This window comes from Ruegeria sp. P8 (assembly GCF_056534665.1).
The window spans coordinates 1-56,443 of the sequence record NZ_JBQERC010000019.1 but is presented as its reverse complement, the minus strand read 5'-3'; the positions used below and the strand labels follow the sequence as shown (position 1 = coordinate 56,443).

General features: G+C 56.0%; 57 protein-coding genes (1 of these 57 cut by a window edge). 27 read left to right on the top strand and 30 right to left on the bottom strand.

Translation table 11 applies throughout. From position 1 onward, the window contains the following. From ACR0BZ_RS17365 to ACR0BZ_RS17320, 10 genes are all read right to left on the bottom strand, one after another. Positions 1-133, bottom strand: partial view of a M24 family metallopeptidase gene (locus ACR0BZ_RS17365; RefSeq protein WP_480920860.1) — the 5' end (the start) only. 971 nt of this gene lie to the left of the window's left edge; the window shows 133 of its 1,104 coding nt (coding positions 1-133); it begins with the start codon at positions 131-133; its stop codon lies beyond the left edge, outside the window. Positions 134-306: 173 nt separating this feature from the next. Continuing rightward, positions 307-2,106 carry an aminopeptidase P family protein gene (locus ACR0BZ_RS17360; RefSeq protein ID WP_480920859.1) on the bottom strand — a complete coding sequence of 600 codons (1,800 nt, stop codon included), beginning with the start codon at positions 2,104-2,106 and terminating at the stop codon, positions 307-309. Beyond that, on the bottom strand, positions 2,096-3,097 hold the full coding sequence (locus tag ACR0BZ_RS17355) for an ABC transporter ATP-binding protein (RefSeq protein ID WP_480920858.1): 1,002 nt from the start codon (positions 3,095-3,097) through the stop codon (positions 2,096-2,098). The genes ACR0BZ_RS17360 and ACR0BZ_RS17355 overlap by 11 nt, the downstream gene beginning before the upstream one ends. Next, complete coding sequence (locus ACR0BZ_RS17350) at positions 3,094-4,089, bottom strand: ABC transporter ATP-binding protein (RefSeq protein WP_480920857.1); 996 nt, start codon at positions 4,087-4,089, stop codon at positions 3,094-3,096. The genes ACR0BZ_RS17355 and ACR0BZ_RS17350 overlap by 4 nt, the downstream gene beginning before the upstream one ends. 10 nt (positions 4,090-4,099) lie before the next feature. Then, positions 4,100-4,837, bottom strand: a complete 738-nt coding sequence (locus tag ACR0BZ_RS17345; RefSeq protein WP_480588728.1) for an ABC transporter permease — start codon at positions 4,835-4,837, stop codon at positions 4,100-4,102. A 125-nt stretch (positions 4,838-4,962) separates the two neighbouring features. Beyond that, positions 4,963-5,904: an ABC transporter permease gene (locus ACR0BZ_RS17340; RefSeq protein WP_480484621.1), complete on the bottom strand. Its 942-nt coding sequence runs from the start codon at positions 5,902-5,904 to the stop codon at positions 4,963-4,965. 54 nt (positions 5,905-5,958) lie between these two features. Then, positions 5,959-7,545: an ABC transporter substrate-binding protein gene (locus ACR0BZ_RS17335; RefSeq protein WP_480920856.1), complete on the bottom strand. Its 1,587-nt coding sequence runs from the start codon at positions 7,543-7,545 to the stop codon at positions 5,959-5,961. A gap of 221 nt (positions 7,546-7,766) precedes the next feature. Further along, positions 7,767-8,336 (bottom strand): helix-turn-helix domain-containing protein, encoded by a 570-nt coding sequence (locus ACR0BZ_RS17330; RefSeq protein ID WP_480477671.1) that lies wholly within the window; start codon positions 8,334-8,336, stop codon positions 7,767-7,769. A 724-nt stretch (positions 8,337-9,060) separates the two neighbouring features. After that, a complete protein-coding gene (locus ACR0BZ_RS17325) occupies positions 9,061-9,993 on the bottom strand; it encodes a phosphotransferase (RefSeq protein WP_480484624.1) in 933 nt (310 codons plus the stop codon). A 15-nt stretch (positions 9,994-10,008) separates the two neighbouring features. Beyond that, on the bottom strand, positions 10,009-12,432 hold the full coding sequence (locus ACR0BZ_RS17320) for a GcvT family protein (protein ID WP_480920855.1): 2,424 nt from the start codon (positions 12,430-12,432) through the stop codon (positions 10,009-10,011). A 146-nt stretch (positions 12,433-12,578) separates the two neighbouring features. Here ACR0BZ_RS17320 and ACR0BZ_RS17315 point away from each other — a divergent pair, with 146 nt between their 5' ends. Next, positions 12,579-13,361 carry a DeoR/GlpR family DNA-binding transcription regulator gene (locus tag ACR0BZ_RS17315; protein WP_480488793.1) on the top strand — a complete coding sequence of 261 codons (783 nt, stop codon included), beginning with the start codon at positions 12,579-12,581 and terminating at the stop codon, positions 13,359-13,361. A gap of 453 nt (positions 13,362-13,814) precedes the next feature. On the opposite strand, the gene ACR0BZ_RS17310 is transcribed toward ACR0BZ_RS17315, so the two are convergent. The 7 genes from ACR0BZ_RS17310 to pobA all read right to left on the bottom strand — a co-directional run bounded on the left by ACR0BZ_RS17310 (position 13,815) and on the right by pobA (position 19,541). Then, the gene (locus tag ACR0BZ_RS17310) at positions 13,815-14,876 is read right to left on the bottom strand and encodes a 3-carboxy-cis,cis-muconate cycloisomerase (RefSeq protein WP_480920854.1); all 1,062 of its coding nucleotides are present in this window, start codon (positions 14,874-14,876) and stop codon (positions 13,815-13,817) included. Positions 14,877-14,942: 66 nt separating this feature from the next. Then, entirely contained in the window at positions 14,943-15,764 is an 822-nt protein-coding gene (locus tag ACR0BZ_RS17305) for a 3-oxoadipate:acetyl-CoA acetyltransferase (protein ID WP_480920853.1), read from the bottom strand. Between the two features lie 48 nt (positions 15,765-15,812). Continuing rightward, positions 15,813-16,430, bottom strand: a complete 618-nt coding sequence (pcaG, locus tag ACR0BZ_RS17300; RefSeq protein ID WP_480833294.1) for a protocatechuate 3,4-dioxygenase subunit alpha — start codon at positions 16,428-16,430, stop codon at positions 15,813-15,815. 2 nt (positions 16,431-16,432) lie between these two features. Continuing rightward, complete coding sequence (gene pcaH, locus ACR0BZ_RS17295) at positions 16,433-17,161, bottom strand: protocatechuate 3,4-dioxygenase subunit beta (RefSeq protein ID WP_480560454.1); 729 nt, start codon at positions 17,159-17,161, stop codon at positions 16,433-16,435. A 52-nt stretch (positions 17,162-17,213) separates the two neighbouring features. Beyond that, a complete protein-coding gene (gene pcaC, locus ACR0BZ_RS17290; protein ID WP_480488803.1) occupies positions 17,214-17,591 on the bottom strand; it encodes a 4-carboxymuconolactone decarboxylase in 378 nt (125 codons plus the stop codon). Then, positions 17,584-18,372, bottom strand: a complete 789-nt coding sequence (gene pcaD / locus ACR0BZ_RS17285; RefSeq protein WP_480920852.1) for a 3-oxoadipate enol-lactonase — start codon at positions 18,370-18,372, stop codon at positions 17,584-17,586. Before pcaD ends, pcaC begins: the two co-directional genes overlap by 8 nt. Further along, positions 18,372-19,541, bottom strand: coding sequence for a 4-hydroxybenzoate 3-monooxygenase (gene pobA / locus ACR0BZ_RS17280; RefSeq protein ID WP_480920851.1), 1,170 nt, complete (start codon positions 19,539-19,541; stop codon positions 18,372-18,374). Before pobA ends, pcaD begins: the two co-directional genes overlap by 1 nt. Positions 19,542-19,638: 97 nt before the next feature. On the opposite strand from pobA, the gene pcaQ reads away from it, so the two are divergent. From pcaQ to ACR0BZ_RS17230, 10 genes are all read left to right on the top strand, one after another. Next, the gene (gene pcaQ, locus ACR0BZ_RS17275; RefSeq protein ID WP_480920850.1) at positions 19,639-20,580 is read left to right on the top strand and encodes a pca operon transcription factor PcaQ; all 942 of its coding nucleotides are present in this window, start codon (positions 19,639-19,641) and stop codon (positions 20,578-20,580) included. Positions 20,581-20,623: 43 nt separating this feature from the next. After that, positions 20,624-21,331 carry a class II aldolase/adducin family protein gene (locus ACR0BZ_RS17270; protein ID WP_480774346.1) on the top strand — a complete coding sequence of 236 codons (708 nt, stop codon included), beginning with the start codon at positions 20,624-20,626 and terminating at the stop codon, positions 21,329-21,331. A gap of 8 nt (positions 21,332-21,339) precedes the next feature. Then, positions 21,340-21,465: a hypothetical protein gene (locus ACR0BZ_RS17265; RefSeq protein WP_480871470.1), complete on the top strand. Its 126-nt coding sequence runs from the start codon at positions 21,340-21,342 to the stop codon at positions 21,463-21,465. 62 nt (positions 21,466-21,527) lie between these two features. Further along, positions 21,528-22,553 carry a LacI family DNA-binding transcriptional regulator gene (locus tag ACR0BZ_RS17260; RefSeq protein ID WP_480920849.1) on the top strand — a complete coding sequence of 342 codons (1,026 nt, stop codon included), beginning with the start codon at positions 21,528-21,530 and terminating at the stop codon, positions 22,551-22,553. 93 nt (positions 22,554-22,646) lie between these two features. After that, positions 22,647-23,951 carry an ABC transporter substrate-binding protein gene (locus ACR0BZ_RS17255; protein WP_480920848.1) on the top strand — a complete coding sequence of 435 codons (1,305 nt, stop codon included), beginning with the start codon at positions 22,647-22,649 and terminating at the stop codon, positions 23,949-23,951. 106 nt (positions 23,952-24,057) lie between these two features. After that, complete coding sequence (locus ACR0BZ_RS17250) at positions 24,058-24,924, top strand: carbohydrate ABC transporter permease (RefSeq protein ID WP_480920847.1); 867 nt, start codon at positions 24,058-24,060, stop codon at positions 24,922-24,924. Positions 24,925-24,936: 12 nt separating this feature from the next. After that, complete coding sequence (locus ACR0BZ_RS17245) at positions 24,937-25,767, top strand: carbohydrate ABC transporter permease (protein ID WP_209506825.1); 831 nt, start codon at positions 24,937-24,939, stop codon at positions 25,765-25,767. Positions 25,768-25,779: 12 nt separating this feature from the next. Beyond that, entirely contained in the window at positions 25,780-26,784 is a 1,005-nt protein-coding gene (locus ACR0BZ_RS17240) for an ABC transporter ATP-binding protein (RefSeq protein ID WP_480588715.1), read from the top strand. Next, positions 26,781-27,554, top strand: coding sequence for an L-iditol 2-dehydrogenase (locus ACR0BZ_RS17235; RefSeq protein WP_480520850.1), 774 nt, complete (start codon positions 26,781-26,783; stop codon positions 27,552-27,554). Before ACR0BZ_RS17240 ends, ACR0BZ_RS17235 begins: the two co-directional genes overlap by 4 nt. Then, on the top strand, positions 27,554-29,053 hold the full coding sequence (locus ACR0BZ_RS17230; protein ID WP_480920846.1) for a mannitol dehydrogenase family protein: 1,500 nt from the start codon (positions 27,554-27,556) through the stop codon (positions 29,051-29,053). Before ACR0BZ_RS17235 ends, ACR0BZ_RS17230 begins: the two co-directional genes overlap by 1 nt. Positions 29,054-29,160: 107 nt before the next feature. Here ACR0BZ_RS17230 and ACR0BZ_RS17225 read toward each other — a convergent pair whose 3' ends face one another. From ACR0BZ_RS17225 to ACR0BZ_RS17215, 3 genes are read right to left on the bottom strand one after another with little or no spacing between them, the layout of a single operon-like run. Continuing rightward, a complete protein-coding gene (locus ACR0BZ_RS17225) occupies positions 29,161-29,319 on the bottom strand; it encodes an EamA family transporter (protein ID WP_480920845.1) in 159 nt (52 codons plus the stop codon). A gap of 56 nt (positions 29,320-29,375) precedes the next feature. Continuing rightward, entirely contained in the window at positions 29,376-30,533 is a 1,158-nt protein-coding gene (gene argE / locus ACR0BZ_RS17220) for an acetylornithine deacetylase (protein WP_480920844.1), read from the bottom strand. Between the two features lie 3 nt (positions 30,534-30,536). Further along, entirely contained in the window at positions 30,537-31,721 is a 1,185-nt protein-coding gene (locus tag ACR0BZ_RS17215) for a M24 family metallopeptidase (RefSeq protein ID WP_480920864.1), read from the bottom strand. Positions 31,722-32,213: 492 nt separating this feature from the next. Here ACR0BZ_RS17215 and ACR0BZ_RS17210 point away from each other — a divergent pair, with 492 nt between their 5' ends. The 7 genes from ACR0BZ_RS17210 (at position 32,214) to ACR0BZ_RS17180 (ending at position 39,483) form a co-directional block, all read left to right on the top strand. Next, positions 32,214-32,588, top strand: a complete 375-nt coding sequence (locus ACR0BZ_RS17210; RefSeq protein ID WP_480920843.1) for a hypothetical protein — start codon at positions 32,214-32,216, stop codon at positions 32,586-32,588. Positions 32,589-32,892: 304 nt separating this feature from the next. Continuing rightward, positions 32,893-34,476: an ABC transporter substrate-binding protein gene (locus ACR0BZ_RS17205; protein WP_480920842.1), complete on the top strand. Its 1,584-nt coding sequence runs from the start codon at positions 32,893-32,895 to the stop codon at positions 34,474-34,476. Between the two features lie 68 nt (positions 34,477-34,544). Beyond that, entirely contained in the window at positions 34,545-35,639 is a 1,095-nt protein-coding gene (locus ACR0BZ_RS17200) for a M24 family metallopeptidase (RefSeq protein WP_480560428.1), read from the top strand. Beyond that, complete coding sequence (locus tag ACR0BZ_RS17195) at positions 35,639-36,646, top strand: ABC transporter permease subunit (RefSeq protein WP_480477613.1); 1,008 nt, start codon at positions 35,639-35,641, stop codon at positions 36,644-36,646. Before ACR0BZ_RS17200 ends, ACR0BZ_RS17195 begins: the two co-directional genes overlap by 1 nt. Continuing rightward, positions 36,646-37,548, top strand: a complete 903-nt coding sequence (locus tag ACR0BZ_RS17190; RefSeq protein ID WP_480508270.1) for an ABC transporter permease subunit — start codon at positions 36,646-36,648, stop codon at positions 37,546-37,548. Before ACR0BZ_RS17195 ends, ACR0BZ_RS17190 begins: the two co-directional genes overlap by 1 nt. A 4-nt stretch (positions 37,549-37,552) precedes the next feature. After that, positions 37,553-38,530: an ABC transporter ATP-binding protein gene (locus ACR0BZ_RS17185; protein WP_480920841.1), complete on the top strand. Its 978-nt coding sequence runs from the start codon at positions 37,553-37,555 to the stop codon at positions 38,528-38,530. After that, positions 38,527-39,483, top strand: a complete 957-nt coding sequence (locus tag ACR0BZ_RS17180) for a dipeptide ABC transporter ATP-binding protein (protein WP_480920840.1) — start codon at positions 38,527-38,529, stop codon at positions 39,481-39,483. The genes ACR0BZ_RS17185 and ACR0BZ_RS17180 overlap by 4 nt, the downstream gene beginning before the upstream one ends. 73 nt (positions 39,484-39,556) lie before the next feature. Here the strand turns inward: ACR0BZ_RS17180 and ACR0BZ_RS17175 are convergent, their stop codons facing one another. Continuing rightward, on the bottom strand, positions 39,557-40,327 hold the full coding sequence (locus ACR0BZ_RS17175; protein WP_480920839.1) for a transporter substrate-binding domain-containing protein: 771 nt from the start codon (positions 40,325-40,327) through the stop codon (positions 39,557-39,559). Between the two features lie 121 nt (positions 40,328-40,448). On the opposite strand from ACR0BZ_RS17175, the gene ACR0BZ_RS17170 reads away from it, so the two are divergent. From ACR0BZ_RS17170 to ACR0BZ_RS17160, 3 genes are read left to right on the top strand one after another with little or no spacing between them, the layout of a single operon-like run. Continuing rightward, on the top strand, positions 40,449-41,189 hold the full coding sequence (locus tag ACR0BZ_RS17170) for an amino acid ABC transporter ATP-binding protein (RefSeq protein ID WP_480920838.1): 741 nt from the start codon (positions 40,449-40,451) through the stop codon (positions 41,187-41,189). Between the two features lie 9 nt (positions 41,190-41,198). Beyond that, entirely contained in the window at positions 41,199-41,954 is a 756-nt protein-coding gene (locus ACR0BZ_RS17165) for an amino acid ABC transporter permease (RefSeq protein WP_480833311.1), read from the top strand. 11 nt (positions 41,955-41,965) lie between these two features. Continuing rightward, positions 41,966-42,301: a carboxymuconolactone decarboxylase family protein gene (locus ACR0BZ_RS17160; RefSeq protein ID WP_209599036.1), complete on the top strand. Its 336-nt coding sequence runs from the start codon at positions 41,966-41,968 to the stop codon at positions 42,299-42,301. Positions 42,302-42,356: 55 nt separating this feature from the next. On the opposite strand, the gene ACR0BZ_RS17155 is transcribed toward ACR0BZ_RS17160, so the two are convergent. Next, positions 42,357-43,265 carry a hydrogen peroxide-inducible genes activator gene (locus ACR0BZ_RS17155; protein WP_480920837.1) on the bottom strand — a complete coding sequence of 303 codons (909 nt, stop codon included), beginning with the start codon at positions 43,263-43,265 and terminating at the stop codon, positions 42,357-42,359. A 107-nt stretch (positions 43,266-43,372) separates the two neighbouring features. Between ACR0BZ_RS17155 and katG the strand changes: the two genes are divergently transcribed. Next, positions 43,373-45,553 carry a catalase/peroxidase HPI gene (gene katG / locus ACR0BZ_RS17150; protein ID WP_480920836.1) on the top strand — a complete coding sequence of 727 codons (2,181 nt, stop codon included), beginning with the start codon at positions 43,373-43,375 and terminating at the stop codon, positions 45,551-45,553. Between the two features lie 69 nt (positions 45,554-45,622). On the opposite strand, the gene ACR0BZ_RS17145 is transcribed toward katG, so the two are convergent. From ACR0BZ_RS17145 to ACR0BZ_RS17120, 6 genes are all read right to left on the bottom strand, one after another. Beyond that, on the bottom strand, positions 45,623-46,465 hold the full coding sequence (locus ACR0BZ_RS17145) for a fumarylacetoacetate hydrolase family protein (RefSeq protein ID WP_480920835.1): 843 nt from the start codon (positions 46,463-46,465) through the stop codon (positions 45,623-45,625). 18 nt (positions 46,466-46,483) lie between these two features. Then, positions 46,484-47,239: an SDR family oxidoreductase gene (locus ACR0BZ_RS17140; RefSeq protein WP_480920834.1), complete on the bottom strand. Its 756-nt coding sequence runs from the start codon at positions 47,237-47,239 to the stop codon at positions 46,484-46,486. A gap of 134 nt (positions 47,240-47,373) precedes the next feature. Continuing rightward, positions 47,374-48,204 carry an amidohydrolase family protein gene (locus tag ACR0BZ_RS17135; RefSeq protein WP_480920833.1) on the bottom strand — a complete coding sequence of 277 codons (831 nt, stop codon included), beginning with the start codon at positions 48,202-48,204 and terminating at the stop codon, positions 47,374-47,376. Further along, positions 48,201-48,629, bottom strand: a complete 429-nt coding sequence (locus ACR0BZ_RS17130; protein ID WP_480488848.1) for an RbsD/FucU family protein — start codon at positions 48,627-48,629, stop codon at positions 48,201-48,203. Before ACR0BZ_RS17130 ends, ACR0BZ_RS17135 begins: the two co-directional genes overlap by 4 nt. Further along, on the bottom strand, positions 48,619-49,671 hold the full coding sequence (locus ACR0BZ_RS17125; RefSeq protein WP_480488850.1) for an aldo/keto reductase: 1,053 nt from the start codon (positions 49,669-49,671) through the stop codon (positions 48,619-48,621). Before ACR0BZ_RS17125 ends, ACR0BZ_RS17130 begins: the two co-directional genes overlap by 11 nt. Beyond that, a complete protein-coding gene (locus ACR0BZ_RS17120) occupies positions 49,668-50,405 on the bottom strand; it encodes a GntR family transcriptional regulator (RefSeq protein ID WP_480484660.1) in 738 nt (245 codons plus the stop codon). Before ACR0BZ_RS17120 ends, ACR0BZ_RS17125 begins: the two co-directional genes overlap by 4 nt. A gap of 81 nt (positions 50,406-50,486) precedes the next feature. Here ACR0BZ_RS17120 and ACR0BZ_RS17115 point away from each other — a divergent pair, with 81 nt between their 5' ends. The 4 genes from ACR0BZ_RS17115 to ACR0BZ_RS17100 are packed head-to-tail and all read left to right on the top strand — an operon-like array spanning position 50,487 to position 55,601. After that, a complete protein-coding gene (locus ACR0BZ_RS17115; RefSeq protein WP_480920832.1) occupies positions 50,487-52,040 on the top strand; it encodes a UxaA family hydrolase in 1,554 nt (517 codons plus the stop codon). Between the two features lie 41 nt (positions 52,041-52,081). Then, the gene (locus tag ACR0BZ_RS17110) at positions 52,082-53,605 is read left to right on the top strand and encodes a sugar ABC transporter ATP-binding protein (protein ID WP_480920831.1); all 1,524 of its coding nucleotides are present in this window, start codon (positions 52,082-52,084) and stop codon (positions 53,603-53,605) included. Next, positions 53,605-54,612, top strand: a complete 1,008-nt coding sequence (locus tag ACR0BZ_RS17105; protein WP_480484663.1) for an ABC transporter permease — start codon at positions 53,605-53,607, stop codon at positions 54,610-54,612. Before ACR0BZ_RS17110 ends, ACR0BZ_RS17105 begins: the two co-directional genes overlap by 1 nt. Positions 54,613-54,656: 44 nt before the next feature. Then, positions 54,657-55,601, top strand: coding sequence for a substrate-binding domain-containing protein (locus tag ACR0BZ_RS17100; RefSeq protein ID WP_480920830.1), 945 nt, complete (start codon positions 54,657-54,659; stop codon positions 55,599-55,601). Positions 55,602-55,655: 54 nt separating this feature from the next. Here ACR0BZ_RS17100 and ACR0BZ_RS17095 read toward each other — a convergent pair whose 3' ends face one another. Then, a complete protein-coding gene (locus tag ACR0BZ_RS17095; protein WP_480920829.1) occupies positions 55,656-55,955 on the bottom strand; it encodes a CcdB family protein in 300 nt (99 codons plus the stop codon). Next, a complete protein-coding gene (locus tag ACR0BZ_RS17090) occupies positions 55,955-56,185 on the bottom strand; it encodes a type II toxin-antitoxin system CcdA family antitoxin (RefSeq protein ID WP_209599023.1) in 231 nt (76 codons plus the stop codon). The genes ACR0BZ_RS17095 and ACR0BZ_RS17090 overlap by 1 nt, the downstream gene beginning before the upstream one ends. A gap of 67 nt (positions 56,186-56,252) precedes the next feature. Here ACR0BZ_RS17090 and ACR0BZ_RS17085 point away from each other — a divergent pair. After that, positions 56,253-56,443, top strand: a 191-nt coding sequence (locus ACR0BZ_RS17085) for a hypothetical protein (protein ID WP_480920828.1), incomplete at its 3' end; no start/stop codon positions are given.

Sequence of the window (56,443 nt, the reverse complement as noted above, 5' to 3'; positions counted from 1 at the left end):
CAACCACGATGGGGCGTTCGTTGGTCATGAAAGACTTGCCCATGGCTCGGTCGAAATTCGGACCCGGCACCAATGCCACGGCATCGACAGAGATTTCACGGGCCAACCGGCTATATTCTGATAAATCTGGCATCCTTACCAACCCTTAATGCGACCAAAACCACCCGCTTCGGCGATCCCGGCACATCTTATTGTTCTTACTCCACGCGCGAGCCGTTATCGGCTTGGTATTCTGACGGTTGGAAACGTCGCCACTCGTTTCGCCGCACAGCAGCATACAGCCCGGCCAAAAGTTCGCTTCGTGTTTCAGATTGCAGTCGTCACTTTTGTCAGCCACTCTTTTGCGGGATCACTCAATCGCGGTGAAAGCATCTGTCTGATTTGACGATGATATTGATTTAACCAGTGCCGCTCGCGCATAGTCAGGTTTTGAACAATCAACATGTCAGTCTGAATTGGCACAAACGTCATATTGCGGAAGGCAAGGAAACCGTTGTCTTCTGTGACGACCTCAAAGACGTTTTCTATGCGGATGCCGAAGCTGGCGGCCTTGTAAAACCCCGGTTCAATCGACATGACCATGCCCGGTTCCAGATCAATCGGGTTATAGGGTTTTCCTATTCTCTGCGGGTGTTCGTGCACTGACAGTCGATGGCCGATGCCGTGACCGGTCCCATGGTCATAGTCCAGCCCGAGATCCCACAAAGGGCGGCGGCAGATCCCGTCGATATGGTGCCCTTGGGTACCAGGCGGGAATCGCAAGGTGGCCAAGGCACAGAAGGCCTTGAAGACTGCCGTGTATGCCTCATCATACCCGTCAGGCCGTGCTCCAAAAGCATAGCACCGGGTGGTATCGGTCGTTCCCGTCTCGTATTGTCCGCCGCTATCCATCAGATAGGTTTGATCCGGTTGGATAGGATCATTCCGATCCGCGGTCGCGCTATAGTGGCACATCGCCGCGTTCCCGCCTGCCGCTGAGATCGCATGAAAACTGTCACCTAGGAAACCTTGCTGTGCGCAGCGCATCGCCTTCAATTTTTGCTCTGCTTCACGCTCGGTCAGGGGGTCACCACTTTCGGCGCGAACGGGAACCGTGTCTGCAAGCCAGGCACCAAATTCTGCCCACGCGATTCCGTCGGTGAAATGGCAGGTTCGAAGACCCTCCAGTTCGATCGTGTTTTTCAATGCCTTAGTCCGGGTAATCACACTGCGTTCAGAACCAAGTTTCGCACCGGCTTCTTCGATGGTTTGTCTTACGGCGACAGGTGAGAAATCCGGATCAGCCAATACCAGCTGATTTGGCCGAAATCTGGCCTTGAGCGTGGGCAAAAACTCTACCTGTGGAACTATCTGAAGATTTGAGGGCAATGCACTCTCTACGAAATCATCCAGCTTTTGCGGATCGACAAACCAAATCAGCGTCCCGTCCCGATGTGCCAGAAGAAAGGAGTTAACTACCGGATTATAGCCAACATCCGCGCCGCGGATGTTCAGTAACCAGGCGATATTGTCAGGTTGTGTTTCGACAACAAAGTCGGCCTGTCGCTGAACCAGATAGTTCGCCAGATCAGAGCATTTTTCTGCACAGTTTTTCCCGGCAATCTGCGACGGTAAAACTGTCACACGACCACAGGGTGGCGCTGGTTGATCTGTCCAAACCGCGTCGACCGGATTGACTTGTTGCGGCACCATCATTGCTCCCACATCCTTGCAAGCTGCGTCAAACCGGTCAAACCACGACGGGGGTATGTGCATCGGGTCATATCCGAGGCGCCAACCTGTACGCATCTCTTTTCTCAGCCACTCTTCGGGCGCCTCGCCATGAAGATGATGATGAGAGAACAACGCGCCTTTGCACTCTTGCGTAGCCTGCAAGCTGTATCGACCATCGACAAAAAGGGCGACGGTCTCAGGTGTTACAAAGGCAAGTCCAGCAGATCCGGTGAACCCGGTCAGATACGCCAGACGTTCGTCATGCGGTGCGACGTATTCGCCTTGATGGGCATCAAATCGTGGTAGTACAAAGGCATCCAGGTCCTGCACGCTCATTTGGTCGCGGAACAGCGAAATTCTTTCGCTCGGACATAAATGAAACCTATCCAGCATGTGCTTTGATCTCTTCCGCGTGGTGGCAGGCGACCTCTCCAAACTCCCCAAATTGTCTGAGTGCGGGAACGTCGCGTTGACAAAGACTTGTGGCAAAACGACAGCGCACGTGGAACGGGCATCCGGGCGGTACGTTCATTGGTGACGGCAACTCACCCTCCAGTCGGATGACGTTCCCTTTGTCATCCGGATCAAGCGATGGCGCAGCGCTGAGCAGAGCTTGGGAATAAGGATGTGAGGGATCGGAGAACAAGGTTTCACTGTCGCCGATCTCCACAATCCGGCCCAGATAAATCACAGCCACCCGGTTCGAGACGTGACGTACAAGTCGCAAGTCGTGTGCGACGAACAGAATTGTGAGGTTCAGTTTGTCCTGCAATTCAAGCAGAAGATTGACCACTTGTGCCTGTACTGAAACGTCCAGCGCGGAAACCAGTTCGTCGGCAATCAAAACTTCCGGCTCGACTGCCAGTGCGCGAGCGATCGCAATTCGTTGCCTCTGCCCCCCCGAAAACTCGTGCGGTAATTTGTTTGCGGCGTCCTGTGGCAGGCGTACCAGATCCAACAGTTCCATAACGCGCGAGGGGATTTCACTCTCGGGGCGCATCTTGTGAACACTAAGAGCCTCGGACAGAATCTGACCAGTCGTCATGCGGGGGTTCAGGGACGAATAAGGATCCTGAAACATCATTTGAACGCGACGATTATAATCGCGCTCGTTACGATATTTTGGGTCAAAGATATCTATTCCAGTGAAACGGATACTGCCGGTCTGAGGCTGGTGGAGCCTAACTATGCAACGTGCAAGTGTGGACTTACCGCAGCCGGACTCACCGACAACTCCCAGCGTTTCTCCTCGCTTGAGCTCGAGGCTAACACCGTTCAGCGCGTTGACAACCCGCCCGGGTCGCTGGCTGATCAGGTCAAGAACCGACCGTGACAAATGAAATTGAAGACCCACATCATTTATCTCCATGACCGTATCTGTCATGCGACGTCTCCCTGAGCTGCGGGCACATGATTGAAGCACGCCACATGACGGCCTTCGGATATCGCCGACAACGGCGGACGCGCGTTCAGGCACGCGTCGATGGTGCTCTGACACCGTGGGGCAAAGGCGCATCCGACCGGCAACTTCTCAAGACTCGGAGGCGTGCCCGGCACCGAATAGAGTGGTGTACGCGGCGGCACATTCTGAGGGACAGACCGCATCAGCCCTACGGTATAAGGGTGGCGTGGTGCATTCAAAACCTGACGCACAGCCCCCTGTTCAACCACCCGCCCGGCATACATGACCGCCAAGGATTCACAGGTCTGAGCGACCACACCTAAATCATGCGTGACAAGAACCACGCCCATTTGAAGCTCATCGGCCAAGGACAGGATCAGATCAAGAATCTGTGCCTGAATTGTTACGTCCAATGCGGTGGTTGGTTCATCGGCAAGCAACAGTTTCGGATTTGCTGCCAGAGCAATCGCGATCATAACGCGCTGCCGCATACCACCAGAAAACTGATGTGGGTATTCGTCCAAACGTGACGCAGCAGATGGAATCCCTACATGATCCAGCATCTCGACCGCACGATCACGGCGCGCTGCGCGATTGAGGTCGGTATGCGCTTTCAACGTCTCGGTCAGCTGCATGCCAACCGTCAACAACGGGTTAAGCGATGTCATCGGCTCTTGAAAGATCATCGCAATTTCGCCACCGCGAATGCGCCTCAGTTTTCGTTCGGAAAGCGGAACAAGGTTTTGCCCCTGCCAATTCACGACTCCTGTGACTTCACCATAGCGCCGCGACAGTCCCAGAACCGAACGCAAAGTGACACTCTTGCCAGAACCGCTTTCACCGACCAATCCCAGCACTTCGCCACGTCGAACGGAATAACTTACGTCTCGCACAGCTGGCAGAGGGGTCCCTTCCTTCCAGAAGGTTGTACTCAGGTTTTTGACTTCGAGGATAGGTTGCTGATTGCCTGTCATTGTCAACTCCTTACCCACGTGGCCTGAGCAGGTCTGCTAACCCATCGCCAATAAGGGAAAATCCAAGACCTGTGATAACGATCGCGATCCCGGGCATCAGGCTCAACCACCAGGCCGTTGTGATAAAATTGCGTCCTTCCGCGATCAGGACACCCCATTCCGCCTGCGGTGGCTGTGCGCCAAGACCCAGATAACCCAGCGACGAACCCAGCAGAATTGCCAGTGCCATATCCGTCATCCAGTAAACGATAACCGGCGTGATCGCGTTCGGCAGAAGGTGGCGAAAGATAATGCGCCTGTCAGAGTATCCCATGACGATGCCAGCAGCAGCATAGTCGTTTCCCATCTGCGCGATGACCTCGGCCCGCATTAACCGGGCATAGTAGACCCAACCAACAACCGTTATCGCAATGTACATATTGACCAAACCCGGCCCAAGCACGGCGACGACCGCGATAACAAGAACCAGAAATGGGAACGTGATGATCGCGTCTACGACACGCCCGAAGATCATATCGGCAATTCCGCGGTAGTAGCCGACAAGCGCGCCAACCACGACGCCAATGATCAGGGCAAAGACTGTGGCAAGGACTGCCATCTGCATGTTTACCGAATAGGCTGAAATAACGCGGCTCAGACTGTCGCGCCCCAGCAGGTCGGTGCCGAAGGGATGGGCCCAGCTTGGTGGCTGGCGAACCGCGGTGTAATCAATGAAATTGGGATCATAGGGGGCGAAAGCATTTGGCATGATCGCAAGCAAAGTCGACATTCCAATGATGCAAAGGCCTATTATGAAACCCGGTTTTCGTAGCGCCGCTGGAAAGCGCGTCCTTGGCGGCTCACCCGCCCCAACAGGAGAAGTGGCAGTGTCGGTCATGTCAATCGCATCCTCGGGTCCAACGAGCTTTGAAACAGGTCCGTAAGCAGGAATACGACCGAGACCAGAACCGCAAAGGTCAGCGTCAATCCCTGGATAAGCGGGTAGTCGCGCGCGAAAATCGCCTCAAGCATCAAGCGTCCGACACCAGGCACGGCAAAAACTGTTTCGGTAACCAGTGTTCCGCTCATGAGGTTGCCGATGGACAGACCCAAAAGTGTAACGGTCGAAATCAGCGCGTTACGCAGCACATGGCGTCCCAAAATCAGCCTGTCAGGCAAACCCTTGGCTCGGGCAAACTGAACGTATTCAGCATCCAGAACCTCGATGATGGCAGCACGCAGATTTCGCATGATGATCGCCGACGTATATAACGCCACCGCTACGGCAGGCAGGAACAGGTGATAAAGCCTGTCGCCAAAGGTGTCGCCGTAACCGCCGACTGGAAACCACCTGAGCTGTGCGGCAAGAAAGGTTAGCAGAATCAGACCGATGTAAAACACAGGCATCGACAGCCCCACCTGGAAAACCGTGCGGATCACTGCGTCAGGCCACCGTCCGCGGTTCAGAGCTGCAACAAACGCCAGTGGTCCTGCAATCAACAAAGACATGAGGACAGCATAGATCGTCAGAAAAGCCGTGGTCGGAAGACGGTTGATGATGACTTCAGTTACCGGTGCGCGCATCAGGATTGACCGGCCCAAATCGCCTTGCAGCGTATTTGTCAGAAACAGCCAGAACTGTACCAAAAGCGGCTCGTTCAGTCCCAACCGCTCGCGGATAGCAGCAAGATCCGCATCCGATGCCCGATCTCCTGCGATGGCGATGGCCGGGTCCCCCGGCAGGAGACGAACCAGAACAAAGATAATGATCATCACGAGGATGAATGTGGGGATCATCAGCAGCAAGCGTTTGAACGTGTATTGAAGGGTTGCCATCAAGGCCTCCGTCAAAAGAACCGCCGGCAGGTACTGCCGGCGGCATTTAAGCGATCAGCGGCTGACGGTCGCCTGATCGAAGACGTTGTTTCCCAGTGGTGTCTGAACGTATCCGTCCACGCTGGTAGAAACGGCCACCGCAAAGGGCGTCTCATACATGAAAAGCAAGGGGGCAGCATCTGCATATATTTTCTGCATTTCAGCATACTGGGCTGCTCTTTTTTCGGCGTCGATTTCGGTTGCCGAAGCTTCAAACAGAGCGTTGAATTCCGCGTTTTCCCAACCAGTACCGACCGCATTGGCCGTAGGTGTATGACCCAACCAGCCCACGACCTGGCTGGGGTCGTTTACGTCGTTCACCCAGCCATAGGTGTGGATGTCAAACTCACCCGAGCGGTTTTTGGCGCCACGAGTCGGTCCATCCACCTGTTCGACTGACAGGTTTATCCCCAACGGAGCCCACATTTGCTGAAGAGCCGCAAATATTGTGCTGTCATCCGCAGAGCCAGCCAAAGTCGTAAAGGTGATTTCGGTTCCTGGCGCTACGCCGGCCTCGGCGATCAGAGCTTTCGCCTTGTCAAGGTCGTAGGCATACAACGGATCAAGATTTGCGGAAAGCTGGGTCGCCGCCGCCATCAAAGGCGACGTCATTGGCTTGCCGGCGCCTTGCAGCACAAGCCCGATCAGTGCCTCTTTGTTGGTGGCATAGTTGAGTGCCTGCCGAACCCGAGCGTCTGACAACGGGTTAGGCGATCCGTCAGCACGGGTTTCACGCGTGTTGATCGGCGAATATATGATCCGTGTGGACGGATAGAGGTTCATGTTGATCGCTTGGTCTGCTTCAAGCTCTGGCACACGTGAAAAGGGAATGAACTCGGCGGCATCCACCTCACCGGCCTGAAGCTTCAGAATCCGGGTTGCGTCATCGGGAATGATCTCGAAATGCACCCCGTCCAGGTAGGGCAGCGCTTTGCCGTCGGATCCTTTGCGCCAATAATTCCTGTTGGCACAGAACTCCATGGAAGTTCCCTGCTCAAATCCACACAGATAGAAGGGACCGGACCCGACACCGGGGCCTTTGGCTGCAAAGATTGCGGCGGACTTTTCCTGGTCAGTGGAACCTTCGGCCGCCTCAAAGACGGCTTTGGAGACAATGCCGGTTGTGAAAGTGGCAAGCATGGAGAGGATTGTCGGGTCAGCCGCTTTCAGGCTGATCGAGATGACGTTTCCTTCCGCGCTTACATTGTCGATGGATCCGAGAAGCCCAGCCCATGGGCTCAGATCGGGATTGCGGGCGCGATCCAGCGAAAAGACAACGTCTTCTCCGGTCAAAGGTGTTCCATCCGAAAACGAGACGCCGCTGCGCAAGGTAAGCGATACAGACTGTCCATCGTCGGAGATACTGTATTCTTCGGCCAGTCCTGGGATGACAGAGTTCCCATCTTCACTGGGGCGCAGAAGCGTGTCGAAAAGGCTGCCAACCATCCAGATGTCCGGGTTTCGATCGGCATAAATAGGGTCAATCAGGTTTGATCCGTCATATCTGGCGAAATTCAGAATGCCACCACGCTCTTGTGCAAACAAAGGTAGGGCCATTGCAGTGGCCACGACGGCAGTCGCTGCCATCAAATTACGTTTCATTGATGAGTTCCTCCCAAAGCGATTCTCCATCGCGTGAAGGTGTTATACATTAATTTCATTACTGCTAAAACTTTATTTAGTAATACGTAAATTGCATATTGAGCCCACAGGAGCATTGATTGAGAATTTTAGGGCACGCCACGACGTTCGGGGCAGCACTTTCAAGTGCGGCCCCGCGATAGAATTTGGAGAACTTTCGGTGAGCTGTTCAGCCGGTGCGATTACTTGGACGTATTTTTGATCGGCGTCGTGTCCACCCACAATTCAACCGCTTCGGTATCTCCTAGAACGATCGAATAATGCGGCTTGGACGCGTCGTGATGTATCGTGTCACCGCTCGACATGATGTGGACTTCATCGCCCAGATGATATTCCAACTGACCCGAAATCAAATAACAAAAGGTCTCGCCTTCGTGACACATCTTCTCGGACATGTGACCCGCAGGGCGATGAACAATACAAGGATACAAAAGCGCGCCCGAAAACCCCGGACCCAACTTTTCATAGAACCGCCCGTTGACTCCCAAAGCATAGGTTTGACGTCGATCTTTGCGAACGTATTCGGTGTACTCCTCGGGAACGCTGACTAGCTGTTCAATGCTGGTCTTCAAAGATGCAGCAATTGCCATAAGCGAAGACAGGGACGGGGCACTGATGCCGCGTTCAACCTGCGATATGAACCCTGTCGTCAAATCAGCTTCATCCGCAACTTCGACAAGTGTTTTGCCAAGCGCTTTCCGGCGGCGTCGAATTGCTTTCCCCAGTTGAGACGGGTGATTTTTCTGATCCATCATTTCTTCTCTAGTGGTAGAGCTCGACAGCTCTCAGAGGCCTTGTTTCAGCAAATCCTGTACCAGTGTCCGAAGGGGACAGCGATTCGCTTACCTAGGCGAACTTCATAACCGGTACGGTTATCATTGGCTAAGTTTCTACTAAAAGCGTTTTTGACCCTGAAAAGCAAATTTGGTTCGGACCTTCGTGTCGCTACAAGTTTCTGAATGAGAGGCGTTGTCTTGGCGAACACGTGTGAGGAACCTAGCCAAATCAGCCCGCCGCTATGACAGACTCAGATCTGACAGGGGACCTTGTTGCAGTCGACTTACTTCACCGCGTGCACAGAAGGGAATCAGTGATTTTGACGCCTTCATTCAAGAATGGATGTAGAAACGCCCGCGTACCTGTTGCGTTGATATACGTTTCGCCCAAGCGCCAGGAATTCTGCACTTAGCGTTCCTTCAAATGTGCCCCGTGCGAAGACCAACGGTGAATAATCGCAACCCGTGTGTTGAGGTCGCCAAATCAACTCTCGGACGGCATTCAGCTATGATATCTGTTCGATCACGACAGGAAACTGTGCCTCAGGTAGAACAGCACAGCATTTTAACCGCCGTTTTGGGGACGTTGCGGCCCCTCAAAGAGCCTACCGTGAAACCTGTTCGAATCCCATTTGTCCGAACCATTTTTCATTTCCACATGCCAGTCATTCATCAAGAGAATGCAACTTATCCATCTGCACTATTCGTTCGCAACTGCCTGAACATGCGCCGCGAAAGCAGGATTGAACATCAGTGCCTTGCACCTGTCGAACCGACCCGTGGCATAGGCCCAGAAATCTTCGGCCGGGTTATCATCGGCATGTTGGATCAAGCCCCAGAGTGTCCACAGAAGATCGCACATCGCCTTGTAGATCACCATTCGCCCGAATTGAGCCGCTGTTGGTGCCGCGCCAAAATAGGACGTCAGCATTTCGATTTCCTGCTTCTCGGTCAGCCCAGCTTCGACTGACAAATCGCCGAGGTCCCAAAGAGCATCATTCATCCCGGAATATTCGAAATCCACGATCCACATACGGTCACCGTTGTCGAGAAAGTTCTCGCAAAGCGGATCGCAATGGCTGGGAACCAGCGCGCCCGGCTTGTCCTGCAGCAGCTGTTTGATCGGTGCCGCTTCGGCGACAATTTCAGTATAGCCTTCGGGCAGGGAAATATCCTTTGTTGCCAGGACTTTCAGATATTCATCGATCATCGAAAAAAGTTCGAACCGGAACTCGAAAGGGCGGGGTGACTCGTGTAGTTGCCGCAGGGCATGTCCGGCACGCGCGGCCGCTCCGGTGCGCGTTGCGAAAAGCTCGGGTGTCATGGTGACGATATCGTCAATGCAGTCACTGATCATCACACCGGTATCTGCATCCGCCCAAAGCACAGCGGGACCGATACCAGCTTCGGCTGCGACCTTGGCATTGTGAATCTCAACGCCACGATCGATATAATCCGCGGTGCCGTCTCCGGGGATGCGAACGATCATGGTGTGTCCGCAGGTTTCCACTCTGTAGACTAGGTTGGTCAACCCACCCAGCCGCTTGATTTCGCTGTTTTGTGCTGAGGTGTCCTCAAAGCCTTTCAGGTTGCGAAGTTCACTCAGGACACGGTCAGTGTTTCCGTCAGTCATTTTCTGCCCTCCCCCTCAGGCTTTTAGCCGTTCATTGGCCGGGTCGAACAGAGGCCCGTCCACCCGGCAGATTTGTTTGCGGTCACCGAACAGTTCGAGTTCGAATTCCGTCTGGTCCGTCATCGCCACCGGAAGATAGCCGTAGATGATCGTTTTCCCGACGTGGTACCCATAACCACCGCTGCTGGCGCGCGAAACGGTTACGCCATTGTGCAGGATGGTTTCTCCCCCGGTCATCGGCAGTTTTTCTTCGGTCACGAAGGTACAGAGTATCTGTGCCGTGCCATTGGATTTCTGGTCCTCCAGCACATCGCGCCCTAGGAAACTTTCCTTCGATTTCAGGTGGACGCGAGAGCCCAGGCCCGCTTCTACAGGTGTATAGTCCGGGGTGATGTCGGTGCTCCAGTAAAGATACCCCTTTTCCAGGCGCAGCGAGTCAATGGCCCGGTAGCCGATATCGCGGATGCCATGGGCGTGCCCGGCCTTCCAAAGCTGATCATAGACATGAAGTGCAAATTCGGTTGGGATGTGCAGTTCCCAGCCCAACTCGCCGGTATAGCCTATGCGCACTGCACGCACTCTTGCTGCTCCGACTGTAATGTCGCGCGCTGTTGCAAAGGGAAACGCAGCGTTTGAGATATCCTCTTCGGTTACCGTCTGCAGGACGTCGCGCGCTTTTGGCCCGCACATGTTGATCACCGCGCGGGAAGAGGTAACCTCGATTAAATGTGCTGATCCGTCTTCCGGCAGATGACGTCGGATCCAGTCGGAATCGTGAACCCCGAATCCAGCGCCGGTCACGATATAGAAATGGTCGCGCCCCAGGCGGGTGATGGTGACATCCGCCTCGACGCCGCCTTTGTCGTTACAAAGTTGGGTATAGATTACGCTGCCATCCGGCTTGTCCATGTTTGAGACCGCCAGGTGTTGCAACACACCCAACGCGCCAGAGCCGATCAGCTCGAACTTGGAAAAGCTCGACTGGTCGATCAGAACGACACTTTCGCGGGCAGCGCGGTGTTCTTCGGCCGCGAAGACATGCCAACCGGGATTGAGGAAATCGAGCTGATCCACTGGGGCGACCCCAGCTGGGGCAAACCACAAAGGCCGTTCCCACCCGTTCTTCGATCCATAAACCGCCCCGTGTTCTTTCAATCGGTTATATAGTGGAGACAAGCGCAAATTACGTGCGGTCTCGGCCTCCTGGCCCGGATAGCGCATCTTGTAGTGATGTGCGTAATGTTCGACGGCTCGGGGATACATAAAGGCCTTGGTCGCATGATGTGGGCTAAACCGCCGCACGTCCAATGGCCAAAGATCCAGGCTTGGGCGCCCGTTCAGAATCCATTCCGCGATCATTTCCCCCGCGCCCCCGCCAGCCGCAATGCCGTAGAGGAACCCGGTCGAAAGCATCAAGTTCTTGATCTCAGGGGCCCAGCCCATGACAAAATCACCATCGGCGGAATAGGGGATCGGTCCATTGATGATTTGCCGGATTCCGACCTGGTTCACGACAGGGGTGACGACACCGGCAAGTTCAGCCAGCGGCGCGAAACGGTCAAGATTGTCAGGCAGCAACTGGCGCACAAACTCTCCGGGAATGCCCCGTTCTCCAAATGGTAATGTGTCGTCTTCGTAACCTCCGATGACCAGACGCCCGCCAGCATCGGGCTTGTAATAGACCAGACGCTCGGGGTCGCGCAGTGTGGGCAGGCCCTTGACCAATTCCGGCTCTGGTAACGGTTCTGTTACGACGTATTGGTGCTCGACAGCGCAGGCTGGCACCACGACGCCCAGTTTTGCCGCCAGTTCACGGCTCCACATGCCCGAGGCCAGCACAACGGTTTCCGCCTCATAGTCGCCGTTGGTTGTCATCACTTTGGTTATGCGACCATTGCGGATTTCGAAATCCTCAACCTTCACCCCCTGCCTGATCTGTGCGCCGTGGTTACGCGCACCGGCTGCAATCGCCAGACACAGGCCAGCGGGGTCAACGTGGCCGTCCGACGGAATAAAGGCGGCCCCCTCTAACCCGTCGGCATCGATATAGGGAAACAGGGCTTTCGCTTCGGCTGGTGAGATGATTTCCATCTCCAGGTCAAAACTGCGTGCCATCGTTGCCAAGCGTTTTGCCTCCAGCAACCGTTCCTTGGTTGCCGCCAGCCGCAAGCTGCCGACTTTCTTCCAGTCGAATTCCATACCAGTCTCGTCGGCCAGCCGGTCATAGAGCGCGACCGAACGTTTCAGCATCCGGGTTGTATTGCGGGAAGATCGCAATTGCCCAACCAGCCCGGCAGCGTGCCATGTTGCCCCCTCTGTCAGAGATGCCTTTTCCAGAAGGACGACATCCGTCTCACCTGCCTGGGCCAGATGATAAGCGATTGAGCATCCGATGATGCCGCCGCCAATAATAAGGTGTTTTGCAGAATGGGTTGTCATGGCCTCGCCCCTGTCGACAAATTGGGTGCCAGATCACCGTATCGGCCAAATTAAATCAACAAAAATTAAACAAGAGTGTTGAAATCTGTTGATTTAAGGGGGTAACTACAATTTATCCTGTTAAAGTCCAACATCCGAGTGACTGAATGTCAAAATACGAGAAGGACATCCTGAGCGCGGTTAACATGCATGGCCGAATCTCGGTCATGGACCTGGCGCAGAGGCTTAATGTTTCCGATCAGACAATCCGTCGAATTGTAAAGCCGTTGGTGGATGCGGGGCAAATCGACAAGGTTCACGGCGCGTTGATCAGCACCCAAAAGGTTCTAGATCCCCCTTTCATCGCGCGTATGACAACCAACCGCGCAGCGAAAGTCGCCATTGCCAAGTCAATATTGAACCTTGTGCCAGATAACGCGTCCATTGCTATCGATACGGGATCTACGTCGGGTTTTGTGGCCCAAGCCCTCAAGGCGCGCAGAGATCTTACCGTGGTGACGAATTCAGCGTTCATCGCAACAACTTTGGCCATGGGGAACGGCAACCGGGTCTTTATGGCAGGCACACAGCTTCGAAATCATGACGGGGCAGCGTTCGACCGCGCGGCCTTTGACGTTATTGCAAATATGTCGGTGGAGTACTCAATCCTGTCGGCGTCACGTGTGGATCCGAAACAGGGTTTTTTGGTGTTCGAACAATGCGAAGTCGATATTGCGGTCGCAATGAAGGCGATCAGTGAACGATGTTTCATGGCAGTTGACTCGACCAAGTTCCAGGCATCCGAACCCAAACCAGCCTTGCGTCTTCCAGCTCTTTCGGCAAGTGACTTCCTGATAACCGAGCGGAAGCCTGCGCCAAAATTTGAAGGCGTCATAGGTCGGGCAAAGACAGTAATCGCCGCAGATCAGTTTCAAGCTTTTGATGAGTGATTGGCCTTTGGGAACGGACGTTTTTTCCTATTATTTACCACAAAGCTGTGTGGAGTGGCGGGATTGCGTCGCTTGCATAACGCGTGGGCCGCATCAATATTGTCGGCGACATCTGACATACTCCGGCACTCCAAAATGGCAGCTGTCCTGATATCCGCGTCAACGAAATTCCGATATGTTCCGTCCAACGTAGGCTGACTTCCTTGGCCGTGAAATAGGCCAGCGACAGATCGTCAGGGCGATCCTCGGCCATCACCTTGATCAGGAACGCCGCCTGTTCTCGATTCTTCGATGACTATAGGTTGCCCGCACCGTCACTGATCCTTCGCTACTGAAGTGGCCCGTCGTTGGGATTGGGAAAACGGAGGAAACACGATGCGAAACAAGTGACAGAACCTGCGACGCCAAGTCAGCGTCGCGCCTGAGTAACGTCGGGCTCAGAGGCCCGTGCAGTCACTCAACCATGCCTATCCGTTCGATCTGCTGCACTAACGTACCACAGCTGATCAGAGCCTGCCCCGTTGTCAGGATCATCTGGGGTAGGATCATCCATTCCAGCGTCCAGGCAACGCCGGAACGTTCCTGCTCGTGCACCAGCGCCTGATGCATGCCCGACAGTTGGGTTGCGTTGAAACGAGCAAGTGCGACCAGCAGTTCCGCGCGGACCGGGTTGCGCTTGTGAGGCATCGCCGAAGAACCGCCGCCACCTGTCAGCGAAACCTCGTCCACCCCCTGCTGGGCCATGAGCGACACGTCCTGACCGATCTTTCCCAGCGATCCGGTTATCAATGAAAGCCATGAGGCAAATTCTGCAAGATTGTCCCGGCGGGCATGCCAGTTTGCATCGCAGTTGGCCAGGCCAAGCCCACGGGCCACATGATCTGCGATTACCTGTCCGGATCCGTGCATCGCGGTGCGATCCCCAACGGCACCGCCAAGTTGCAGCACAAGCAATCTGGGCTGCAACTGGGTCAGGCGTTTCTGGTGATCGGCCAATGGCAACCGCCAGTTTCGCAGGCGCGTGGCAACTGAAATCTGCAATGCCGCCTGCATTCGGGTTCGCCCCATCATCACGTGTTCGCCATATGCCTGTTCCAACGCCACAAGCGCATCGATCAGGTCTGAAAGACGGGCCGAAAACACCTCCAGAATGTCCTTGATTGACAAAACCAGAGCGGTGTCGACAACATCCTGCGACGTTATCCCTTTATGCAGCGCGACGTGGCAATGTTCAGGCAATGCCGCTTTGAGCGACCGCACCAGCGCGGGCACCACCACGCCATCCGATGCCGTCCCGTCGCGCAGCGCCTGCATGTCGGGGCGGTGTTGTCGGATGAGTTTTGCCGCGGTTTCCGCCACCTCTTGTGGTACGGTGCCGACCGCCGCCAAAGCCTCTGAATATGCGGCCTCGACGGCCAGCATGTGTCTCAGCTGAGCCTCTGCACCCAGCAACTCTGAGGTCTGTGGGTCCTCAAACAACCCGCTGAGCCAGGGATGAGTGGAAAGCTGTTCCATCTTATGTGTGGCCTTTGAAATGAAGCGAGCGGATATCAATCGTCATGGCACCATTCCTCCCTGCGCTCAAAGAGCCAAAATCTCGCGGGCCTGTTGCCAGGTGGCGACCGGACGTTCGTGCTTTGCGCATAGCTCGGTCACGCGATTGACCAGCGCAGCGTTCGAAGGCGCTAGTGTATTCCGATCCAGCCGGACATTGTCTTCCAAACCTGTCCGCGTGTGTCCGCCCGCAGCAATGGCCCATTCATTTACCACAATCTGGTTTGGACCGATCCCGGCGGCACACCATTCGGCATCCGGTGCGCGATCCTGCATGGATTTTACGTAGAAGTCGAACACGGCCCTGTCGACCGGCATCGCGTTTTTGACACCCATGACAAATTGAACATACAGCTTGCCATACAGCTTGCCTTCCTTGTGCAATCTGATCGCTTGCAGGATGTGGGACAGGTCAAACGCCTCGATCTCGGGTGTGACTTCGTATTTTCGCATCTCGGCTGACAGCCAGTCCACCAGATCGGGTGGATTTTCATAAACCCGGGTGGGAAAGTTGTTCGATCCAACCGACAGCGACGCCATGTCAGGTGACAGGGGCAGCATTCCGCCCCTTGCCTGACCGGCGCCTGACCGCCCACCGGTAGAGAACTGGATAATCATTCCGGGGCAGTGTTTTTGCAAACCCTCTTTGAGGAGGGCGAATTTCTCGGGGTCGCTGCTGGGCGTCTGATCATCGTTGCGAACATGGGCGTGGACGATGCTGGCCCCGGCCTCGAACGCCTCTTGCGTGCTTTCGACCTGTTCCGCAACCGAGATCGGCACCGCGGGGTTGTTCTTTTTGGTGGGCAGGGAACCGGTGATAGCCACGCAGATAATGCAGGGTTTGGTCATGGTGACTTCCTGAAATGAGTGCCGCCTTGGCAAGGCAGCACCAAGTAATCAGATATCAAAAAAGACGGTCTCATCTTCGCCTTGTATCTTGATATCGAAGCGATAGACAACTTGACCGTCCCGATTGGTGCGTTTGGCCAGCAGCGTTGCGCGGCGGCGTTCCCATTCGATGAGATTAAGGACCGGGTCCTTGCTATTGGCCTCTTCCTCGTCCTCGAAATAGATACGCGTATTCAGGCCGACATTGATGCCCCGGGCAACAATCCAAAGGTTGATATGAGGGGCCTGCTGGCCCACGTTTCGTCCCGGTGTCGGACCGGGTTTGACTGTGTCGAACGCCCATTCGCCGGTTTCAAAGTTGGTGATGACGCGTCCCCAGCCGCGAAAGCCGTCTTCGACATCGCCGCCGCCCTCAGGATGGGCATAGACGCCCTTGGCATTTGCTTGCCAAGCCTCAAGCAGAACATCCTTGATGGGAGATCCTGCCCCGTCCACGACCAGTCCTTCGACCCTAATACGCTCACCCTCGGCATTTGGTCCGGCTATGTCCCAGCCCAATTCCTGCCTGTAGATTTCAAATCCGGCAGCCCCGGGCGCCAGACCGATATGGACGTAAGGCCCGGCTGTTTGCGAGGGGGTTTCCTTCAGATAATTCAGCTGTTGCATCTTCAGTTCCCCTCCAGACGGTTTTCAAACAGGGTCGAGCGCCGACCGCGCAAGACCACGTCAAATTTATAGGCGATGGTATCCAGAGGGATCGTTGAATTCATATCGAGCCGCGAAATCAGGCGGCTGATCGCATCGGCGTCAGGAATAGTTTTCACGATCGGGCACCTGTCGATCAACGGGTCACCTTCGAAATAGCATTGTGTGATCAGGCGCTGTGCGAAACCTGTTCCGAATATCGACATGTGGATATGGGCGGGACGCCAGCTGTTCACCCAATTGCGCCAGGGGTAGGCACCGGGTTTCACGGTGCGAAAGAAATAATAACCGTTTTCATCTGTCAGGGTGCGGCCGCAACCACCGAAATTGGGATCGATCGGTGCCAGATAGGTATCTTTCTTGTGTCGATAGCGCCCACCTGCATTCGCCTGCCAGATTTCCACCAACGTGTTTGGCACCGGACGTCCGTTTTCATCCAGCACCCTGCCGTGCAGAATGATACGCTCGCCAATCGGGCTTTCGCCGGGTTGCGCATAGTTCGAGATCAGGTCGTTATCCAGAGGATCAACATCGTTGTGGCCAAAAACCGGGCCGGTGACCTCACTGATCGAGTTTTGCAGCGAGATCAGCGAATATTGCGGTGAACGGGTCACGCTGGTCTTGTAGTCGGGTGTCAGCGCAGGTGGGTGCCACTCGCGGTCACGCTGGTAGAATTCACCTTGTTTCAACATTGTCGGATCACACTTCCTTTTTGTCTGACTGGGGTTCCTACGCGTTTCCCATTCAGTCCTGTTCCATTTCATCATAGGTCTGTTTTGCCAGTTTGAGGGCCTGATTGGCGCGTGGCACGCCCGCGTAAATTGCGACGTGCTGAAACGCTTCAAGTACATCCTGCTTGCTGGCGCCGGTACGGGCTGTGGCGCGGATGTGCATCGGGATTTCTTCGAAATTGCCCAACGCAGCCAGCAAAGCCAGCGTCAGCATGGATCTCTCACGGTCGCTGATCCCGTCCGAGGCCCAGACGGTGCCCCACGCGCCTTCGGTGATAAGCGTCTGAAATGGACCGTCCAAATCAGACTTGGCGTCTTCGGCGCGATCCACATGGGCATCGCCCAGAATTCTGCGCCGCACTCGCATACCGGACTCGTATTTGTCACTCATTGCGGTTCTCCATCAGGAAGGCGGACAAGTGTTCAGCATAGGTGGCGGGGGCTTCCACACATGGCAGGTGCCCGGTGTTGGGTATTTCGGCATAGCGCGCCCCGGGGATCATAGCACAGGTCTGCCGGACCAGTTCGGGTGGGCAGGCGCGGTCATCTGATCCGGCGATGGCCAAAACCGGCAATCGCAGCGCCCGGGTCATGGGTTCGAGATCAGCATTTGCAATCGCGTTGCAGCATCCCAGGTACCCAGAAACAGGTGTACGTACCAGCATGTTGCGCCAAAGCAGCACGTTATCGGTTGCCCTGAAACCCGCCGCAAACCAACGGTCCAGAATTGCGTCTGCCACAGGCTCGATGCCGGACGACCGGATCGCGCCCATCCGGTCACGCCACATCTGCGCCGTCCCCATTTTCGTGGCGGTGTTGGACAGAACAAGGGCGCGGATCTGGTCCGGTCGGCGCGAAGCCAGCGCCTGACCGATCATCCCGCCAATCGACAGGCCGACAAACACCGTGTCGCGAACCCCGATATGGTCAAGCAAAGCCTCGGCGTCATCCGCCAGCCCAGCCATGCTGTAAAGCGCCTGAGGGCATTCCGACAGGCCGTGACCACGCAGATCGAACCGGATCAGGCGCAGCCCCTTGGGCAGCAACGGCAAAACCTTGTCCCAAAGGCGCAGGTCAGTTCCCAGCGAGTTGGCAAACACCACAGGCGTGCCATCTGGATCGCCATCCTCACGCCAATGCAGGTGAATGTTATCCAGCGCCGCAATCTGCATCAGTAGGGCAGCCCGACATAGTTTTGTGCAAACACCGATTGGGCCTCTTTGTTTTCGCGCAGGAAATCAATGTCAGCCTTCTGCATTTTCAGGTCAAAGCCGTTCTGTTCCGGAAAACGGTGCAACAGATTGGTCGTGGACCAACTGAACCGCTCGGCCTTCCAGATCCGGGCCAGCGCTTTTTCGGAATAGCGGTCGATGCCTTCGCTGTCGTGGTCTTCATAGAATTGCAGCAGTGCGTTGTGCAGATAGTGGATGTCGCTTGCCGCCGTGTTTAGCCCCTTGGCCCCGGTGGGGGGCACGATATGCGCGGCATCCCCACACAGGAACAAACGGCCCCAGCGCATTGGTTCAGTCACGAAAGACCGCAGCGCCGCAATTGATTTTTCGACAGATGGCCCGGTGATCAGTGTCGCAGCATATTGCGCGGGGATCCTGCGTTTCAGCTCCTGCCAGAAGGCTTGATCAGTCCAGTCATCGGCACTGTCAGACAGCGAGCATTGAATGTAGTACCGGCTGAGGTTCTCATTGCGCATGGAACAAAGCGCAAAACCGCGTTCCGATCCGGCATATATCAGTTCGTCATGGACCGGGGGTGTTTCGGACAAAACGCCTAGCCAGCCAAATGGATAGACCTTTTCAAATTCCCGGCGCACGGTCAGCGGGATGGTTTGACGCGACACCCCATGAAACCCGTCGCACCCGGCGACAAAATCGCAATCAATCCGGTGTCCGGTCCCATCCGCTTGATACGTCACATAGGGTGCATCACTGTCAGCCCCGTGAATCTGAACATCATCGGCGTTGAAAACGATCTTACCGCCCATTGCCTCGCGCGCATCATACAGATCACGGGTTACTTCCGTTTGTCCGTAAACAACCACATGACTGCCTGTCAGCTTTTTAAAGTTGATGCCGAATTCGATATCACCATACGAGATCACCGTGCCGTCATGGACAAAACATTCCTTGTCCATCCGCTCTGCTACACCGGCCTCGCGCATCAGTTCCACAAAACCGGTTTCCAGAATGCCGGCGCGAATGCGGCCCAGAACATATTCTCTGGTTTTGCGCTCTAACACGATGGTGTCTATGCCTTTGCGGTGCAACAACTGGCTGAGCAAAAGACCTGAAGGTCCACCGCCGATGATCGCGACCTGAACGCGCATGTTGGCTCTCCTGATTTCGCGTATCTAATAATTGAACGCCATTTCTCGATATGTAAAATGAGTTCTGCTTGGACTTAGTTGCCGGAATTGGAAAGTAATGATAGATCGCCGCATCAAAGTTAGACATATTCAATGTTTTATTGAGATATGTCGCGAGAAAAGCCTGAAAGTTGCGGCAGAGAAGCTGTTTCTCACGCAACCGGCGATATCCAAGACGCTTAAGGAGCTTGAGGATATTCTGGGCACTGTGCTGTTGTCCCGTAACCGGTCCGGTGTTTCTCTGACACGGCAGGGCGAAGTGTTTCTGCATTTCGCCGAAATGTCACTGGCCGCTTTGCAGCAAGGTTTTTCTGGTGTGGAACAGATCGAGGCGCGGGGCAGGGCCAGCCTTCGGGTCGGGGTGCTGCCTTCGGTTGCGGCCCGTTTGATGCCAGCCGTTGCTACCGAGTTTTCCGAACTTGCGGGCAATGCTCGACTGAGCGTTTTCGACGGCCCACATGGCCATTTGATGGAGCGTCTTCGTCTAGGAGATCTGGAGCTTGTTATCGGGCGTTTGGGTCGCCCTGAAACCATGCAGGGCATTTCCTTTACCCAGCTTTACGAGGAGAAGGTCGTCTTTGTCGTGCGCGCGGATCACCCGCTGCTGAAAACCCCCGATCTCAGGCGGATTACCGAGTGGCAAGTGCTTTACCCGCCTGAAGGATCGGCAATTCGGCCCTTGGTGGATCGCCTCATGATCGCGCATGGGATTGGTGAAATCGAAGATCGTCTGGAAACTGTCTCGGGTGCTTTCGGGCGAGTGTATACCCGGCAGACCGACGCGATCTGGATCATCTCGGCGGGGGTGGTTGCCAATGAAACCAGCGATGGCCACCTTGTGGCGTTGCCGTTTGATACGTCGATAACGCGCGGACCCGTTGGGCTGATGCGTCGGCCGGACCAGGTCCTGTCACCTCAGGCGCAGGTTTTCGGGTTGGCTTTGGACAATGCAATTGCGAGGTTGGGCTTGTCGCCTGATGGTGCGACCTCTGATAACTAAGGCTGGTCCATTCCGCCGGGTGGCGCTAGGACAGGAGCACAAGATGGATGACAAGGAACGCAGAATCCGTGAGGCGATTATCGAGAAATGCCTTTTTCTGAATTCCAGTGGTCTTAGCCAGGGCACATCCGGCAATATCTCGGCCCGATACGAGAACCGGATGCTGATCACACCTTCGGCGACGCCATATGACAAGCTGACCCCCGAGATGATCGTCTCAATGCCATTTGATGGAGAGTTTGGGACCTGGTATGGCCCGCTCAAACCTTCGACCGAATGGCGGTTTCACTTCGACATCCTCAAGACCCGCCCCGATATGGGCGCGGTGGTCCATGCACATCCGATCTATTGCACGGCGCTGGCGATTGCACACAAAGAAATCCCGGCAGCGCATTACATGGTCGCGGCCTTCGGCGGTCCCAATGTTCGCTGCGCACCCTATGCGCGCTTTGGAACGCCCGAGCTGTCGGAGCTGGCGATCGAAGCGCTGCAAGATCGAACCGCCTGTCTGCTTGGAAATCATGGGTCCATTGCCATGGGAGAGGACCTGGACAAGGCCATATGGCGCGCAGTCGAGCTGGAAACCATTGCCCGTCAATATTACCTTTCCCTGACCCTCGGTCCGGTGATCCTGACCGATGAACAGATTTCCGAAACGCTATCCGGTTTCGCTTCTTACGGCGTTCAGGACGACTACAAGGACGTCGCAGCAGGCACTGCGCACGAGCAAAATGCGTCTGAACAGAAGTGAGCGCCAGGATGGCCGCGCTGGGGGTCGGTATATTGGGCTCAAGTCCAGAACTTCGCGACGTGATCAGGAGGTTTTCGCCTGTCGGCGTTGGTGTCACGCATCTGGCCATTCGCGCGGATACGGCTGCCTATTGATTTATTGTCGCGCGTAAAGAAAATGTAAGGTCAAAGCAAAAGAGTTCCGCAAGCGGGTAGGTATGGTAAAAATAAGAAATATGGAGGAGTTCGCGGCCCTGAGCGGGATTTCTCGGCCAACGGTTTCCAAATATTTCCACGACCCGGAAAGCGTTCGTTCCTCTACGCGGGCGCGTATCGAAGAAGCATTGGAAAAGTTCGATTACCGTCCAAATATCTATGCGGTGAACCAGAACCGAAAGCTGACCAAGAATATCGGTATCGTTGTTCCCTATCTTGCCGATCCATTTTTTGCCGAGATGGCCAGATACCTCGAGCAGAGCTGTATTGCGGCCGGGTATCGTCCATCTCTTTTCAGCTCGCATGGTGAGCAGGAACTCGAGAACGAAATACTCGACAGCCTGCGGTCGCTCAAGCCGGCCGGAGTACTGTTTGCTCCTTTGGGGCGCGGGTCGGACCGAGCTCACATCGAGAAATTTTGCGCCGAGGTGCCAACAGTTCTGTTTGACAGCAACCTCGAAGGTTTGGGTGCAGCCTTTATAGGGTCGGACAATTTCAGTTTTGTTTCCCAAACCGTGGAATACATGACCCGGACGGGTGAACCTCCGTCTTTCTTTGAAATGCGCACGCCAGCAAACCCAAACGCTAACAAGCGACGCAAGGCATATATTGAGGTTATGGAACGTCTGGGGTTCGAGCCCCATGTCATTAAAATCGATGGTGAAGGCTGGGCGTTTGAAGAGATCGGGCATCAAGGTGCTTTGAGGGTGTTGGAGAAAGGCGCTCTCAGGACGAATTCGGTTTTGTGCAGCAATGACCGCCTTGCGATCGGATTTCTGGCTGCCTGTTATGAGCAGGGGATTCGGGTTGGGCGAACGGAAGAATGCTCACTCCGTGTCGCATCAAATGACGACCACCCTTTTGCAAAATTTACGTGCCCATCGCTGACAACAGCTGCGCATGATTATGACAACGTGGCAGGATGCAGTGTGGACACCTTGTTTGAACTCATTGAAAGCGGTGGAAAATTTGATGATCGGACGGAAACTCTGTTTCCGGCACGGCTTGTCTTAAGAGAATCTGCGTGAATTAAAACTTAACGCGCGTAAAGTTATTATTGACGCCGCGACAATTTATAAACTAGGGTCTCTGTACAGCATCCAAGCTCAGGGAGGACAGGGATGTATTTGAAGAACGCACTTCGTGCGGCGACTGCGTTGACTTTCGTCGCTACGGCAGCAGCCCAAGCGGAAACCATCACGATCGCGACCGTCAACAATGGCGACATGATCCGGATGCAGGGCTACACAGACAACTTCACCAATGCGACCGGCATTGATGTCGAATGGGTGACGTTGGAAGAAAACGTTTTGCGTCAGCGCGTCACGACCGACATCACCACCAAAGGCGGTCAGTTCGACATCATGACCATCGGCATGTACGAAACCCCGATCTGGGGTGCGAACGGCTGGCTGGTACCGCTGGACGGTTTGTCCGATGAATATGATGTTGGCGATCTGCTGCCTGCGATGGCAGGAGGGTTGAGCCATGATGGCACGCTTTATGCTGCGCCGTTTTATGGCGAAAGCTCGATGATCATGTACCGCACCGACCTGATGGAAAAGGTCGGTCTGGAAATGCCCGAAGCACCCACATGGCAATTCATCCGTGAAGCTGCGGCTGCAATGACCGATCGCGACAACGACATCAACGGCATCTGCCTGCGTGGCAAGGCGGGCTGGGGTGAAGGTGGTGCCTTTATCACCGTAACCGGCAATTCTTTCGGTGCGCGCTGGTTCGATGAAAACTGGAAGCCGCAGTTCGATCAGCCCGAGTGGAAAGAGGCGCTGACGTTCTTCGTCGACATGATGAGTGAATCCGGCCCGGCTGGCTATGCAACAAACGGTTTCAACGAGAACCTGTCTTTGTTCCAGCAAGGCAAGTGCGGCATGTGGATTGACGCCACCGTCGCCGCGTCTTTTGTGACAAATCCGGACGACTCAACCGTAGCTGACAAGGTTGGCTTCGCACTTGCACCAAATTCGGAAGGTGTCGACAAGCGCGCCAATTGGCTTTGGGCTTGGGCGCTGGCGATCCCGGCGGGAACTCAGCAGGAAGATGCGGCCAAGCAGTTCATCGAATGGGCAACCTCGAAAGACTACATCGAGCTGGTGGCTGAAAACGAAGGTTGGGCCAATGTGCCTCCGGGCGCGCGGACCTCGCTTTATGAGAATGACAACTACAAGGAAGTCCCATTTGCAAAAATGACTCTGGAATCGATCCTGATGGCTGACCCGCAGAATTGCTGTGTGCAGCCGACACCCTATACCGGTGTCCAGTTCGTGGCCATTCCGGAATTTGCAGGGATTGCCACACAGGTAAGCCAGGAATTCTCGGCCGTTTATGCCGGGCAGCAAACAGTGGATGAGGCGCTTGCCAAAGCGCAGGCCTTCACAGCAGAAGAGATGGAAGCCGCAGGGTACTGAGGCAACCTTCCCAGCGGGGGGCAGACGTTTTGTCCCCCGCTCCCACTTTCACAATTCGTGTTTTTCTCGCAGGCTGCCTTACGCCTGAACAGAGAGGTCTTGCACAATGGCAACTCAACATTCCAGATCAGTTGCACGCCTGATGATGGCACCCGCAGTGGTACTGCTGCTTGGCTGGATGCTCGTGCCGCTGACGATGACCCTGTATTTTTCCTTCAAGAAATACCTTCCCTTGCGGGGCGGTGATCTCGGATGGGTGGGTTTCGACAACTATATCCGGTTTGTTTCGTCCAGTTCGTTCTGGCCCGCGGTACAGGCAACGCTTGTCATTGTGATCGGCGTGTTGGCGATTACGGTCATTCTGGGCATCCTGCTGGCGATGCTTTTAGATCAACCGATGTGGGGCCAGGGGGTGGTGCGCATCCTCGTTATTGCACCATTCTTTGTTATGCCGACTGTGTCGGCTCTGGTCTGGAAAAACATGTTCATGGACCCGGTCAACGGGTTGCTGGCCCATCTGTGGCGCTTTTTCGGGGCTGAACCGGTCTCGTGGTTGTCCGAAGCTTCAATGACTTCGATTATCATGATCGTGTCGTGGCAATGGTTGCCATTTGCGACACTGATCCTTTTGACTGCAATTCAGTCGCTGGATAGTGAGCAACTGGAAGCTGCTGAAATGGATGGCGCACCGCCGCTCAAGCGGTTCTACCACATCATTCTGCCGCACCTGAGCCGTGCAATCACAATCGTAATCCTGATCCAGACAATCTTTCTGCTTTCGATCTTTGCCGAGATTTTCGTCACCACCGGTGGCGCGTTCGGCACCCGTACACTCACCTACCTGATCTTCCAGCGCGTTTTGGAAAGCCAGAATGTCGGTCTCGGATCAGCCGGAGGTGTCTATGCGATCATTCTCGCCAATATCGTTGCGGTCTTCCTGATGCGCATCGTCGGCAAGAACCTGGACGCGTGAAGAGGTAAAACCATGGCCCGCACCGTTACAATCCAACGCAAGTCGCTGAACACTGCCCTGGCCTGGGCCGTCGGTCTGCTGATCTTTTTCCCGATCCTCTGGACCATCCTGACCAGCTTCAAAACCGAAGCACAGGCTATCGCAAGCCCGCCACTGTTCCTGAACTTCGACTGGACGCTCGAGAACTATGCTGTCGTGCAGGAACGCTCGAACTACATGCGTTTCCTTTGGAACTCGGTCATCATCGCAGGTGGGTCAACCCTGTTGGGTGTGATCATTGCCGTACCGGCAGCATGGGCAATGGCGTTTGTTCCTTCGAAACGTACAAAGGACATTCTGCTTTGGATGCTCTCTACCAAGATGTTGCCGGCAGTCGGTGTCCTTTACCCGATCTACCTGCTGTTCATCCGTCTGGGGCTGCTTGATACACGAGGTGGACTGGTTGTCGTGTTGATGCTGATCAACTTGCCGATCATCGTCTGGATGCTCTACACCTACTTTCGCGAAATTCCCGGTGAAATCCTTGAAGCTGCGCGGATGGACGGGGCAACGCTGAAAGAGGAAATCCTGCACATCCTGACACCCATGGCTGTACCGGGCATCGCTTCGACTGTCCTGCTGAACTTCATTCTAGCCTGGAACGAGGCATTCTGGACCCTCAACCTGACAGCCGTTGACGCGGCCCCGCTGACCGCATTTATCGCCAGCTATTCCAGCCCCGAGGGCCTGTTCTTTGCCAAGCTCAGCGCGGCTTCGACAATGGCGATTGCACCGATCCTGATCCTTGGCTGGTTTAGCCAGAAACAACTTGTCCGCGGCCTGACTTTTGGCGCTGTGAAATAAGGAAAACTTCTCATGGGACGTATTCAACTCAAGTCCGTGACCAAAAGCTTTGGCGATGTGCAGGTTATCCCGCCATTGGATCTGACCATCGAAGACGGAGAGTTCACGGTGTTCGTCGGACCATCGGGTTGCGGTAAGTCCACTTTGCTGCGCCTGATTGCGGGGTTGGAGGACATCACCTCGGGTTCAATCGACATTGACGGGGCCGACGCAACAAACGTACCACCCGCAAAACGCGGCTTGGCAATGGTGTTCCAGTCTTATGCCTTGTATCCACATATGTCTGTTCGCAAGAACATCGCCTTTCCGTTGCGCATGGCAAAACTGGATCAGGCCGAAATCGACAAACGTGTGGAAGGGGCCGCGCAGGTTCTGAACCTGACCGACTATCTGGATCGCCGCCCCGGTCAGCTGTCCGGTGGCCAGCGCCAGCGCGTGGCCATCGGGCGTGCCATTGTCCGCGAACCCGCAGCGTTCCTGTTCGATGAGCCGCTGTCCAACCTGGACGCCGCGCTGCGCGTTGGCATGCGTTTGGAGATCAGCGAGTTGCACGAACGGCTGGCGACCACCATGATCTATGTGACCCATGATCAGGTCGAAGCGATGACGATGGCCGACAAGATCGTCGTGCTTCAGGCTGGTGTAATCGAGCAGGTCGGAAGCCCGCTGGACCTGTATCGAACGCCGCGAAACCTTTTTGTCGCCGGGTTCATCGGTTCGCCCAAGATGAACTTTATCGAAGGCGAAGAGGCTGCAAAACACGGCGCACATACAATCGGTATCCGCCCCGAACATATTGCTGTGTCCGAGAGCGAAGGAACCTGGAGCGGTGTCGTCGGCGTGTCCGAGCATCTTGGATCAGATACGTTTTTCCACATACATGAAACCGGTCTGGCGGAAACAATCACGGTGCGCGCGGACGGAGAGGTTGGATTTAGGCATGGCGACCGTATCTACCTGACGCCACGTGCCGACGTGCTTCATCGTTTTGACGCGCAAGGGCTGCGGATCGAATGAAGCGACTGGACGGAAAAACCGCGCTTATCACTGGTGCTGCGCGTGGAATCGGGCTGGCCTTCGCAAAAGCTTACGTCGCCGAAGGTGCGCGTGTGGCCATTGCCGACATAGATTTCGCGCGGGCGCAATCCGCAGCCTCGGAAATCGGTGACGCTGCAATGGCGGTCGAAATGAATGTTGTTGATCAGGACAGCATCGACATTGCTGTTGCGCGCGCAGTGGATCAGTTCGGCCAGATTGACATTCTGATCAACAATGCTGCCGTTTTCTCAGCAGCGCCAATCATCGAAATCGACCGCTCCGATTACCAGCGCGTTTTTGATATCAATGTTTCGGGCACCTTGTTTACAATGCAGACCGTTGCGCGGCACATGATCGACGCCAATGTCAAAGGCCGGATCATAAATCTGGCCTCACAGGCTGGTCGGCGTGGCGAACCTTTGGTCGCCGTTTACTGCGCCAGCAAGGCTGCCGTAATATCTTTGACGCAGTCAGCGGGGCTCAATCTGATCGCTCACGGGATAAATGTGAATGCGATCTCACCCGGTGTTGTTGATGGAGAGCATTGGGACGGCGTCGACGCCTTCTTTGCGAAGTACGAAAATAAAAAACCGGGGCAGAAGAAGCGCGAAGTTGCATCAGCGGTACCGTTCGGCCGTATGGGACGGGCCGAGGATTTAACCGGGATGGCGGTGTTTTTGGCGTCTGATGAAGCGGAATACATCGTGGCCCAGACTTACAATGTCGATGGCGGAAACTGGATGAGCTGATGACCCCTTTGGCGGACATAACACCGGTAGAGCTGTGCCTCGAACGCCTCGGATCGCTTCCTGCGGATGTCAAAATACCCGGATACCGGCGTGAAGACCTGACCCCTGGAATTGTTCATATTGGGCTTGGGAATTTTCACCGTGCGCATCAGGCGTGGTACATCCACAGGCTGATGCAAAAAGGGCAGGCCCTGGACTGGGCGATCATCGGGGCCGGCGTTCGGGCTTATGACGCGGACATGCGCGAAAAGCTGATTGGGCAGGACTGTCTGACAACTTTGATCGAGCTTGACCCGTCCGGTGTTTCGGCCGAAGTCATCGGTCCGTTGATGGACTATCTGCCCATTGAACCCGAAAATGCGCCTCTGATCCGGAAAATGTCCGATCCCGCCATTCGGATCGTGTCCCTTACCGTAACGGAAGGTGGCTATTTTCTGGATGCCAAGTCGGGTGTTTTCGGCGTGGATCACGATGATATTCGACACGACGTGCAAAACCCGCAACAGCCTCGCACGGTCTTTGGTGCCATTGTGGCGGCACTTGGCAATCGCCGTGCCGCCGGGCATCTGCCCTTTACGGCATTAAGTTGTGACAACCTTCAGGGCAACGGTACTATCTTGCGCAACTGTGTTGTTGAACTGGCGCGCCGGACGGACCCTGATCTTGCGGATTGGATCGATCAGAACGGGGCGTTTCCGAATTCAATGGTGGATTGCATTGTTCCCGCCACCTCTGATCAAGTTCGGTCGCAGGCTCGAGCCCTAGGAATTGAAGACTGCGTTCCGGTGTCACACGAGAATTTCCGCCAATGGGTGATTGAGGATGATTTCTGCGCCGGGCGGCCAATGTTGGAGAATGTCGGCGTTACGATCACCAAGGACGTACACGCATATGAAACACTGAAACTGCGCATTCTGAACGGCGGGCACCAGATTCTGGCGAATGTGGGCGAGGTTCTGAACATCCCCACAATCTTGGACTGCATGAACGACCGGGAAATTTCGGCATTCTTCCTGAAAGTCCAGACCGAAGAAATTCTTCCTCATGCCAGTGCGGTTCCTGGGATGACACCGGAACAGTATCTGGATCTGGTTAAACGCAGATTTTCGAATACGGCTATTCACGATACCACGCGACGCGTGGCCTTTGATGGGTCTGCGCGCCACCCCGGTTTCCTGCTTCCGTCCATTCGCGATGCTCTGGCCTCGGGTACATCTGTCACTGGGCTGGCACTGGTTGAAGCTTTCTGGTGCCGGATGTGCGCCGGTCTGCGTGAGGATGGATCAGAGATTGCGCCCAATGATCCCATCTGGAGCGATTTGCAGAGTGCGGCCCTTGCCGCCAGGGGACGGCCCGAAAAGTGGCTTGAGGTAGCAAACCTGTACGGAAGTACTGGCCGTGAAGCCCAGTTTGCAGAATCCTTCACACGCTGGTTGCCACGGATCTGGCAGCACGGATGCCGGTCGACGATCAAAAGCTATGTGAATGCGCTTTCCTGACGGTTGTGATCTCGGTTCAGGTGGTTTCTATCGTTTCGCTGGTCATGGTGATGGGAAATATCACGACAAAAAAGAATGAGTATTGCACTGTGCTAGCCGGTACCGGGTCATTTCGAGTGATCACGCGGCAGGGCAGGGCGGAACACCGCCAGCAGCGGCAGAAGACACAGAACAGCCAGACCATAACGGATCGCAAGCATGGTCATCGGTTCCACATAGGGCAGCACCATCTTGGCAAAACTGTAGCCACCCGCCCAGAACAGCACGAACAGACCGGTGCACCCAACCAGAATATCGATACCGCGCGGACCAAGGTCATCATCTACTCCAGCTTCGAAGATAACCGCCGAAGCATATCAAGGCACTGGGCCATCTGTTCGACCGAGACGTATTCATCCGGTTTATGCGCCTGATCGATTGATCCGGGACCGCAAACAACGACGTTCATCCCCAACTGCTGGAATATCCCGGCCTCGGTACCGAAGGGTACAACGTCGGCTCCGTTTGCCCCTGTCAGTTCCATCACAAGGTCACGCGCCTCGTTGTCGTCCATTGGTTCTAGCCCGTCGACCTCACCGATAATTTCGGTCTTGATACCGGCATCGGGATGAACAGTCTGCATTGCCGGGATCAGGGTTTGCGCGCAAAACCGGTGCAGTTCGTCTTTGACGTAATCCGCATCCGCCTTTTGCACTGGTCGTATCTCCCAATCGACCCGCGCCTTACCGGGGATCACATTATGGGCCACCCCGCCCACCAGCGAACCGGTATTTATTGTTGTCCATGGCGGGTCGAACGGGCTGTTTGCCGGTGCTCGCCCTTGCAAATCAGCCTTCAGCGCCAGCAGTTTCGACACGTATTGCACTGCGTATTCGACAGCGTTAACGCCGCGCTCGGGGGCCGAGCCATGGCCTTCGAACCCGGTAAAATGCGTTGTATATTCAAAGCAGCCCTTATGGCCCTCGATGATGCGCATCGAGGTGGGCTCGCCAATGATGACCACAGCGGGTTTGATCGCTTTCTTCCGCAGGGTCTTGGCCAAAGCCTGCGCGCCAAAACAGCCGATTTCTTCATCATATGTAAAGGCGAAATGCAATGGGCGCTGAAGATCCAGCTTTGCGTAATACGGGGCCATGACGACTGCCGCCGCGATAAACCCTTTCATATCGCAGGTGCCGCGACCAAACCACTTGCCGTCCCGCTCCTCCATCACGAATGGGTCCGAGGACCAGTCCTGATCCGTAACAGGCACCACATCGGAATGGCCTGATAGGACGATACCACCGTCGCGCTTGGGGCCCAATGAGGCAAAAAGATTGGCTTTGGTGCCGGTTTCGTCATGCCATATTTCCACCTCTGCACCGCAATCGCTCAACCGGTCCGCGAGGTGCTTGATCATGTCCAGGTTACTGTCTGACGAAACCGTGGGGAAGCTGATCAGTTCGCCCAGCAGGGTCTTGGCGTCTTCGAGGATGCTCAAGGCTTAGTCTTTCACAAAGAGCTTTCGCTCGATATTGCACAGGGCTTCGGCGGGGCCGTTTTCAGTTATAAGAATGGTTTCCGTGGTCTCAAGCCCCCAGCTGTCCATCCACAGCGCAGGCATGAAATGGAAAACCATGCCCGGTTGCAGAATGGTCTCGTCTTCGGCGCGGATCGACGCTGTCCGTTCGCCCCAATCTGGCGGATAGCTCAGGCCGATAGGGTATCCCATGCGCCCCTCCCGTTCGAGTCCGTGACGGGCAAGAACCTTAAGAAAAGCGTTTGCAATGTCGCTGGTCCGATTGCCAGCCCGGGCAGCCTCTAAACCCGCCGCTATCCCTTCGATCTGCGCGCGTTCCGCGTCCCGCATTTCTGGCGGCGGAGTGCCAAGAAATACCGTGCGGCAAAGCGGAGCGTGGTACCGCCGATAGCAGCCTGATAGTTCGAAAAATGTTGCCTCACCTTCTTTCATCGGCGCGCCATTCCATGTCAGGTGCGCGGCAGTGGCATCCAGCCCTGAGGGTGTCAAAGGGACAATGGCCGGGTAATCCCCCCAATCATCCTCAACCCCGGTAATCCCGGCATGAAGGATATCTGCGACAAGGTCGTTCTTGCGCACGCCCACCGCGGCGCGATCAATGGCCGTTTGGATTACTTTTTCGGAAATCCGGGCCGCCTTTCTAATAAAGACAATTTCTTCTTCCGATTTGATCAGACGCTGCCAGTTTACAAGTGCCGTCGCATCCACCAGCGTCGCTTCGGGCAATTCCTTGCCCAAAACCTCGTGTGCCTTTGCGGAATAGTAATAGTTCTCCATCTCAACGCCGAAGCGGGCGGTGCTCAGCCCAAGCGCGCGAATGTGGCCAGCCAGATCCTGCATTGGATGGCGTATGGTTGATTGAACGTAGTGGTCTGCATAGCCGCGAATGTTGTCCTTGGACATCCAGCATGTGCGCAACCCACCCAATGCATCCATCTGGCGTCCCCACCAAATCGGCTCACCTTCCATGCCGAGCAATACGCCCTGATGCACGTAAAAGGACCAACCATCATAGCCAGTCAGCCAAGCCTGGTTCGAAGGGTCGGTGACAAACAGTAGCTCTAGCCCCGCTTTTTCCATAGCGCTTCGGGTCTTGGCGATCCTGCGGTCATATTCCGCTTGGCTGAAGGGGGCGTGTTCAATCGGCATGGCATCCTCGGAGGCTGGATATGACACGTACTTGAGCGCAATCTTTCCAATTTGTACACAAATGAACTTGTAAGCGATACCTGAACCGAAACCCCTATTAGAAGTTAATGGGTTATCTAACGAGGAGATCATGGTACGGGTACAGGGTATTCGCCCTCAGCATCGAAGGACGCAGTAGAATAGAGCGCTGGAAGCATGCGAAGTCCCTGTTCGGCGGTTAGTGCGTTTCCGAAACCGCGCCAAAAGTCATGAGCCACCGAGGGTCATGAGAAATTTCTTCAGACCTCATCTGATCGCGGTTTTCGCGGACCAATCGACTATTTGTGCGGTTTTATGCTGCGCCTGAGCGAGGATCGGCGTTTCTCCGCTGGATATGATTGCAAGACGGCAACGGTGGCACCTGATCTCGCGCGCGGCATGGTGCAGGGGGTCGGTGCCTTGGGGCACAGTGAAGGCTCGCTGCCAAACCCCAGATGTCCAAGGACTCAATCAATGCTACACACTGCGCCCACCTGTCGAGAGGCGGCCCCTTGTTTCGATGCATGTCGATCCAGCGCGCTCGACACCAACGGCATTCTCAATTCAACGCGTGCCGCGTCCCCTGTGGTGAACGAGGCAGAGTGTCAGAGCCTGCGCAACTCGACCGGTCAGAGGAAAGCGCGCAATCTTTGGGGAATGGTTGCGTGGGGTTTGTTGGTGATAGTCCAAATCGCTGCGTACGCCGCCATGTTCTATGGCGTGTTGGTTATGCATATCTCGCTGCTTCCCTACGTATTTCTGGTCGCACTGACCGTGTTACTTTGGCTGGGTTACGATTGCATTCGCGATATGCGCAAGGATACGTCATCAGCTACCGGTCAGAGATAGATATCCATTCTTACCTGAATGACTTCGGGTCAACGATAGTCGATATCTGCGGCCATACTGCCGGACCTTGGGGAATGTAAGTGTCGCCCTTCGCGATTTTCCTGGGGCAGGGCGCTTTCAATTTCAAGACACACCCTGGCAACGGGCATCTTTCACGAAAGTCAGTGACAGAGCCGGTTGACAACAGGTTTTGTATTTTGGATACATTTGTCAGGGATATCGCAACGACCTGTATTGTCACTGAACGCTCTGACGACAAAGAGCCCTGCGATTGTCTTGCAAAGTCCATTTCTGGGAGAAAATCATGAAACTCAATCTTCTGGCCGCAACCACGGCAATCGCCCTGTCGGGTGCCGTGGCACAGGCGAATACCCTTGTGTATTGTTCCGAAGGTTCGCCCGAGGGGTTTGACCCTGCATTATTTACCGCAGGAACAACCTTTGATGCCTCATCGCATCCTATTTATAATCGGTTGCTGGAATTCGAAACCGGTACGACCAATGTGATCCCCGGCTTGGCTGAAAGTGTCGAGGCCAGTGATGATGGCCTGGAATACACGTTCAAGCTGCGCCAGGGTGTCAAATTCCATTCGAATGACGAATTCACCCCGACCCGCGACTTCAATGCCGATGACGTAATCTTCTCGTTCATGCGCCAAAAGGACGAGAACCACCCCTATAACCAAGTGTCTGGCGGCACGTGGGAATACTTCCAGGGCATGGGGATGCCGGATCTGGTCTCTTCTATCGAAAAGATTGATGACTACACGGTGAAATTCACCCTGTCCAAGCCAGAGGCGCCCTTTGTTGCGAATATGGCGATGGACTTTGCATCGATCATGTCAGCCGAATATGGCGACGCTATGCTGGCTGCCGGCACGCCTGAAAAACTGAATACCGCGCCCATCGGGACCGGGCCTTTCTCGTTCGTGGCCTACCAGAAAGACGCGGTGATCCGCTATGCGGCTAATGGCGATTATTGGAAAGAACCGGCGCAGGTCGAAAACCTGATCTTTGCCATTACGCCGGACGCGTCTGTTCGCTATCAGAAGCTGAAAGCTGGCGAGTGCCATGTGATGCCTTACCCGAACCCGGCTGACATTCAGGCGATGAAGGATGATGCAGACATCAACATGATGGAGCAGGAAGGGCTGAACGTCGGGTATCTGGCTTACAACACCACGATGGCGCCGTTCGACAACCCCAAGGTTCGCAAAGCGTTGAACATGGCGATCGACAAACAGGCGATCATCGACGTGGTTTTCCAGGGCTCGGGCCAGGCTGCCAAGAACCCGATCCCGCCAACCATGTGGGGCTATAACGACGCTATTGTGGACGATGCCTATGATCCCGAAGCGGCCAAGGCCATGCTTGATGCCGAAGGTGTCTCGGACTTGTCGATGAAGATCTGGGCGATGCCTGTTCAGCGCCCCTATAACCCCAATGCCCGCCGCATGGCCGAGCTGATCCAGGCGGATTTTGCCAAGGTTGGTGTGGGCGTCGAAATCGTCTCATACGAATGGGGCGAATACCTGTCACGCTCGAAAGAACTGAACCGCGATGGTGCTGTTTTGCTGGGCTGGACCGGGGATAACGGCGATCCGGACAACTTCCTGGCCGTTCTGCTGGGCTGTGACGGGGTCGAAGCATCTAACCGTGCACAATGGTGCCACCAGCCGTTCGAGGATCTGATCCTGAAAGCCAAGCAAAGCACCGATCAGGCCGAGCGGACCAAGCTGTATGAAGAAGCGCAGGTCGTGTTCAAAGAGCAGGCCCCATGGGCAACCATTGCTCACTCGGTTGTATTCATGCCGATGAGCAACAAGGTGCAAGGCTACAAAGTGCACCCGCTGGGCGGCCACATCTTCTATGGTGTGAGCGTCGAGTAAGCCACCACTCACTCACCGGAGCCGCCTGTTTGGCGGCTCCGGCTTTCTTATTGAGGAGGTCGGCCTGAATGCCGGATCTGTCCGAATATCGTCAACTGGCACGGGACATGTCAGTCGACGCTGTTGCTCTTGTACCTGGCCCGAATTTCACCCGCGCTTTGGGAAAAGCATTCATGAGCCACGAACGGCCCTTCGTGGTCGTTGTCCCGGCTGAGGGACAGGCCGCAGCGATTGTGCCCAATCTGGAACTGGCCTCATGGGATCTTGTCGGATTCGAGGGCGCTGTTTTCGATTGGCGCGATCAGACCGGTTATGACGATGCGTTTACCGCATGGGCCGCACAAATGCCGATCCGCTCGCTTGCGGTGGAAGGTCAGGTGATGCGGGTTTTCGTCTCTGCGGCGTTTACCCGTGCTTTGCCGGGCTTACGGATCGTCGACGGTGAACGCGAAATCTCGGGCCTGCGCATAATCAAGACCGATGAAGACATTGCTGCGATGCAGGCGGCCATCGATATCTCGGAACGTGCTCTGGGTCGTGTGATTGCAGATGTGCGCGTCGGTCAGACTGAAAAACAGGTCGAGCAGGCCCTGATACAGGCGCTGTTTGCAGAAGGGGCCGAGTCACTGGCTTTTTCGCCCATCGTGGCGGCTGGCGACAATTCGGCACGACCGCATGGGAAAGCGCGCAGCGACTACCAGATCAGGGCAGGCGACGCGTTACTGTTCGATTTCGGTGCCCGCATAGATGGTTTCGCCGCCGACATTACGCGAACCTTCTTTGTTCAGGACGTGTCGGACGAGGGCAGGGAAGTCTACGACACCGTTCTGCGCGCCAACAAAGCCGGGTTCGAAGCCTGCCGCCCGGGTGTAACGGCCCATGACATCGACGATGCGGTCATAAGCGTGCTCGAGGCCTCGCCATTTGCGGATCGTATTCGCACCAAAACGGGTCACGGGTTGGGTCGGGATGTGCATGAGGCACCTTATATCATGCGTGGGAATCATCAGAAAATCCTGCCGGGTATGGTCTGGACGAATGAACCAGGTCTGTATGCGCTCGAAAGTTTTGGCGTTCGCATCGAAGATGATGTGCTTGTCACTGAGGATGGCTGCCGGTCGCTGACCCATTTCCCCAAAGAGCTTACAATCATAGGTCGCTGATGTTTGGTTACTTACTCACCCGCATTGGCCTGTTCGTCCCGACCTTTCTGGGCGTAACGTTGATTTCATTCATGTTTATCCGGGTGCTGCCGGGTGATCCGATCATCGTCATGGCCGGCGAGCGCGGCATGACTGAAGAACGCTACCAGGAAATGGTGGAAAAGCTGGGTTTCGACAAACCGGTGTTGCAGCAATACTGGGAATACCTTGCCGGAGTTTTGCAGGGCGATCTCGGCGAAAGCTTTGTCACAAAAAAACCGGTCTGGGAGGAGTTCTTTTCGCTGTTCCCCGCGACAATGGAACTTTCGCTCTGCGCCATGATCTTCGCCATCGCATTGGGTCTGCCTGCCGGTGTGATTGCGGCGGTGAACCGGGGGAAGTTTTTTGACAGGGCACTGATGTCTTCGGCATTGGTCGGGTATTCGATGCCCATCTTCTGGTGGGCGCTGCTGCTGATCATCGTGTTTTCGGGCAATCTTGGCTGGACACCGGTGTCCGGTCGGATCGACCTGCTTTATTACTTCCCAAGTGTCACTGGCTTTATGCTGATCGACAGTCTTTTGTCCGGGCAGGAAGGCGCATTCGGGTCGGCCGTTCGTCATCTGATCCTTCCGACGATTGTGCTGGGTACTATTCCGCTGGCCGTGATCGCGCGTCAGACCCGGTCGGCGATGCTGGAGGTTCTGGGCGAGGATTACATCCGCACCGCGCGTGCCAAAGGGTTGTCGCCGACCCGGGTAAACGGGCTGCATGCGCTACGTAACGCGCTGATACCGGTTGTCACGGTGATCGGGTTGTCGGTTGGTACGTTGCTGGCGGGGGCAATTCTTACTGAAACCATCTTCAGCTGGCCGGGCATCGGCAAGTGGATGGTCGACAGTATTTTCCGCAGGGATTACCCGGTGGTGCAAGGGGGTTTGCTGATGATCGCGGTGATCGTGATGCTGGTGAACCTGCTGGTCGATGTCCTGTACGGCATCATCAACCCAAAAATCCGGAGGCGATGATGTCCGAGCTTTCGTCGACCCAGCCCGTAACTGAAAATCGTCCCAGCGCACTGCGAGAGTTCTGGTATTACTTCAGCGAAAACCGCGGTGCCGTGATTGGGTTGTGGGTCTTTGCAGGTTTTGTGTTCTGTGCGGCCTTTGCCCCTTTGCTGGCCCCCTATGATCCGACCGAACAGTTCCGGGACCATATCCTGCAACCCCCTGCCTGGCAGGAAGGCGGAAGCTGGGCCTTTCCGTTGGGTACCGATCCTTTGGGCAGGGATATGCTGTCGCGGCTGATCATGGGTTCACGCTATTCCTTCTTTGTGGGGATCGTTGTGGTCTGTGTTGCCGTAACGGGTGGCGTAATGGTCGGCCTTCTGTCGGGTTTTGCGCCCAAATGGGTTGATACATTGATCATGCGGGTGATGGACATCGTCCTGGCTTTCCCGTCTTTGCTGCTAGCCCTTGTTCTGGTCGCCATTCTGGGCCCATCACTGACCAACGCGATGATCGCCATCGCCATCGTGTTTCAACCGCATTACGTGCGCCTGACCCGCGCGTCGGTTCTGGCGGAACGGCAGAAAGACTATGTAACCTCGGCCCGTGTGGCTGGTGCGGGCAAGTCGCGGCTGATGTTCATCACGGTGTTGCCCAATTGCCTGGCGCCAATCATCGTTCAGGCGGCCCTGTCTTTTTCCACTGCCATTCTGGACGCGGCGGCCCTTGGGTTTCTGGGCATGGGCGCGCAGCCCCCCACGCCGGAATGGGGCACCATGCTGGCTGAAGCGCGCGAGTTCATCCTGCGCGCATGGTGGGTTGTCACCTTCCCCGGTCTCGCAATTCTGGTCACCGTGCTTGCCATCAACCTAATGGGCGACGGGTTGCGCGATGCGCTGGACCCGAAACTGAAACGGAGCTGATCGCATGAGCCTTTTGCAGATCCGTAATCTGACTGTCGAGTTCGCCACATCTTCGGGCAGTTTCCGCGCCGTGGACGGTGTCGATCTGTCGGTCGACAAAGGAGAATTGCTGGCCATCGTTGGCGAAAGCGGTTCGGGCAAGTCTGTGTCGATGCTGGCACTGATGGGCTTGCTGCCCTGGACCGCCAAGATCACCGCCGATGAGATGAGCTTTGAAGGCCGCGACCTGTCCGGTATCTCGGCCCGTGAACGGCGCAAGATCATAGGCAAGGACATGGCGATGATCTTTCAGGAGCCGATGTCTTCGCTGAACCCCTGTTTTACTGTCGGGTTCCAGATCAAAGAGGCATTGCGCATCCACCTTGGCCTGAACCGAAAAGAGCGTCACGAGCGTGCGGTCGAATTGTTCGATCAGGTTGGCATTCCCGCGCCTGAAAGCCGCCTGAATACTTTTCCGCATCAGATGTCAGGGGGTATGAACCAACGGGTTGTGATCGCGATGGCCATTGCCTGCAAGCCCAAGCTGCTGATCGCGGATGAACCGACCACGGCACTGGACGTGACCATTCAGGCGCAGATTCTGGATCTGCTGATCCGGTTGCGTGATGAGCATGACATGGGCCTTGTTCTGATCACCCATGACATGGGCGTCGTTGCGGAAACCGCCGAGCGGGTTCAGGTGCAATATGCCGGGCAAAAGGTTGAAGAACAGCCTGTCAGAGATTTGTTCCGAACCCCGCGTCATCCCTATACCACGGCTCTGTTAAGTGCTTTGCCGGAACGGGCGACGTCCAAGAATCTGCCGACGATTCCAGGTGTTGTTCCGGGGCAATTCGACAGGCCAAAAGGTTGCCTATTCAGTCCACGGTGCCGCTTTGCCGATGCGACCTGCGCCCAGACCCCGCCGACCCCTCATGCCGAGGCATTTGGCAAGGCGCGCTGTCACCATGTTGAAAAGATTGCCGCCGGAGAGCTGGTATGACCACACCTATCGTTCAGGCCAACGCCCTGACCCGGTTTTACACGGTCAAAGGCGGGTTGCTGTCCAAGCCCGCAACCGTAAAGGCACTGTCGGGGGTGGATTTCGACCTGCAACCGGGAAAAACACTGGCCATTGTCGGAGAGTCAGGCTGTGGCAAGTCTACGCTGGCCAGACTGATCACAATGATCGAAGAACCAACCTCGGGCAGCCTGACGATCAACGGGGTCGACATTACCCCTTCGCAATGGAGCAAGATGCGAGAGACGGTGCAGATCGTCTTTCAAGACCCATATAGCTCGTTGAATCCGCGTCAGCGCATCGGCCAGATCCTGCAAGAACCGCTGATCATCAACCGGCCACAGATGACGGCCGCCGACCGTGAAACGCAGGCACGCAAGATGATCGAGATGGTAGGCCTGCGCCCCGAACATTATGACCGCTATCCGCATATGTTCTCGGGTGGGCAACGCCAGCGGATCGCTATTGCAAGGGCGCTTATGCTGGACCCCAAGGTGCTGGTTCTGGATGAACCTGTCTCGGCGCTGGATGTGTCGATTCAATCGCAGATCCTGAACTTGCTGGTCGATCTTCAGGAACGGCTGAACCTAGCCTACCTGTTCATTTCACATGACTTGTCGGTTGTCCGGCATTTCGCCGACGACGTGATTGTCATGTATCTGGGGCGCGCGGTTGAAAAAGGCCCGAAAGAGCAGCTGTTCGCGGCACCCCGACATCCGTACTCCAAGGCGTTGCTCTCCACGACGCCTCGTGCCGACCCGGATGCCCGGAAAGAGCGGATCAAGCTGGAAGGCGAATTGCCGTCACCGATGAATATCCCTAAAGGATGCGCTTTTGCGCAACGATGCTGGCTTGCGACTGATCAGTGCAGGCAAACATTGCCTGAGCTGGATGACGAAATCCATCAGGTCGCGTGTCTGCATCCTCTTTTCTGAAGAACCAGATGGCCAACGAAAACGCCCGGGCCAAAGGACCGGGCGTCAGGAAATCCGCACGTCCTTGAAGGCGTCAGAGCCCCCATTTCTCGCGGTTTGCTTCAAAAAAGCCTTCTGCTTTTTTAACCTCGATCCAGTTGTTCACATAGTTGATCCAGATCTGATCGCCTTGTGGCAGGATCATCGCGATCGGCGAAGGTGATCGAGGGCCGGCGTTTTTCACGCGTATAACTGGAAACTTCTCCTCAAGGGTCGAACCCTCGATGTTCGACGTTATGAATACATCAGCACGACCAGCGATTACTTCCTGATACCCGCGGGCAGGGGCCTCGACCACCTTGATCTCGGCGTTCGGGAACCATTCATGGACCCGTTTTTCAAACGTGGTACCCAAAGTCGTCGCGACCTTCACGCCGGGTTGATTGATCGAGTCATACCCGTCGAATTTGTCGACCTTGTCCTTGGTGGTGTAGGGGAAGAGCTCCACCGAGATATAGCTGTCGGAAAAACCCGCAACTTTCATGCGCGGTGGCGAAATCGATGCCGACCCGGTCAGGTGGTACTTGCCCGCGACCACACCATTCACCAGTGTTTTCCAGTCGGTGGGGACAAATTCGACCTCAACTCCAAGATCGGCGGCCAATGCTTTCATGATGTCGATGTCGTACCCTTTGTAACTGTTGGTTGCCGGGTCGCGCAGTGTCATCGGGTTCCAGTCACCTGTGGTACCAACCTTGAGAACGCCGGAATCCAGCACCTCGTTCAGCGCAGATTGCGCCTGTGCGGAACCGGACAATACAAGCCCCAACACGGCGACCGCCGCGGCTTTCCAAAAAACGCTCATAGGTATCTCCCGTTGGTGGCGTTACGACCTTGTGATTGCAATCCTCATTGATTTCAGTCCAAAGGGAAAGATAACCTCAAGAAAATATTACAATGGGGCAAAAACGGGGGCAGTTCAGCATATGCCAGGCGCCGCAATCGAGCTTGTGGGCGTGAATAAGTGGTATGACACGTTTCATGTTCTCAAGGACATTAACCTGACGGTCAGCAGCGGCGAAAAGGTGGTGATTTGCGGGCCTTCAGGGTCAGGCAAATCCACCGTCGTTCGATGTATCAACCGGTTGGAAAAACACCAAAAAGGTATCATTCGGTTAGATGGGGTTGACCTGACGGATGACGCAAAGTCAACGGCAACCATACGGTCCGATGTCGGAATGGTGTTCCAGCAATTCAATCTGTTTCCGCATTTGACCGTTTTGGAAAACCTGACTTTGGGTCCGATCAAAGCGCGCGGCCTGAGCCGGAAGGACGCGGAGGAAAAAGCGCGCCATTATCTGGATCGGGTACATATCCCCGATCAGGCGGACAAAAAGCCCATGCAGTTGTCTGGTGGCCAGCAGCAACGCGTAGCGATTGCACGATCCTTGTGCATGGAACCGCGCGCGCTGTTGTTCGATGAACCCACGTCGGCTCTGGACCCCGAGATGATCTCGGAAGTGTTGGAAGTTATGGTTGAACTGGCAAATGAGGGCATGACCATGGTGGTTGTGACCCACGAAATGGGATTTGCCCGCAAAGTTGCCGACAAGATGGTCTTCATGGATGCCGGTGAGATTGTCGAAGAAGGCAAGCCGGAGCATTTCTTTACCAACCCTCAGTCAGACCGCTGTCGCAAATTCCTGTCTCAGATTCTGCAGCACTGAGAGGGGCAGATGAAAAAACTTCTACTAGTCGTACCTTTGCTGCTGGCAGGCTGTTCTTCATCCCAGACCTGGGGCTGGTATGTGATCGACCCGACTACAGCATCGGGGTGGATCAATGTGAAATTCCTGATCTCGGGGATGGGTTCAACGATTCAGATTTCACTGATCGCCGCCGTGCTGTCGATCGTCATCGGATTGCTGGTGGCCCTGCCGGGATTGTCCGAAAAACGTGGCTGGCGGCTGGTCAACCGTGTTTACGTTGAATTCATTCGGGCCATTCCCTTGCTGCCGATGCTGTTTTGGGTCTTTTACGGCTTGCCCATCGTGTTCAAGTCGATGGGCATGAACGTACCAATTGACCCGTTCTGGGGTGCAATCATCACCCTGGCGATTTCCGACAGCGCCTTCACTGCGGAAATTTACCGCGCAGGCATTCAATCCATTGCGCGCGGTCAAAGCGAAGCGGCGCAGACCATCGGGCTGAACTATGTGCAGACCATGCGTTATGTGATTCTGCCGCAGGCAATCCGGCGCATTCTGCCGCCCTTGGCAAACCAGTTCATCTACATCGTCAAGATGAGTGCATTCGCCAGCGTCATCGGGATGCAGGAACTGACCCGCCGCGCGAATGAGCTGGTGGTTACCGAATACCGCCCGTTGGAAATCTATACCCTGTTGATCTTTGAATACCTGATCCTGGTTCTGATCATCAGTACGGGTGTGCGCTGGCTGGAGCGTCGCATGGGCGCGGACGAGCGCGGATAAGGAGAATGGATATGGACTGGAAAGCTTTCATGGCCGAGACCGAGGCCAATATCGGAACTTTTTCAAAGGAAGTGCCCGAAACCGTGCGCGGCTTTGGCATCATGGGCAAGGCCGCCAAGACCAATGGCGCACTAAGTGAGAAAACCAAGGAATTCATGGCCCTTGGCATCGCCATTGCGACCCGCTGCGACAGTTGCATAGGGTTTCACGTGCGTTCCCTTGTCCGGCTGGGTGCAACCCGAGACGAGATGTGCGAGGCATTGGCGATGGCGACCTATATGGGCGGCGGGCCGTCTTATGCTTACAGCGCCAAAGCGCTGAAGGCTTATGATGTGTTTTCCGGGTAATTGCCGCGCATAGCATTAATGCGGGTTGTGATCAGGCGTTTGGTTCCGGTTTCATTTACCCCATGCCTCCCGCGTTTTCTTCTGCGGTTTTGCGAATAATTGCACCGATTTTCAGAAGGTTTTCGCCCAGCGGGTTGGTCTTTCGCCAGATCAGGCCGATGGTTCGGGTTGGTGGGGTGTCCTGAAAGCGGGCGATGGACACGTCGGCAGACCGGGTTTCCAGCCCCACGGCCATTTCCGGTATCAGCGTCACACCGATGCCCGCCCCGACCATCTGTACCAGTGTGGACAGAGAACTGCCCTCCATAATGTGCTGCGGTTCGATATTGCGGATCGAACAGAAGGAAAGCGCCTGATCTCTGAAACAATGCCCTTCTTCCAGCAACAACAGCCGCATCGTTCTGAGCTGTGACGAACTTGGCATTGGCAACCCGGCGTCCCGCGCCGGGCGAACCAGCAGAAAGTCTTCGTTAAACAACGAAAATTCCCGAAGGCTGGGTTCCGAGACAGGCAAAGCGACAACGGCAAAATCCAGTCTTGAGTCCAATATTTCGCCGATCAGGGTTTGGGTGATGGTCTCTTTGGGCTCGATCGTCAGCTGGGGGAATCGTTTCGACAATGCCTTGATGATTGATGGCAGCAAGTAAGGCGCGACCGTGGGGATGACCCCGATTCTGATGCGACCCGACAAGGGACCAGCGGAAGATTGCACAAGATTCCCCAAATCCTCGACCCGCGTCAGGATTTCGCGGCCATGTTTTAGGACATCTTCGCCAAGCGCGGTCAGGCGCGTCTCGCGCGCTGCGCGTTCGACCAAGGGGCCACCCATGATGGCCTCCAGCTCTTTGATTTGTATGGAAAGCGCGGGTTGCGAAATCGCGCTGGCCGCCGCGGCTTTGCCAAAATGGCGGTGGGTGGCAAGCGCTTCAAAATAGCGCAGGTGTTTAAGCGTGAGTAACTTCATAGGAAAAACTAATCGTAATGATAGTAATTACAAATTTCCAATTATCGAAACTGTGGGGTACGAGTCAAGACATCTGAACCCCTCAGTAAATACTCAGGAGATTTACAATGGACGGTAATCCCCACAATCATCAATCCGGCGGCTGCCCAGTCTTGCATGGCGGGAACACGGGCACAGGCAACTCTGTCACCAAATGGTGGCCGGATGCGCTGAACCTGGACATTCTGAGCCAGCACGACACCCGCACCAACCCGATGGACGCGGATTATAACCACCGCGAAGCGGTCAAAGGGCTGGATTTCAATGCTGTTCGTGCTGACGTCGAAGCGTTGCTGACCGACAGTCAGGACTGGTGGCCAGCCGATTGGGGCCACTATGGCGGCCTGATGATCCGTCTGGCGTGGCACTCTGCCGGGTCGTACCGCCTGGGGGATGGTCGCGGCGGCGCAGGTTCGGGCAACATCCGTTTTGCACCGCTGAACTCGTGGCCGGACAATGCCAGCCTTGATAAAGCGCGCCGTCTGCTCTGGCCGGTGAAAAAGAAATACGGCAACGCGCTGTCTTGGGCCGATCTGATCGTTCTGTCGGGCACGGTGGCCTATGAATCCATGGGATTGAAGACCTTTGGTTTCGGTTTTGGTCGCGAAGATATCTGGGGCCCCGAAAAAGACGTCTACTGGGGTTCTGAAAATCAGTGGCTGGCACCGTCCGAGAACCGTTATGGCGATCTGGAAACCCCCGGCACGCTGGAAAACCCTCTGGGTGCGGTGCATATGGGCCTGATTTATGTGAACCCCGAAGGCGTGAACGGTAACCCGGACCCGGCGAAAACAGCGCTGCACATCCGTGAAACCTTTGCCCGCATGGCAATGAATGACGAAGAGACCGCCGCGTTGACCTGTGGTGGTCACACAGTCGGCAAAGCGCATGGCGCGATGGCGGGCGATCATATCGGCGCCGAACCCGAAGCCTGCCCGGTTTCCGGTCAGGGTTTGGGATGGGACAACCCCGATCAAAACGGCAAGGCAACCAACGCGTTCACGTCTGGTATCGAGGGTGCGTGGACGAAAAACCCGACCAAATTCGACATGGGCTTTTTCGATTACCTGTTCGGCTATGAGTGGGAATTGGGTAAATCGCCCGCGGGTGCACAACAGTGGCAGCCTATCGACATGCCGGAAGATGAAAAGCCGGTCGACCCGACCGACCCTTCGGTTCGGCGTATGCCGGTCATGACCGATGCGGACATGGCAATGAAGATCGATCCGATTTACAACGCGATCTGTCAGAAGTTCATGGCCGACCCGGATTACTTTGCTGACACCTTTGCCCGCGCTTGGTTCAAGCTGACCCACCGCGACATGGGGCCACGCGTCAATTACTATGGCCCAAACGTCCCGTCAGAAGAGCTGATCTGGCAGGACCCGATCCCTGCGGGTTCGACCGCGTATGACGTCGATGCCGTCAAGGCAAAAATCGCCGACAGCGGTCTGACCGCGGTCGAGATGATCACCACCGCATGGGACAGCGCCCGTACCTTCCGAGGCTCGGACAAACGCGGCGGCGCAAACGGTGCGCGTATCCGTCTGGCTCCACAGAAAGACTGGGCAGGGAACGAGCCCGAGCGTCTGGCAAAAGTGCTGGGCGTGCTGGAGCCTATTGCCGCGGAAACCGGGGCCTCGATTGCCGACGTGATCGTTCTGGCGGGCAACGTTGGTCTAGAACAGTCGATCAAAGCCGCAGGCTTTGACGTGGCGGTTCCGTTTTCGGCCGGTCGCGGCGATGCGACGGATGAGCAGACCGATGCCGACAGCTTCTCGGTGCTGGAGCCGCTGGCGGACGGGTTCAGAAACTGGCAGCTGAAGGAATACGCTGTATCACCCGAGGCGATGATGCTGGATCGCGCGCAACTGCTGGGTCTGACCGCTGCGGAAATGACGGTTCTGGTTGGTGGCCTGCGTGTGCTGGGTGCCAATCACGGCGGATCGGCGCATGGGGTCTTCACGGATCGCGTGGGTCAGTTGACCACCGACTTCTTCGTCAATCTGACGGATATGTCGCTTAGCTGGCATCCGGTAGATGGCGGCACCTATGAGCTGCGTGATCGTGCCTCGGGTGAGGTCAGGTTCACCGCAACCAGCGCGGATCTGGTCTTCGGCTCGAACTCGATCCTGCGTGGCTACGCCGAGGTCTATGCCCAGGACGATAATGCCGAGAAGTTCGTGCGCGACTTCGTAGCGGCCTGGACCAAGATCATGAACAACGACCGGTTCGATCTGGTAGCCTAAGTCAAAAAATATCAGGCGAGGGAAACCTCGCCTGATATTGTGTTCGGGCTGACATCTGGTAGTGCCCGATTATCCCGCGATCACATTCTGTTTTTGAACACCCAGGCCTTCGATGCCCAGTTCCATCGTGTCGCCGGGTTTCAGATAGACTTGCGGGTTTTGCCCCATGCCCACACCCGGCGGAGTTCCGGTCGAGATCACATCGCCCGGCTGTAAAGACATGAATTGCGACAGGTGTGAGATCACAGTTGCCACCCCGAAATGCATCGTCCGGGTCGAGCCGTCCTGATAACGGTGGCCGTTGACCTCAAGATACATCGGCAGGTTCTGTGGGTCTGCAACCTCGTCCCGCGTCACCAGCCACGGACCGATGGGGCCGAATGTGTCTGCCGACTTGCCCTTGACCCACTGCCCCGAGCGGTGAAGCTGAAAATCACGTTCCGACAGGTCATTGACCACGCAATAGCCAGCGACGTGATCCATCGCTTCGGCCTCGGAGATGTATTTTGTTTCCTTGCCGATCACCACGCCCAACTCTACCTCCCAGTCGGTCTTGACGGACCCGCGCGGGATTTCCACCGTGTCGTTCGGCCCGATAATGGCCGATGTCGCCTTGAAAAAGATCACAGGTTCCTGCGGCAATTCCATACCGCTTTCTGCCGCGTGGTCGGCATAGTTCAGGCCGATGCAAATGAACTTGCCCACTTGGCCGACACACGCCCCTAAACGGGTGTTGCCTTCAACGATCGGCAAGTTCTGTGCATCCAGCGCGCGCAGTCGCGCCAATCCATCGTCGCTGAGAACGTCGCCCGAAATATCGTCGATGACGCCTGACAGGTCGCGAATTGTGCCATCGTCGTGCAGCAGCCCGGGCTTTTCTGCACCCAAGGCGCCAAACCGCAGTAGTTTCATATTGTGATCCCTTTCAGTTTAAATCGCCCATCCGCCATCAATGGCAAAGGGCTGACCTGTGGTAAATGCGCTGCTTTCACTCGCAAGGTAGAGCGCCAGTTCGGCAATCTCGTCGGCAGTCCCAATGCGCCCCATTGGCTGGCGGGCGATGAAATCCGCCATCGCCTTTTCGTAGTCGCCCGTCGCCCTCAAACGCTCGTGCAGGCTGGGGCTGTCGACGGTGCCGGGGCAGATGGCATTACACCGGATGCCCTGCGTGACAAAATCGGCGGCGATCGACTTGGTCAGGCCAATTACGGCAGCCTTTGACGCGCAATATACAAACCGGTTCGGAACACCTTTCATCGACGAGGCGACCGAGGACATATTGATGATCGACCCCCCGCCGTTTTTCAACATCGCGGGTAGGGTCAGACGGATCAGGCGATACATGGCCTTCACATTAAGATCGAAACTGAAATCCCAGTCGTCCTCTTCGCACTCAAGAATGGTCCCGTTTGCCACGTAACCCGCGCAATTGAACAGGATATCCAGCGGTGGCAATTCAGCCACGGCACGTTTCACAGCATGCGCGTCTGTCACGTCGAGATGGATCGGAGAGATCCCGTCGATTTCCGAAAGCTCGGCCAATGTGGTTTCGTTGATGTCGCTGGCAAAGACATGCGCGCCTTCGGCTACGAACAGTTCGGCCGTGGCACGTCCGATGCCCTGTCCAGCCGCGCTGATGAATGCGGTTTTGCCTTTTAGTCGGTCAGAAGGCTGATGCGATGTCATTCTGGTCCTCATGATTTTCCCGAAGCCGGGTGGTGTGTTGGGGATAACTGCCTTGTTGGTCGCGCCTCAGGGAAAAGATTGGGCAGGATCAGCGGGCGCAAAGCAGTGCGTGTTTGGGGTTCGGTGCGGCACGGTCAAATCCTGATGTGATAAGCCGTTGCCGCATTCCCTCCAAGGATGGCCGAACGGTCTTTGGAGGAAAGTGCGTTTAGCAGTTCATCGGTTGCATCGATCCATCGTTCATAGCTGCTGGCCAATGTGCAGACCGGCCAGTCGCTGCCCCAGATCAACCGCGATGGTCCGAACGTGTTCAGTAGGTGATCCACATAGGGGTACAGGTCCCGAACCGTCCAGTCAGGTGCAGCTTCGGTGACAAGACCGGACAGTTTGCAGAACGCGTTGGTGTCCCGCGCGATGGCGGCCATGTCTTCGGCCCACCCGTCAAATGCACCGTCCCGGATCAGAGGTTTCGAGCCATGGTCAATCACAACCCGCATGGTCGGGTGCTGTGTCAGAAGTTGACGCAGCGGCCCCAGGTGCCGGGGCAGGGTGAGGGCATCGAAAGTCAGATCGTTAGATTGGATGGCCTCAAAGGCAGGTCTCAGGGCTGCGCCGAGCATCCAGTTCGGATCAGCGATATCCTGAATCATTGGCCGCAGACCAACCAAAGCGGGATGAGTGGCTAGTCTGATGATTTGTGCACGCGCATCAGGGGCGTCGAAACCGACCCAGCCAACCACACCTTTGATAAAAGGTGTCTTGTCCGCCAGTGACAACAGGTACTTCGTTTCGGCGACGGTCGACGCTGCCTGAACCAGAATTGTCCCGTCGATGCCCTGTGCTTGCAACAATGGCGCAAGATCACCTGGCCCGAAGTCCCGGTAAATCTGGCCCAAATCCGGTGTCAGCCACCCATAGTCACCACGTGCCAGCGCCCAAAAATGCTGATGGGCGTCGATCTTCATGCAATCACGCCTTTCTTCAGGATGATGTTGCCGTACAGCCTGCGCTCGCCGGTCTGAATGATGGCAAATGCGGATGCCGCGCGTTGGTAGAAGTCGAACCGGTCCAGACCCTGAATTTGCGCGGGGTTGTCAGCCTGCGCGTCGATGATCTTTTGGAAATCTGCGACGGCCTCGGGCACGGCTTCGGGATCACCGACAACCTGCATGGTCAGCGCGGGGTCGGGTACGAATGTGTCCAGCGGCATGACAGACAACACCGCGCCAAGCAGATCACTTGCCGTTGAACCATCCGCACGAATGCAGTCAGGCCCAAGGTTGGAGCCCGGGAAATTGGCGTCCGCAATAACGATGTCATCGCCATGGCCCATGGCGCGCAAGGCGTACAGCAACTCAGGAGACAACAGCGGGTCGAGGTTACGCAGCATTGACAGGTTCCTTGGGCAAGGGGGCATCTGGCCGGATCAGGCCTTCGGTACGCAGGTCTGACCAAAGCTGGGCGGGGATAGTCCGCTCCAGCAGGGCGACATTGGCTTGAACCTCGGCCGCATTGACGGCGCCCGGAACAACCGTTTTCACGGCGGGGTGTCCCAGAACAAATTGCAGCGCGGCTGCGATCAGCGGTGTGTCATGGGCCGCACAGACAGTTTCGATCCTGCGCACCCGTTCAAGAATATCCTCAGGCGCATCGGAATAGTTATACTTGGCCCCAGGCACCGGTCCGGTGGCGAGGATACCTGAGTTATACGGCCCGCCCAGAATGATGCCCACATCGCGTTTCTCGCAAAGTGGCAGAAAACTGTCCAAAGCTTCCTGCTCCAAAAGCGTATACCGACCTGCCAGCAGGAACCCGTCGAAATCGCCAAGACCCAGCAGTTTTTCGCAAACCTGCCATTCATTCACGCCGGCGCCAATCGCAGCGATCTCACCTGCATCGCGCAGTTCAACCAGCGCCTTGTACCCGCCGCCATCGAACAACTCGCGTACTTTGGCGTCTGACATTTCCTGACTGCCCTGACTGAAAGCGCAGACGTCATGCACCAGAAGAATGTCCGCATTGGCAACACCTGTCCGGTCCCGGCTTGCCTCATATGACCGCATGACGCCGTCATAGGTATAGTCGAACACAATGCGTTTCTGCGGAACGTCCACAAACGCTTCGGGTGTCACCTCATGTGGTTCGCAATCCAACAGCAGACGACCGATTTTGGTTGATAGCTGAATGTTCTCACGCCCAAACCGCCTGATCGCTTCGCCAAAGCGATACTCGGACCGCCCCAACCCGTATTGCGGCGCGGTGTCGAAGAACCGGATGCCTGCGTCAAAAGCGGATTGCAACGCAGCCTGCGCATCAGCATCCGAGACCTTGCGATAAAGATTGCCCAATGGCGCGCCGCCAAACCCCATGCGGGTCAGCGGTACAGGCCGGGACGTCCTGTTGTTCAGAAGGGCGGTTTGCGAAACGGTCATCCTGCCTCTCGGGTGTTTTGGGGGGGTAAATTGAACAGCTGCGGTCTTTCCTGTTGCAGCTGTTCTATCCGAGGCATCAGTTGCCCAAGGTGATGGCGCATGGCGTCTTGTGCTGCACGTTCATCATGGGCGCAGATGGCATCGAATATCGCCCGGTGTTCGGCCAGTGTTTCCGCGATGCGGCCGGGTGTCGGCAACAGCAACATACGCGCGCGGCTGACCTGTAGCGACACCGTCTGCGCCACATCCGGCAAGCGAAGCATCCCGGTGAACGCCATCAACAGGGCGTGGAATTCTTCATCCGCGTGATAGAACCCGGCAATGTCGTCATCTTCGATCAACAGCTCTTGCAGGCGCACGTTGCGGCTCAGCTTTTTGCGCTGATCATCGGTCAGGTCACGCGCAACCTTGGCCACAGTTGCCAGCTCCAGGGCCTCTCGCAGAAAGGCGCCTTCGCGTATTTCATCCATCGAGAAATAGGACACGCGTGTACCCGATTGCGGCACCACATCCACCAGTCCTTCGGCGGCAAGCCTGGTGATGGCGTCCGCGACAGGTGCGCGGGATACACCCAGGCGCGTGCAGATTGGTGCCTTTCTCAGATTGGCACCGGGAGGGAAATCCAGTGCCAGGATCGCCTGTTTGATGGATTGGTAAACCCGCTGCGCAAGCGATCCCTCAAATGTTGAAATGTCGGGCAGGCGGGTGGCGTCAATGTCATATGGGTGGTTCATGAATCTGAACTATCATACTAACATGTTAGTTGACAATAGCAGATTATCCCCGTAGCTCTGTGGCGAACAAGCGGGGATTCCATGCACCCAGTTTCAGAGATCAAAACCCCGGGAGGCCCGGCCCGTGACACAATCCGGCTGAACCCGGATGACAACGTGATCATCGCGTTGCGCGACCTGAAAGCCGACGCGCAACCGGATGGGATATCGATACGGCTTCCCACGGACATCGCACGCGGGCACAAGATCGCCACCGCCCCGATTGCGGCGGGTGAAAATGTGATCCGCTATGGACAGATCATAGGTCAGGCCAAAGCGGATATCGCCGCGGGCGAGCATGTTCATGTCCATAATCTGGGTATGGGGGCGCATCAGCAGGACTACGCATATGCAAGCGCGAACGCGCCGCTGCCCGAGATTTCAGGCGACCGTATCTTCCAGGGCTTCCACCGCGCCGATGGCAAGGTCGGCACGCGCAACTACATCGGCATTTTGACAACGGTGAATTGCTCTGGCTCCGTGGCGCGGTTCATCGCCGAAGCCGCCGAGAAACGGGGCTTATTGGACGCGTACCCGAATGTGGACGGTATCGTCCCGATCGTTCATGGCACTGGATGCGGCATGTCGGGCAAAGATGAAGGCTACGCCACGTTGTTTCGAACGCTGGCGGGATATGCCCAGCACCCGAATTTCGCCGGTATCCTGTTGATCGGTTTGGGCTGCGAGGTGATGCAGGTGGCCGATCTGGTTGGCGGTCGTCCGATCCGTCCTGATGGCGTGCTGCGTTACATGACCATTCAGAGTGAGGGCGGCACACGCCGTACCATTGAACGTGGATTGAACGAGCTGCGCGGGATTGCCGACCTCGCGAACAAGGCCGAACGCAAACATGCGCCGATCAGTGCGATAACGGTCGGAATGCAATGCGGCGGGTCGGATGGGTATTCCGGGATCACCGCCAATCCTGCTTTGGGTTATGCGTCGGATCTGTTGGTGCGGCATGGCGGTACGACGATCCTGTCCGAAACCTCGGAAATCTATGGCGCGGAACACCTTTTGACCCGGCGGGCCGAGACCGTTGAGGTCGGGGAAAAGCTGATCGAACGCATTCGCTGGTGGGAGGGGTATACACAGCGCAACGGCGGCGAGATGAACAACAACCCAAGCCCGGGCAACAAGCGCGGCGGGTTGACGACCATTCTTGAGAAATCGCTTGGCGCCGTCGCCAAGGGCGGCACCGCGCCCTTGCGCGGTGTTTACAAGTTCGGCGAGAAAATCGACAAGGCCGGCTTTGTTTTCATGGACAGCCCCGGTTTTGATCCATGCTCGGTCACGGGGCAGGTAGCGTCAGGCGCGAACCTGATCGTGTTCACCACCGGGCGGGGCTCGGTTTCAGGATATCAGCCAACACCCTGCATCAAGCTTGCAACCAACTCCGAAATGTATGCCCGGATGTCGGAAGATATGGATCTGAACTGTGGGGACATCGTCACAGACGGCGTGAGCATTGAGGCAAAAGGCGAAGAGCTGTTCGAAATGCTGATCCGCGTCGCATCGGGTGAACAAACAAAAAGCGAAGAACTTGGCTTTGGTGGGGTCGAATTTGTGCCCTGGCAAATCGGCGCGGTGATGTAGGCGGCACCACCCCTTGGGGAGAGGGGTGTTTGGGAGGATAAATGACAAAACTGGTCGACATGTCGGGGATCGAGAAACACTTTCCCGGAGTCCATGCGCTGAAATCAGTGCAGTTCGATCTGATGCTGGGTGAAGTCCATGCGCTGATGGGCGAGAATGGTGCGGGAAAAAGCACGCTGATGAAAATCCTCTCGGGGATCTATCAGCGCGACGGCGGCACACTGCAAATCGAAGGGCGTGATGCAAACCCAACCTCGCCACGCGAGGCGCAGGCCTTGGGTATCGGCATCATTCATCAGGAACTGAGCCTGATGAATGATCTGACGGTGGCGCAGAATATCTTTATCGGCCGCGAACCTCGTAAACGGTTTGGGCGGCTGAACGATGTCGCGTTGAATGCACAGACGGCCGAGATTTTTGCGTCCATGAACCTAAGCCTCGACCCCAGGGCGCAGGTCGGCAGTCTGACCATTGCGAAACAACAGATGGTCGAGATCGCCAAGGCATTGTCTTTCCGGTCCAGGGTTCTGATCATGGATGAACCGACCGCGGCCCTGAACGATGCTGAAATTGCCGAGCTGTTCGTGATCATCCGCCGCCTGAAGGCCGAAGGCGTGGGCATTGTCTATATCAGCCACAAAATGGATGAGCTGAAGCAGATTGCTGACCGGGTTACGGTGATGCGCGACGGAGAATACGTTGGCACCGTTGACGCGGCAGCAACGCCGATCAGCCAGATTATCGCGATGATGGTAGGTCGCGAAGTCAAGGAAGAGCCGCTGGTCCCCCCCGATCTGAGCGATGCCGAGGTTTCGCTGGAAGTGACCGGGCTGTGTCGGGGTCACGAAATCCGCGATGTCAGCTTTTCGGTCCTGAAGGGTGAGATCCTGGGCTTTGCCGGGCTGATGGGGGCCGGACGTACCGAAGTTGCGCGGGCAATCTTCGGGGCTGATCCCAAAGATAGCGGAGAAATCCGGGTGCATGGGCAGGTGGTCTCGATCAGGACACCATCCGATGCCGTCAAGGCGGGCATCGGCTATCTTTCCGAGGATCGCAAGCATTTCGGCCTCGCCACAGGGATGAGCGTTCGTGACAATGTTGCCTTGGCTTCGATGGATATGTTCACCGGACGTGTCGGTGTTCTGAACGATGGTGAAATCAGCACGACGGCCAAGGGTTACATCACGCAGCTGGGCATTCGCACGCCTTCGGACACGCAGGAGGTACGCCTGCTGTCCGGCGGCAATCAGCAGAAAGTTGTCATTGCCAAATGGCTGCTGCGGGATTGCGATATCCTGATTTTCGATGAGCCCACGCGCGGTATCGACGTGGGCGCAAAATCTGAAATCTACAAGCTGCTGGAAGAACTGGCCGGGCAGGGCAAGACGATCATCGTGATTTCGTCGGAACTGCCCGAGATCATGCGCCTAAGCCATCGCATTGCCGTGATGTGCGAAGGCCGACTGACCGGCATTTTGCCGGGCGGCAAAGCCACCACTCAGGAAGACATCATGCATCTGGCGACGCAGCGGGCGGCGGCGATGCAGATAACAGGAACAGCGTAATGACCTCAGCAACGGAAATCGAAAAGAAAAGCCCACTGGCGGGGCTCTCGGAAAGCGGCGCCTACCAAAAGCTGCTGGCCTTCGCCAGCTTGATTGCCTTGCTGATCGGGTTTTCAATCGCGTCGCCGAACTTCATGCAAACTTCAAACATGATCGCCATCTTGCAGGCGACATCGGTCAATGGGGTGCTGGCGGTTGCTGCAACATTGGTCATCATAACTGGCGGGATCGACCTGTCCGTGGGAACTCTGATGACATTCTGTGCCGTTATCGCCGGTGTCGTGCTGACCTATCTCGGAATGCCACTGTTGTTGGGGGTTACGGCAGCGATTGCGGCGGGTGCGTTCTGCGGGCTGTGCTCGGGCACCTTTGTCGCCAAGATGAAAATCCCGCCCTTCATTGCCACGCTGGGTATGATGCTGATCCTAAAAGGGTTGTCGCTGGTGATTTCCGGCACGCGGCCCATCTACTTCAACGACACGCCGGGCTTTGACCAGATTTCGCGCGGGTCGCTGATCGGAAAGGTTTTTCCCGCATTACCGATCCCCAATGGCGTGCTGATCCTTTTCCTTGTTGCCATTGCAGCTTCGTACATTCTGGGGCGCACGGTTCTGGGCAGATACACCTTTGCGCTGGGATCAAACGAAGAGGCGGTGCGCCTATCGGGGGTGAATACCGATCTTTGGAAGATGCGTATTTACGCTCTGGCAGGTGGGATCTGCGGTATCGGTGGAATTCTGATCGCGTCGCGACTGAATTCGGCGCAGCCCGCGCTGGGGCTTGGCTACGAGCTGGAAGCCATCGCTGCCGTCGTGATCGGGGGCACGTCCCTGTCCGGTGGGCGTGGTACAATCCTTGGAACCCTGATCGGTGCCCTGATCATGGCAGTTCTGACCAATGGTTTGCGAGTGCTGTCCGTCGCGCAGGAATGGCAGACCGTTGTCACCGGCGCGATCATCATTCTGGCCGTTTACGCCGATATGGCGCGGCGCAGGAAGACAGGTTGAACAGTCACAAAAATCAGAAACGAAGACCAACTGGAGGAGAAGACATGCTAACACGTCGTTTCATTTTGGGGGCCCTGAGTGCGGCCAGCCTTTCGATACCTGCAACTATGTCATCAGCGGAAGACATATATATTCCGCTGGTGTCCAAAGGGTTTCAGCACCAGTTCTGGCAGGCGGTAAAGTCCGGTGCGGAACAGGCCGCGGAGGAATACGGTGTCACGATCACCTTTGAAGGCCCGGACAACGAAACCATGGTGGATCGTCAGATCGACATGCTGGCGGCGGCCTTGGCCAATAACCCCAAGGCCATCGGTTTTGCCGCTCTGGACAGCCAGGCCGCCATTCCACTGCTGAAGCAGGCTGATGAAAAGGGCATTCCGATCATTGCCTTTGACAGTGGCGTTGACAGCGACATTCCGGTTTCTACAGCAACAACAGACAATCAGGCCGCGGCTGCGCTGGCTGCGGACAAGATGGCCGAGATGATCGGCGGCAAAGGCAAAGTGGCCGTTGTTGCACATGACCAGACCAGCCGCACAGGCATCGACCGGCGCGACGGCTTCGTCAGTCGCATTGCCGAAAAATACCCGGATATCGAAGTTGTCACGGTTCAATACGGTCAGGGTGACCACCTGAAATCGACCGAGGTGACCAAAGCGATCCTGACGGCGAACCCCGATCTGAATGGCATCTTCGGCACCAACGAAGGCTCGGCCATCGGAGTGGTGAATGGGGTGCAGGAACTGGGGACCGAGGGGCTGGTCATCATCGGGTATGACAGCGGCAAGGCCCAGAAAGATGCGATCAAAAGCGGGCTGATGGCGGGTGCAATCACTCAGAATCCCGTGGGCATCGGGTATGAAACCGTCAAGGCTGCTGTGGCCGCGATGAAGGGCGAAGAAGTTCCTGCCCTGATTGATACCGGGTTTTACTACTACGACGCATCCAACATCGACGATCCAAAGATCGCGGCTGTTCTGTACGACTGATTTTCATTGTCATACTTGTTCCTGGCTCTTGGTTCTCCAAGAGCCAGAAGCTTGTCAGAATCCCTGCATTAGCATGTCGATGCCGGCGGTGATCTGCGCAAAGTGATCATCAAGGTTGTCGACCGGCGATTTTAGAATGCCCACCGGAACGGCAGCCATGAATTGGGTTGCCATTACAAACGATTTGCCCTGGATAACAAAGACGGGATTGAGCCGGGTGGCTGGGATCGGTGCCGTCGCTTCGGGAAGGAGTGGCACGACGACGCGTGTGTTCAACCCGCTCAGCAGATCGCTCTGGATGTCCAGAAGATACCCGTCACCTGACGGGTTGGGGAACACGTCGTATTTTGGCATCAGAACTGTCGGTAGGTGTCCAGCGGTAAGCCATTACGCTCGACATACGCGTTGGAACTCTCAAGTGCGGCCTTGTTTTCGGCTTTCCAGCGTTCAGCTTTTGCGCTGGCGACTGCGGCCCGAATGCCGTCTTCGGCTGCGCGGGACAGGTTGATCTTCAGATCCCGCGCCTCGGACAGCATATCGCCATCCAGTGATAGATTTGTCGGTTTGCGAGATGGAGCATTCATTTGACTACCCTCTGAACTGCGCCATTTTACCATCACACGATATGCGCGTCAAACATGCGCATATTACGTGAAGCGTGGAAGCCCTCTGTTCAGCGGTACGTGGCAATCAGGAGATTTTTGGCCTGAAAAGAGCTTTGCGCTCAGTTCTTGTAACCTCTCATTACTGAGCGACTTTTTGTTTGTGTTTATTGAACTGTTGGTCGAAGAGGTTTTTGAAGGGTCCGTTTTTCTGCATGAGTTGGTCGAGGTTTCCCTGTT

Coding starts and splice junctions, on each gene's coding strand:
- ACR0BZ_RS17230 (WP_480920846.1), top strand. CDS start 27,554: ATGACCCCTTTGGCGGACATAACACCGGTAGAGCTGTGCCTCGAACGC.
- ACR0BZ_RS17165 (WP_480833311.1), top strand. CDS start 41,199: ATGAAAAAACTTCTACTAGTCGTACCTTTGCTGCTGGCAGGCTGTTCT.
- ACR0BZ_RS17105 (WP_480484663.1), top strand. CDS start 53,605: ATGACCTCAGCAACGGAAATCGAAAAGAAAAGCCCACTGGCGGGGCTC.
- ACR0BZ_RS17205 (WP_480920842.1), top strand. CDS start 32,893: ATGAAACTCAATCTTCTGGCCGCAACCACGGCAATCGCCCTGTCGGGT.
- ACR0BZ_RS17260 (WP_480920849.1), top strand. CDS start 21,528: ATGGTAAAAATAAGAAATATGGAGGAGTTCGCGGCCCTGAGCGGGATT.
- pcaD (WP_480920852.1), bottom strand. CDS start 18,372: ATGCAGATTGCGGCGCTGGATAACATTCACCTGCATTGGCGTGAGGAT.
- ACR0BZ_RS17270 (WP_480774346.1), top strand. CDS start 20,624: ATGGATGACAAGGAACGCAGAATCCGTGAGGCGATTATCGAGAAATGC.
- ACR0BZ_RS17190 (WP_480508270.1), top strand. CDS start 36,646: ATGTCCGAGCTTTCGTCGACCCAGCCCGTAACTGAAAATCGTCCCAGC.
- ACR0BZ_RS17095 (WP_480920829.1), bottom strand. CDS start 55,955: ATGCCAAAATACGACGTGTTCCCCAACCCGTCAGGTGACGGGTATCTT.
- ACR0BZ_RS17240 (WP_480588715.1), top strand. CDS start 25,780: ATGGGACGTATTCAACTCAAGTCCGTGACCAAAAGCTTTGGCGATGTG.
- ACR0BZ_RS17155 (WP_480920837.1), bottom strand. CDS start 43,265: ATGAAGTTACTCACGCTTAAACACCTGCGCTATTTTGAAGCGCTTGCC.
- ACR0BZ_RS17330 (WP_480477671.1), bottom strand. CDS start 8,336: ATGGATCAGAAAAATCACCCGTCTCAACTGGGGAAAGCAATTCGACGC.
- pcaG (WP_480833294.1), bottom strand. CDS start 16,430: ATGCAACAGCTGAATTATCTGAAGGAAACCCCCTCGCAAACAGCCGGG.
- ACR0BZ_RS17235 (WP_480520850.1), top strand. CDS start 26,781: ATGAAGCGACTGGACGGAAAAACCGCGCTTATCACTGGTGCTGCGCGT.
- ACR0BZ_RS17255 (WP_480920848.1), top strand. CDS start 22,647: ATGTATTTGAAGAACGCACTTCGTGCGGCGACTGCGTTGACTTTCGTC.
- ACR0BZ_RS17200 (WP_480560428.1), top strand. CDS start 34,545: ATGCCGGATCTGTCCGAATATCGTCAACTGGCACGGGACATGTCAGTC.
- ACR0BZ_RS17245 (WP_209506825.1), top strand. CDS start 24,937: ATGGCCCGCACCGTTACAATCCAACGCAAGTCGCTGAACACTGCCCTG.
- ACR0BZ_RS17145 (WP_480920835.1), bottom strand. CDS start 46,465: ATGAAACTACTGCGGTTTGGCGCCTTGGGTGCAGAAAAGCCCGGGCTG.
- ACR0BZ_RS17170 (WP_480920838.1), top strand. CDS start 40,449: ATGCCAGGCGCCGCAATCGAGCTTGTGGGCGTGAATAAGTGGTATGAC.
- ACR0BZ_RS17185 (WP_480920841.1), top strand. CDS start 37,553: ATGAGCCTTTTGCAGATCCGTAATCTGACTGTCGAGTTCGCCACATCT.
- katG (WP_480920836.1), top strand. CDS start 43,373: ATGGACGGTAATCCCCACAATCATCAATCCGGCGGCTGCCCAGTCTTG.
- ACR0BZ_RS17345 (WP_480588728.1), bottom strand. CDS start 4,837: ATGCCAAATGCTTTCGCCCCCTATGATCCCAATTTCATTGATTACACC.
- ACR0BZ_RS17175 (WP_480920839.1), bottom strand. CDS start 40,327: ATGAGCGTTTTTTGGAAAGCCGCGGCGGTCGCCGTGTTGGGGCTTGTA.
- ACR0BZ_RS17325 (WP_480484624.1), bottom strand. CDS start 9,993: ATGACTGACGGAAACACTGACCGTGTCCTGAGTGAACTTCGCAACCTG.
- pcaQ (WP_480920850.1), top strand. CDS start 19,639: ATGATAGATCGCCGCATCAAAGTTAGACATATTCAATGTTTTATTGAG.
- ACR0BZ_RS17195 (WP_480477613.1), top strand. CDS start 35,639: ATGTTTGGTTACTTACTCACCCGCATTGGCCTGTTCGTCCCGACCTTT.
- ACR0BZ_RS17140 (WP_480920834.1), bottom strand. CDS start 47,239: ATGACATCGCATCAGCCTTCTGACCGACTAAAAGGCAAAACCGCATTC.
- ACR0BZ_RS17160 (WP_209599036.1), top strand. CDS start 41,966: ATGGACTGGAAAGCTTTCATGGCCGAGACCGAGGCCAATATCGGAACT.
- ACR0BZ_RS17210 (WP_480920843.1), top strand. CDS start 32,214: ATGCTACACACTGCGCCCACCTGTCGAGAGGCGGCCCCTTGTTTCGAT.
- ACR0BZ_RS17350 (WP_480920857.1), bottom strand. CDS start 4,089: ATGACAGGCAATCAGCAACCTATCCTCGAAGTCAAAAACCTGAGTACA.
- ACR0BZ_RS17090 (WP_209599023.1), bottom strand. CDS start 56,185: ATGAATGCTCCATCTCGCAAACCGACAAATCTATCACTGGATGGCGAT.
- pobA (WP_480920851.1), bottom strand. CDS start 19,541: ATGCGCGTTCAGGTCGCGATCATCGGCGGTGGACCTTCAGGTCTTTTG.
- ACR0BZ_RS17120 (WP_480484660.1), bottom strand. CDS start 50,405: ATGAACCACCCATATGACATTGACGCCACCCGCCTGCCCGACATTTCA.
- ACR0BZ_RS17355 (WP_480920858.1), bottom strand. CDS start 3,097: ATGACAGATACGGTCATGGAGATAAATGATGTGGGTCTTCAATTTCAT.
- ACR0BZ_RS17135 (WP_480920833.1), bottom strand. CDS start 48,204: ATGAAGATCGACGCCCATCAGCATTTTTGGGCGCTGGCACGTGGTGAC.
- ACR0BZ_RS17320 (WP_480920855.1), bottom strand. CDS start 12,432: ATGACAACCCATTCTGCAAAACACCTTATTATTGGCGGCGGCATCATC.
- ACR0BZ_RS17305 (WP_480920853.1), bottom strand. CDS start 15,764: ATGACCAAACCCTGCATTATCTGCGTGGCTATCACCGGTTCCCTGCCC.
- pcaC (WP_480488803.1), bottom strand. CDS start 17,591: ATGAGTGACAAATACGAGTCCGGTATGCGAGTGCGGCGCAGAATTCTG.
- ACR0BZ_RS17125 (WP_480488850.1), bottom strand. CDS start 49,671: ATGACCGTTTCGCAAACCGCCCTTCTGAACAACAGGACGTCCCGGCCT.
- pcaH (WP_480560454.1), bottom strand. CDS start 17,161: ATGTTGAAACAAGGTGAATTCTACCAGCGTGACCGCGAGTGGCACCCA.
- ACR0BZ_RS17310 (WP_480920854.1), bottom strand. CDS start 14,876: ATGGAACAGCTTTCCACTCATCCCTGGCTCAGCGGGTTGTTTGAGGAC.
- ACR0BZ_RS17250 (WP_480920847.1), top strand. CDS start 24,058: ATGGCAACTCAACATTCCAGATCAGTTGCACGCCTGATGATGGCACCC.
- ACR0BZ_RS17340 (WP_480484621.1), bottom strand. CDS start 5,904: ATGGCAACCCTTCAATACACGTTCAAACGCTTGCTGCTGATGATCCCC.
- ACR0BZ_RS17265 (WP_480871470.1), top strand. CDS start 21,340: ATGGCCGCGCTGGGGGTCGGTATATTGGGCTCAAGTCCAGAACTTCGC.
- ACR0BZ_RS17130 (WP_480488848.1), bottom strand. CDS start 48,629: ATGCTGCGTAACCTCGACCCGCTGTTGTCTCCTGAGTTGCTGTACGCC.
- ACR0BZ_RS17215 (WP_480920864.1), bottom strand. CDS start 31,721: ATGCCGATTGAACACGCCCCCTTCAGCCAAGCGGAATATGACCGCAGG.
- ACR0BZ_RS17100 (WP_480920830.1), top strand. CDS start 54,657: ATGCTAACACGTCGTTTCATTTTGGGGGCCCTGAGTGCGGCCAGCCTT.
- ACR0BZ_RS17180 (WP_480920840.1), top strand. CDS start 38,527: ATGACCACACCTATCGTTCAGGCCAACGCCCTGACCCGGTTTTACACG.
- ACR0BZ_RS17115 (WP_480920832.1), top strand. CDS start 50,487: ATGCACCCAGTTTCAGAGATCAAAACCCCGGGAGGCCCGGCCCGTGAC.
- ACR0BZ_RS17360 (WP_480920859.1), bottom strand. CDS start 2,106: ATGCTGGATAGGTTTCATTTATGTCCGAGCGAAAGAATTTCGCTGTTC.
- ACR0BZ_RS17335 (WP_480920856.1), bottom strand. CDS start 7,545: ATGAAACGTAATTTGATGGCAGCGACTGCCGTCGTGGCCACTGCAATG.
- ACR0BZ_RS17110 (WP_480920831.1), top strand. CDS start 52,082: ATGACAAAACTGGTCGACATGTCGGGGATCGAGAAACACTTTCCCGGA.
- ACR0BZ_RS17315 (WP_480488793.1), top strand. CDS start 12,579: ATGTCAAAATACGAGAAGGACATCCTGAGCGCGGTTAACATGCATGGC.